This is a genomic window from Streptomyces iakyrus, assembly GCF_000717055.1.
Taxonomy (GTDB): domain Bacteria; phylum Actinomycetota; class Actinomycetes; order Streptomycetales; family Streptomycetaceae; genus Streptomyces; species Streptomyces iakyrus.
Genome location: NZ_JNXI01000031.1, coordinates 1 through 54,277, shown reverse-complemented (window position 1 = coordinate 54,277; position 54,277 = coordinate 1). Strand labels below are relative to the sequence as shown.

71 protein-coding genes (1 of these 71 cut by a window edge) are annotated in these 54,277 nt (G+C 61.8%); 44 read left to right on the top strand and 27 right to left on the bottom strand.

Annotation, left to right across the window (positions count from 1 at the left end; genetic code table 11):
* The 11 genes from OO68_RS37065 to OO68_RS37020 all read left to right on the top strand — a co-directional run.
* A protein-coding gene (locus tag OO68_RS37065) for an AAA family ATPase (RefSeq protein ID WP_031027987.1) crosses the window boundary here: on the top strand, nt 1–2,223 show its 3' portion. 93 nt of this gene lie to the left of the window's left edge; the window shows 2,223 of its 2,316 coding nt (coding positions 94–2,316); its start codon lies beyond the left edge, outside the window; its stop codon occupies nt 2,221–2,223.
* Nucleotides 2,224–2,232: 9 nt separating this feature from the next.
* Nucleotides 2,233–2,502: a hypothetical protein gene (locus OO68_RS46555; RefSeq protein WP_096772853.1), complete on the top strand. Its 270-nt coding sequence runs from the start codon at nt 2,233–2,235 to the stop codon at nt 2,500–2,502.
* Nucleotides 2,503–2,622: 120 nt separating this feature from the next.
* Nucleotides 2,623–2,922: a hypothetical protein gene (locus tag OO68_RS37060; RefSeq protein ID WP_096772854.1), complete on the top strand. Its 300-nt coding sequence runs from the start codon at nt 2,623–2,625 to the stop codon at nt 2,920–2,922.
* Nucleotides 2,923–2,933: 11 nt separating this feature from the next.
* Nucleotides 2,934–3,446 carry a hypothetical protein gene (locus OO68_RS37055; protein WP_030529698.1) on the top strand — a complete coding sequence of 171 codons (513 nt, stop codon included), beginning with the start codon at nt 2,934–2,936 and terminating at the stop codon, nt 3,444–3,446.
* Between the two features lie 11 nt (nt 3,447–3,457).
* Nucleotides 3,458–3,664, top strand: coding sequence for a hypothetical protein (locus OO68_RS37050; protein WP_030529699.1), 207 nt, complete (start codon nt 3,458–3,460; stop codon nt 3,662–3,664).
* Between the two features lie 749 nt (nt 3,665–4,413).
* Nucleotides 4,414–4,710, top strand: a complete 297-nt coding sequence (locus tag OO68_RS37045; protein ID WP_030529700.1) for a hypothetical protein — start codon at nt 4,414–4,416, stop codon at nt 4,708–4,710.
* Nucleotides 4,710–5,354, top strand: coding sequence for a hypothetical protein (locus OO68_RS37040; RefSeq protein ID WP_030529701.1), 645 nt, complete (start codon nt 4,710–4,712; stop codon nt 5,352–5,354). The genes OO68_RS37045 and OO68_RS37040 overlap by 1 nt, the downstream gene beginning before the upstream one ends.
* Before the next feature lie 292 nt (nt 5,355–5,646).
* Nucleotides 5,647–6,195, top strand: a complete 549-nt coding sequence (locus OO68_RS37035) for a hypothetical protein (RefSeq protein ID WP_050513935.1) — start codon at nt 5,647–5,649, stop codon at nt 6,193–6,195.
* A gap of 210 nt (nt 6,196–6,405) precedes the next feature.
* Complete coding sequence (locus tag OO68_RS37030; protein WP_030529703.1) at nt 6,406–6,591, top strand: hypothetical protein; 186 nt, start codon at nt 6,406–6,408, stop codon at nt 6,589–6,591.
* Nucleotides 6,592–6,694: 103 nt separating this feature from the next.
* On the top strand, nt 6,695–7,270 hold the full coding sequence (locus OO68_RS37025) for a hypothetical protein (RefSeq protein ID WP_157577732.1): 576 nt from the start codon (nt 6,695–6,697) through the stop codon (nt 7,268–7,270).
* Nucleotides 7,271–7,282: 12 nt separating this feature from the next.
* Nucleotides 7,283–7,930: a P-loop NTPase family protein gene (locus OO68_RS37020; RefSeq protein WP_030529705.1), complete on the top strand. Its 648-nt coding sequence runs from the start codon at nt 7,283–7,285 to the stop codon at nt 7,928–7,930.
* A gap of 1,047 nt (nt 7,931–8,977) precedes the next feature.
* Here the strand turns inward: OO68_RS37020 and OO68_RS46550 are convergent.
* From OO68_RS46550 to OO68_RS46535, 6 genes are all read right to left on the bottom strand, one after another.
* Nucleotides 8,978–9,160, bottom strand: coding sequence for a hypothetical protein (locus tag OO68_RS46550; RefSeq protein WP_112921567.1), 183 nt, complete (start codon nt 9,158–9,160; stop codon nt 8,978–8,980).
* Between the two features lie 354 nt (nt 9,161–9,514).
* Nucleotides 9,515–9,757 carry a DUF6926 domain-containing protein gene (locus tag OO68_RS37015; protein ID WP_030529706.1) on the bottom strand — a complete coding sequence of 81 codons (243 nt, stop codon included), beginning with the start codon at nt 9,755–9,757 and terminating at the stop codon, nt 9,515–9,517.
* Between the two features lie 4 nt (nt 9,758–9,761).
* Nucleotides 9,762–10,154, bottom strand: coding sequence for a hypothetical protein (locus tag OO68_RS46545; protein ID WP_096766528.1), 393 nt, complete (start codon nt 10,152–10,154; stop codon nt 9,762–9,764).
* Between the two features lie 355 nt (nt 10,155–10,509).
* Nucleotides 10,510–10,947 (bottom strand): hypothetical protein, encoded by a 438-nt coding sequence (locus tag OO68_RS37010; RefSeq protein WP_050513934.1) that lies wholly within the window; start codon nt 10,945–10,947, stop codon nt 10,510–10,512.
* 4 nt (nt 10,948–10,951) lie between these two features.
* A complete protein-coding gene (locus tag OO68_RS46540; RefSeq protein ID WP_096772439.1) occupies nt 10,952–11,362 on the bottom strand; it encodes a hypothetical protein in 411 nt (136 codons plus the stop codon).
* Between the two features lie 353 nt (nt 11,363–11,715).
* Nucleotides 11,716–11,973, bottom strand: a complete 258-nt coding sequence (locus OO68_RS46535) for a hypothetical protein (protein WP_124777247.1) — start codon at nt 11,971–11,973, stop codon at nt 11,716–11,718.
* A gap of 509 nt (nt 11,974–12,482) precedes the next feature.
* Here OO68_RS46535 and OO68_RS46530 point away from each other — a divergent pair.
* The 33 genes from OO68_RS46530 (at nt 12,483) to OO68_RS46520 (ending at nt 41,091) form a co-directional block, all read left to right on the top strand.
* Complete coding sequence (locus OO68_RS46530; protein WP_096772437.1) at nt 12,483–12,866, top strand: hypothetical protein; 384 nt, start codon at nt 12,483–12,485, stop codon at nt 12,864–12,866.
* Nucleotides 12,859–13,500: a V-type proton ATPase subunit C gene (locus OO68_RS37000; RefSeq protein WP_030529709.1), complete on the top strand. Its 642-nt coding sequence runs from the start codon at nt 12,859–12,861 to the stop codon at nt 13,498–13,500. Before OO68_RS46530 ends, OO68_RS37000 begins: the two co-directional genes overlap by 8 nt.
* On the top strand, nt 13,487–15,349 hold the full coding sequence (locus OO68_RS36995; protein ID WP_078625700.1) for a phage terminase large subunit family protein: 1,863 nt from the start codon (nt 13,487–13,489) through the stop codon (nt 15,347–15,349). The genes OO68_RS37000 and OO68_RS36995 overlap by 14 nt, the downstream gene beginning before the upstream one ends.
* A 323-nt stretch (nt 15,350–15,672) precedes the next feature.
* A complete protein-coding gene (locus OO68_RS36990) occupies nt 15,673–17,286 on the top strand; it encodes a phage portal protein (RefSeq protein WP_157852806.1) in 1,614 nt (537 codons plus the stop codon).
* Entirely contained in the window at nt 17,286–18,629 is a 1,344-nt protein-coding gene (locus OO68_RS43285) for a S49 family peptidase (protein WP_050513933.1), read from the top strand. Before OO68_RS36990 ends, OO68_RS43285 begins: the two co-directional genes overlap by 1 nt.
* Nucleotides 18,630–18,657: 28 nt before the next feature.
* On the top strand, nt 18,658–19,065 hold the full coding sequence (locus OO68_RS36980; protein ID WP_050513932.1) for a head decoration protein: 408 nt from the start codon (nt 18,658–18,660) through the stop codon (nt 19,063–19,065).
* Between the two features lie 85 nt (nt 19,066–19,150).
* Nucleotides 19,151–20,206 (top strand): major capsid protein, encoded by a 1,056-nt coding sequence (locus OO68_RS36975; RefSeq protein ID WP_051750748.1) that lies wholly within the window; start codon nt 19,151–19,153, stop codon nt 20,204–20,206.
* An 81-nt stretch (nt 20,207–20,287) separates the two neighbouring features.
* Complete coding sequence (locus OO68_RS36970; RefSeq protein WP_030529715.1) at nt 20,288–20,572, top strand: hypothetical protein; 285 nt, start codon at nt 20,288–20,290, stop codon at nt 20,570–20,572.
* Between the two features lie 61 nt (nt 20,573–20,633).
* Entirely contained in the window at nt 20,634–20,876 is a 243-nt protein-coding gene (locus OO68_RS36965; RefSeq protein ID WP_030529716.1) for a hypothetical protein, read from the top strand.
* 3 nt (nt 20,877–20,879) lie between these two features.
* The gene (locus tag OO68_RS36960) at nt 20,880–21,317 is read left to right on the top strand and encodes a hypothetical protein (protein WP_096766521.1); all 438 of its coding nucleotides are present in this window, start codon (nt 20,880–20,882) and stop codon (nt 21,315–21,317) included.
* The gene (locus OO68_RS36955) at nt 21,295–21,687 is read left to right on the top strand and encodes a head-tail joining protein (protein ID WP_030529718.1); all 393 of its coding nucleotides are present in this window, start codon (nt 21,295–21,297) and stop codon (nt 21,685–21,687) included. The genes OO68_RS36960 and OO68_RS36955 overlap by 23 nt, the downstream gene beginning before the upstream one ends.
* On the top strand, nt 21,684–22,529 hold the full coding sequence (locus OO68_RS36950) for a hypothetical protein (protein ID WP_030529719.1): 846 nt from the start codon (nt 21,684–21,686) through the stop codon (nt 22,527–22,529). The genes OO68_RS36955 and OO68_RS36950 overlap by 4 nt, the downstream gene beginning before the upstream one ends.
* Nucleotides 22,526–22,714: a DUF2635 domain-containing protein gene (locus tag OO68_RS36945; protein ID WP_030529720.1), complete on the top strand. Its 189-nt coding sequence runs from the start codon at nt 22,526–22,528 to the stop codon at nt 22,712–22,714. The genes OO68_RS36950 and OO68_RS36945 overlap by 4 nt, the downstream gene beginning before the upstream one ends.
* Before the next feature lie 22 nt (nt 22,715–22,736).
* On the top strand, nt 22,737–24,215 hold the full coding sequence (locus OO68_RS36940; protein ID WP_030529721.1) for a phage tail sheath subtilisin-like domain-containing protein: 1,479 nt from the start codon (nt 22,737–22,739) through the stop codon (nt 24,213–24,215).
* 91 nt (nt 24,216–24,306) lie between these two features.
* On the top strand, nt 24,307–24,684 hold the full coding sequence (locus tag OO68_RS36935) for a phage tail tube protein (protein WP_030529722.1): 378 nt from the start codon (nt 24,307–24,309) through the stop codon (nt 24,682–24,684).
* 10 nt (nt 24,685–24,694) lie between these two features.
* Nucleotides 24,695–24,991 (top strand): phage tail assembly protein, encoded by a 297-nt coding sequence (locus tag OO68_RS36930; RefSeq protein WP_030529723.1) that lies wholly within the window; start codon nt 24,695–24,697, stop codon nt 24,989–24,991.
* A gap of 140 nt (nt 24,992–25,131) precedes the next feature.
* Nucleotides 25,132–27,429 carry a phage tail tape measure protein gene (locus tag OO68_RS36925; RefSeq protein ID WP_030529724.1) on the top strand — a complete coding sequence of 766 codons (2,298 nt, stop codon included), beginning with the start codon at nt 25,132–25,134 and terminating at the stop codon, nt 27,427–27,429.
* On the top strand, nt 27,430–28,788 hold the full coding sequence (locus OO68_RS43280) for a DNA circularization N-terminal domain-containing protein (RefSeq protein WP_030529725.1): 1,359 nt from the start codon (nt 27,430–27,432) through the stop codon (nt 28,786–28,788).
* Nucleotides 28,789–28,824: 36 nt separating this feature from the next.
* Nucleotides 28,825–29,907, top strand: a complete 1,083-nt coding sequence (locus OO68_RS46525; RefSeq protein ID WP_030529726.1) for a phage baseplate assembly protein — start codon at nt 28,825–28,827, stop codon at nt 29,905–29,907.
* Between the two features lies 1 nt (nt 29,908).
* On the top strand, nt 29,909–30,409 hold the full coding sequence (locus tag OO68_RS36910) for a phage baseplate assembly protein (protein WP_030529727.1): 501 nt from the start codon (nt 29,909–29,911) through the stop codon (nt 30,407–30,409).
* A gap of 7 nt (nt 30,410–30,416) precedes the next feature.
* The gene (locus OO68_RS36905) at nt 30,417–30,956 is read left to right on the top strand and encodes a phage GP46 family protein (protein ID WP_050513931.1); all 540 of its coding nucleotides are present in this window, start codon (nt 30,417–30,419) and stop codon (nt 30,954–30,956) included.
* Entirely contained in the window at nt 30,956–32,050 is a 1,095-nt protein-coding gene (locus OO68_RS43275; RefSeq protein WP_050513930.1) for a baseplate J/gp47 family protein, read from the top strand. The genes OO68_RS36905 and OO68_RS43275 overlap by 1 nt, the downstream gene beginning before the upstream one ends.
* 176 nt (nt 32,051–32,226) lie before the next feature.
* A complete protein-coding gene (locus OO68_RS36895; protein ID WP_031027965.1) occupies nt 32,227–33,159 on the top strand; it encodes a hypothetical protein in 933 nt (310 codons plus the stop codon).
* Complete coding sequence (locus OO68_RS36890; RefSeq protein ID WP_124791623.1) at nt 33,156–34,634, top strand: hypothetical protein; 1,479 nt, start codon at nt 33,156–33,158, stop codon at nt 34,632–34,634. The genes OO68_RS36895 and OO68_RS36890 overlap by 4 nt, the downstream gene beginning before the upstream one ends.
* 42 nt (nt 34,635–34,676) lie before the next feature.
* Complete coding sequence (locus OO68_RS36885) at nt 34,677–35,753, top strand: hypothetical protein (RefSeq protein WP_030529762.1); 1,077 nt, start codon at nt 34,677–34,679, stop codon at nt 35,751–35,753.
* Complete coding sequence (locus OO68_RS36880) at nt 35,750–36,259, top strand: hypothetical protein (protein WP_030529761.1); 510 nt, start codon at nt 35,750–35,752, stop codon at nt 36,257–36,259. Before OO68_RS36885 ends, OO68_RS36880 begins: the two co-directional genes overlap by 4 nt.
* A gap of 72 nt (nt 36,260–36,331) precedes the next feature.
* Nucleotides 36,332–36,556 carry a DUF7940 domain-containing protein gene (locus OO68_RS36875; protein WP_030529760.1) on the top strand — a complete coding sequence of 75 codons (225 nt, stop codon included), beginning with the start codon at nt 36,332–36,334 and terminating at the stop codon, nt 36,554–36,556.
* Between the two features lies 1 nt (nt 36,557).
* Complete coding sequence (locus OO68_RS36870; RefSeq protein ID WP_050513929.1) at nt 36,558–37,082, top strand: lysozyme; 525 nt, start codon at nt 36,558–36,560, stop codon at nt 37,080–37,082.
* Nucleotides 37,079–37,585, top strand: a complete 507-nt coding sequence (locus OO68_RS36865) for a hypothetical protein (RefSeq protein WP_030529758.1) — start codon at nt 37,079–37,081, stop codon at nt 37,583–37,585. The genes OO68_RS36870 and OO68_RS36865 overlap by 4 nt, the downstream gene beginning before the upstream one ends.
* A gap of 315 nt (nt 37,586–37,900) precedes the next feature.
* Nucleotides 37,901–39,226 (top strand): metallophosphoesterase family protein, encoded by a 1,326-nt coding sequence (locus tag OO68_RS36860; RefSeq protein ID WP_030529757.1) that lies wholly within the window; start codon nt 37,901–37,903, stop codon nt 39,224–39,226.
* A 13-nt stretch (nt 39,227–39,239) separates the two neighbouring features.
* The gene (locus OO68_RS44825; RefSeq protein WP_078625696.1) at nt 39,240–39,755 is read left to right on the top strand and encodes a TIGR02594 family protein; all 516 of its coding nucleotides are present in this window, start codon (nt 39,240–39,242) and stop codon (nt 39,753–39,755) included.
* A gap of 241 nt (nt 39,756–39,996) precedes the next feature.
* A complete protein-coding gene (locus tag OO68_RS36855; RefSeq protein ID WP_030529756.1) occupies nt 39,997–40,410 on the top strand; it encodes a helix-turn-helix domain-containing protein in 414 nt (137 codons plus the stop codon).
* Nucleotides 40,411–40,692: 282 nt separating this feature from the next.
* On the top strand, nt 40,693–41,091 hold the full coding sequence (locus OO68_RS46520) for a hypothetical protein (RefSeq protein WP_157577735.1): 399 nt from the start codon (nt 40,693–40,695) through the stop codon (nt 41,089–41,091).
* Here the strand turns inward: OO68_RS46520 and OO68_RS36850 are convergent.
* From OO68_RS36850 to OO68_RS36770, 21 genes are all read right to left on the bottom strand, one after another.
* Nucleotides 41,088–41,285: a hypothetical protein gene (locus tag OO68_RS36850; RefSeq protein WP_030529755.1), complete on the bottom strand. Its 198-nt coding sequence runs from the start codon at nt 41,283–41,285 to the stop codon at nt 41,088–41,090. The two genes, OO68_RS46520 and OO68_RS36850, sit on opposite strands and share 4 nt — an antisense overlap.
* Nucleotides 41,286–41,435: 150 nt before the next feature.
* Nucleotides 41,436–41,609: a hypothetical protein gene (locus OO68_RS46515; protein WP_152936149.1), complete on the bottom strand. Its 174-nt coding sequence runs from the start codon at nt 41,607–41,609 to the stop codon at nt 41,436–41,438.
* Nucleotides 41,606–42,082, bottom strand: coding sequence for a hypothetical protein (locus OO68_RS36845; RefSeq protein WP_030529754.1), 477 nt, complete (start codon nt 42,080–42,082; stop codon nt 41,606–41,608). Before OO68_RS36845 ends, OO68_RS46515 begins: the two co-directional genes overlap by 4 nt.
* A 269-nt stretch (nt 42,083–42,351) precedes the next feature.
* On the bottom strand, nt 42,352–43,479 hold the full coding sequence (locus OO68_RS36840; protein ID WP_063739361.1) for a tyrosine-type recombinase/integrase: 1,128 nt from the start codon (nt 43,477–43,479) through the stop codon (nt 42,352–42,354).
* A gap of 275 nt (nt 43,480–43,754) precedes the next feature.
* Nucleotides 43,755–44,060: a hypothetical protein gene (locus OO68_RS36835; RefSeq protein ID WP_030529752.1), complete on the bottom strand. Its 306-nt coding sequence runs from the start codon at nt 44,058–44,060 to the stop codon at nt 43,755–43,757.
* Complete coding sequence (locus OO68_RS36830; protein ID WP_030529751.1) at nt 44,057–44,317, bottom strand: hypothetical protein; 261 nt, start codon at nt 44,315–44,317, stop codon at nt 44,057–44,059. Before OO68_RS36830 ends, OO68_RS36835 begins: the two co-directional genes overlap by 4 nt.
* Nucleotides 44,314–44,457, bottom strand: a complete 144-nt coding sequence (locus tag OO68_RS46510; RefSeq protein WP_157852804.1) for a hypothetical protein — start codon at nt 44,455–44,457, stop codon at nt 44,314–44,316. The genes OO68_RS36830 and OO68_RS46510 overlap by 4 nt, the downstream gene beginning before the upstream one ends.
* On the bottom strand, nt 44,457–46,247 hold the full coding sequence (locus OO68_RS45890; RefSeq protein ID WP_112921572.1) for a nucleoside triphosphate pyrophosphohydrolase family protein: 1,791 nt from the start codon (nt 46,245–46,247) through the stop codon (nt 44,457–44,459). The genes OO68_RS46510 and OO68_RS45890 overlap by 1 nt, the downstream gene beginning before the upstream one ends.
* 190 nt (nt 46,248–46,437) lie before the next feature.
* Nucleotides 46,438–46,629: a hypothetical protein gene (locus tag OO68_RS36820; RefSeq protein WP_030529749.1), complete on the bottom strand. Its 192-nt coding sequence runs from the start codon at nt 46,627–46,629 to the stop codon at nt 46,438–46,440.
* Between the two features lie 21 nt (nt 46,630–46,650).
* Nucleotides 46,651–47,148 carry an RNA polymerase sigma factor gene (locus OO68_RS36815; RefSeq protein WP_030529748.1) on the bottom strand — a complete coding sequence of 166 codons (498 nt, stop codon included), beginning with the start codon at nt 47,146–47,148 and terminating at the stop codon, nt 46,651–46,653.
* Between the two features lie 4 nt (nt 47,149–47,152).
* Nucleotides 47,153–49,402, bottom strand: a complete 2,250-nt coding sequence (locus OO68_RS36810) for a DNA polymerase (RefSeq protein ID WP_031028004.1) — start codon at nt 49,400–49,402, stop codon at nt 47,153–47,155.
* Between the two features lie 28 nt (nt 49,403–49,430).
* Entirely contained in the window at nt 49,431–50,018 is a 588-nt protein-coding gene (locus OO68_RS43270; protein ID WP_112921570.1) for an SAM-dependent DNA methyltransferase, read from the bottom strand.
* Between the two features lie 166 nt (nt 50,019–50,184).
* On the bottom strand, nt 50,185–50,514 hold the full coding sequence (locus tag OO68_RS36800; protein ID WP_030529779.1) for a hypothetical protein: 330 nt from the start codon (nt 50,512–50,514) through the stop codon (nt 50,185–50,187).
* Nucleotides 50,507–50,737, bottom strand: a complete 231-nt coding sequence (locus OO68_RS36795) for a hypothetical protein (protein ID WP_030529778.1) — start codon at nt 50,735–50,737, stop codon at nt 50,507–50,509. Before OO68_RS36795 ends, OO68_RS36800 begins: the two co-directional genes overlap by 8 nt.
* Complete coding sequence (locus tag OO68_RS36790) at nt 50,737–51,396, bottom strand: ssDNA-binding protein (RefSeq protein WP_031028000.1); 660 nt, start codon at nt 51,394–51,396, stop codon at nt 50,737–50,739. The genes OO68_RS36795 and OO68_RS36790 overlap by 1 nt, the downstream gene beginning before the upstream one ends.
* A 112-nt stretch (nt 51,397–51,508) precedes the next feature.
* Nucleotides 51,509–51,745: a hypothetical protein gene (locus OO68_RS46505; protein ID WP_096766524.1), complete on the bottom strand. Its 237-nt coding sequence runs from the start codon at nt 51,743–51,745 to the stop codon at nt 51,509–51,511.
* On the bottom strand, nt 51,738–53,033 hold the full coding sequence (locus OO68_RS36785) for a DUF2800 domain-containing protein (RefSeq protein WP_096772444.1): 1,296 nt from the start codon (nt 53,031–53,033) through the stop codon (nt 51,738–51,740). Before OO68_RS36785 ends, OO68_RS46505 begins: the two co-directional genes overlap by 8 nt.
* The gene (locus OO68_RS46500) at nt 53,030–53,302 is read right to left on the bottom strand and encodes a hypothetical protein (RefSeq protein WP_096772443.1); all 273 of its coding nucleotides are present in this window, start codon (nt 53,300–53,302) and stop codon (nt 53,030–53,032) included. The genes OO68_RS36785 and OO68_RS46500 overlap by 4 nt, the downstream gene beginning before the upstream one ends.
* On the bottom strand, nt 53,299–53,715 hold the full coding sequence (locus OO68_RS36780) for a hypothetical protein (protein ID WP_124788636.1): 417 nt from the start codon (nt 53,713–53,715) through the stop codon (nt 53,299–53,301). Before OO68_RS36780 ends, OO68_RS46500 begins: the two co-directional genes overlap by 4 nt.
* 14 nt (nt 53,716–53,729) lie before the next feature.
* Complete coding sequence (locus OO68_RS36775; protein WP_030529774.1) at nt 53,730–54,020, bottom strand: hypothetical protein; 291 nt, start codon at nt 54,018–54,020, stop codon at nt 53,730–53,732.
* Nucleotides 54,021–54,046: 26 nt separating this feature from the next.
* The coding region (locus OO68_RS36770; protein WP_033313766.1) for a hypothetical protein at nt 54,047–54,277 on the bottom strand (231 nt) is incomplete at its 5' end.

Genomic DNA, 54,277 nt, shown 5'->3' with positions numbered 1-54,277 from the left:
AAGGTGCCGCTGGTCAAGCTCTACAATCGCAGAGACACCGAGATAAAACCCGAGGATCGCGAAGCCGCTATCGAGCAGGCACGCGAGGAAGGGAACAAGCAGCTCACAGTCTTCGTCGGCGCGACGACCGATCCCGACATCGTCAAGCGCATGTGGCGTCACCCGAACCAAGATGCGGTTCCGTCCGTAGCGTGCGGGCCTGCGCGCCTGGTCGTGATCGACGCCGACACCAAGTTCAACGGTCCCGAGCTGATCGGCAAGCTCTTCGACGAGCACGGCGGCGTGCCCGAAGGCACGCAGATCATCACGACACAATCGGGTGGCCGCCACTACATCTTCAGCGATCCCGACAACGCCTTCACGAATAGCGCTGGCGCGCTCAAGAAGCAGTACGGCTGCGACGTGCGAGGGCGCGGCGGTCAGTTCGTTGCGCCTGGCTCGCTCCGTGAGGACGGCAAGCGCTACGGAGACCAGGCCGCGCTCAAGGCGTTCATCGAAGCCTACACCAACGGCACGATCCCGCCGCTCCCTGATTACATCGTCGAGCTGATCGGCACGTCCTCGGCGGAAGTGGGGGAAGATATCCCCATCTCCAAAGAGCGCGAGATCATCAAGCAGATCGACGAGGCGGACATTCCCGAATGGGAAGAGCTGTGCGCGCCGCTCGGCGAGTATGACTTCGACAAGCTGCAAGCCGAGAACAGCGAGTTCAAGTCGCTCTACAACGAGCCCGGCGACGACTGCTCCGACAACCGCTTCAAGGCTGCGCGCCACGTCATGCGCGAGTGGCCGCAGATGCCGCCCGAACACCTGGCGTCGTTCTTCCTGGCCTTCGAGGGTGCTGGCGAGTTCGTCGACAGCAAGCCGCGCTCCGGCGAATACGACAACCGGCAGACCGCTCGCGAGTGGCTGAAGAACCAGGGTCTCAGCAAGGCGTCGACCGGCGAGGCGTTCGGCGCTGTCGTCGACGATGACGAAGACTCCGAGTACGAGCGCGAGGTCGCCGCAGAGAAGGAAGCCGAGAAGGCCGCCAAGCCGAAGGGCACGCTGCGCCGCATGTCTGGTGTCGCGATCTACGCCGATCCGAACTGGATGGTCGAGAATATCTGCACGCGCGGTATGGTCGGCATGCTTCATGCTCCGTCGAATGCCGGTAAGACGTTCAGTGCATTCCACATGGGCGGCAAGCTCTCCGAAGGGTGGGAGTGGTTCGGCCGCAACGTCGAACAGTGCGGCGTTCTCTACTGCGTCGGCGAAGGCCACGGCGGCATCAATCGCCGCGCGCTCGCCTGGTCGAACCGCTACAAGCCCAAGCACGATGCGCTCATCTTCCGCGACGGCGTTCCGAACTTCGCGCTCGATCCGAAGGGCGCGCGTAGGGCGTTGCGCAAGGCCGTCAAGGAAGCGAACGCGATGCTTGAAGGCGAGGGGCTTTCAGTCGGTCTGTTGTTCCTCGACACGTTCGCGAAGGCCGTAGCGGGTGCCGAGGAAAGCTCGGCGCGCGAGATGCAGCCGATCCTCGATATGCTCCGCGAGCTGGCCGTCGAGTTAGACATCTGCATCATCATCGTTCACCACTCCGGCAAGGACACGTCGCTCGGTGCGCGCGGCAGCTCGGCGATCTTCGCCGATGTCGACTTCAACCTTGAGATCGTCAACGCCGACCAGGCCAAGAAGAAGCACGGGCTCTCGCTCAAGCATAAGAGCCACTCGGCGATCATCATGCCGAAGATGCGCGACTCGGGGAAGTCAGGCCGCTTCGAGTTCAAGCTTGAAGAGGTCGAGCTAGGCAAGAACAAGTGGGGCAACCCCGTTACATCAATGGTCGTGGTCGAGGTCGAGGACAAGCCGTCCGAGGGCTCCGCGTTCGGCGTCGTCGACGAAGAGGCCCCCACAACCAAGGACGAGTTGACGCCCGAAGTGAATCGCTCCGACGACAACAGCCGCTTGAAGCTCTGCGCGAAGATCATCAAGGCCGTGCAGAAGATCGGCAAGCTCGTCGGCAAAGAGGTCCACGCCGACGCCGAGATGGTGCGCCTCGAAGTGAAGGCGATGCAGGACATCTACGACGAGGCCGGGCCGGACAACTACGCCAGGGCGTTCAAGCGCCGTGTGTTCGGCGGCGACGAGGTCAAGCGCTTCGTGCCCGAGGCGAACGGATCGCTGCATTACGTGACGCAACGAGGCAAGCCGAGCATGCTTGTGTTCAAACCCCGATCATAGGAGACCACCGTGAACGAATATCAACGTCGACTGAAGCAGGATATCGTCAGCCTGCCGCGCAACTCGCTCAACGCCGCGCTCAACGATCCGGTCCTCCGGGTGTTCTGGATATTCTACGCGGTGATCGCGGTCATCGTTCTGACTGCGGAGCCCTTGATAGCGTTCTGCACCAAGGACGACAAACGGCCGCCGCCTGAAGTGGTTTGTCCGCCGTATTGGAAGTGCAACGGGCCGCCTGGCACTCGCGCGGCGAACTGTGAGTGTTGGGACAAATACTAAAACGATAGCCGCCCTTCGGGGCGGCTTTTTCGTATGCGTCTCGCGATGGTGATATTGAACCCGTGAGTTGCCCGACGTGTCAAGAGGCGTAACCCCTTGACGGGTGTGAGGCGGTAAGGTATGTCATCTGACATTGCCAACCCGAAAGGACAAACGCCAATGACGACATGCCGCTTCTGCGAAAAGTGGAAAGGCCCGATGGTTAAATACGGGACGCGCCACTACGCTCACCCCCGCTGCTATTTGGAGAACGGAAAGCGCCTCGCCGATCTTCACGCGTGGCAGATCGAAGAGTTTCCCGTAAAGGTGCTCTCCGACTTCGGTCATCTCGACATCAAAACCCTGAAGTTCACCGATCCGGACATTCAGGCCAAGATGGACGGCGTCGAAAGCCGCCCCTCCATGATAATCTTCGATTAAGGGAGACACCAATGAACGCCACCGTCACCGCGCTCCCGAAGCCCGCCAGACGGCCGAAGGCCGACAAGCCTGCGCCTTCCACCCCTCCCGTCCGCAGCGCCGCCTGGAAGCGCAAGCTCACCCGCCAGCGCTACACGTCCTATGGCACCGCAGGCGTCGCCCTGGTGCTGATGGGACTCTCGCTCTCCCATCTTGCGGCCGGGATCGGCGCGCTCACCCACAGCGATCCTGCGCACGCCTGGGCTATGGCCGTCGGCATCGACCTCGGCTTCATCGCGCTCGAACTCGGCCAGCTCTGCACGACGACCGAATCGCTCCGCAAGGCGATCATGACGTGGGCAGGCCCCACTATCATCGGCACCCTCATCGTGTCCGCCTGCATGAACGCCTACGCGTTCGCCAGCGTCGCGACCGGCTGGCCGGTGATCGCCTCGGCCTGCATCCTGGGGCTCTCGATCCCCATGCTCATCTACGTGCTCACGCGGGTCTCCGTGGCCCTGTGGGTCGACGCCACGCGCTCTTGAGGGAGGACAACATGGAGACCACTGTCTACCTGCGCCGGGAGCCTGGCAGCGAAGGCAACAACGTCGTCGCGTACCGCGATGAGGCCTGCACAGACCGGATCGGTCATTGGATGTGGTGGCAGGTCCACAAGCCCACCGCCCGAACCACCCACGTCACGCTGAGCGGCAAGCGCCACAAGGTGGCTTGGGCCGAGCGCCTGACCGCCGACAAGGCCTGACCGATGGCGCTCCTGGCTCTCTTCGCCCTCGGCCTCGCCATCCCTGGCGCGCTCGCGATCTGGTGCTTCATCCAGCTCGCCAAGGCCTGAACGACCTTCCGATGACCTTCCATTAGACCCTCCAATCCGGAAGGTTTAGTGGAAGGTCGGAAGGTCGTCATTTCGTTTAACGTATTGATAAACAACAAAAAAAGCACTTTGACCTTCCGGCCTTCCGGTGGAAGGTTTGGAAGGTTACCGATATCGGAAGGTCAAAATCGGCGCGAGCGGAAGGTTTACAATCGCGGCAACGTATTGATCTGAAAGCATAATCGGTCGATGACCTTCCGACTTTAAACCTTCCGTACCTTCCGATCTGAAACCTTCAAACCTTCCGACCTTCCGGCCCTTCCCCCTTTAGGGGGAGGGCGGAGGGTAGGTTTGATGGAGGGTCTGACCGTCTGAGCGGCGGAGGGTCTCCCCGATCTGATCGTGCTCTCCGTTGCTGTGGGGCCGTGGAGCCCTGATGCCGAGGCCAGGCGTTGAGCCGGGGCGGCTGGTGGTCCTGGGAGGCCGGTCAGGCGGTCAGGCTCTCAGCGGGTGGCTGTGAGGCGGTCAGGCGTTCGGCCTCTCAGTCGGTCAGTCGTTCAGCCAGGGAGGGAGATTTAATTGACGGTGTGAGGAATGGGAGGTTACAGACCTACCGTACCCCCAACATCGAGGCAATCCGTTTGTCCATCCAATTCACCACACCGAAAGGGAACCCGGTCGTGATCCGGCGACCCGAGCTGATCGTGTCTATGGTCGGCTACGAGCGGTCAGATCGCGAGACCGGCGAGATGCGGCAGAACACCGCCATCACCTTCGAGAACCGTGAGGTCGTCTTCGTGAGCGGCAGCGCGGACGTGATCGAAGCGGCGCTCGAAGAGCACGCACGCGTTGCGCGCCTCAACTCGGAATACTGCGACCGCTGCCCCGCCCTGGCGAACGCGTCCGAAGAGCTGAAGCAGTACGAGGCGGTCGTGGACGCCGCCGAGCCCCCGGCAGACACGGACAATCGCCTCTGATGACCGATCCGATGCGCGCCGTGCTCGACGGCACCGATCCCGACTCCGTGCTGGTCCGCGTCCGCACCGCCGAGGGCGTCGCCCTGGCGACCCGCAAGGACTACGGCCGTCCCATCGACTATCTGCGCTATCGCGTGAAGGACAAGATCAGCGACGCGCAGTTCATGGCGGCCGAATACTACGCTGGCGACTACTTCGCGATCTCGCCGGTCGGCTCGAACACGATGGCGACGATCAATCACCTGATGATGGCCGTGCCTCTCTCGCCGGAGGATCGCCGCATGCTCGACCAAGAGGGCATCAACGGCGGACGCATGCACTCGAAGGGCGATTGCGGCGGAGCGCCGAAGGACCCGAGCGACCGCATGCTGAACGCGGCGTTCGCGCTGAAGCGTGTCGACGATCAACTCGACCGCGTCCAACGCGAGCTGCTCCGCGATCTGCTCATCCGCGAACACACGGTCGGCACCATTGCGCAGCGATGGCGATGGTCGCCCGAGCAGGCTGGCATCATGGTCCGCTACGCGCTGCATCGCCTGGTCGACGTGTACGAGAACATCAACCCCGACTTCGCGCTGTATCTGCGGCAAGAGCGCGAACGCAAGAACGAAGGCCGCGCCAACCGCAAGGGACGCCGACGCTGATGCGCTGGTCTGGATACGCCCGCGATCTCGACGACATGGTCGCCACGCAGCGCTTTGTCAAAACGGTCGCGTTCGCCGCAGGACTGATCGTTCTTCAAGTCCTGCTCTTCGCCCTCTGCTTCATCCACTAACCCGGAGACCACCATTGAAGACACTCGACGAGCTGTTCTGCACGATCATGTCGATCCCCTTTGTCGACACGAACATCAAGACTCGAGCAGGCTATCTGCGGACCCAGGTCTGCAAGCAGGGTCGCGGATACGACCTCTACCGCATGTTCGGATTCTGATCCATGCTTTTCCCGTACCGCATGATGGTGGTCGGTCATGGCCGACACGGCAAAGACACTGCCGCTGAAATTCTGCGCGATCACTATGGCGCGACGTTCGTCTCGTCGAGCTGGTTCATGGCAGAGCGTGTCGTGTTTCCGTACTTCTGCGAGAAGTACCCCGGCAAGTATGCCTCGGCGCAAGAGTGCTACGATGACCGCGCGAACGAGCGCTCGACGTGGTTCAATCTGATCGCCGAGAGCAATGCGGCCGATCTCACGAAGTTGGGTCGCGCGATCTTCGCGAAGTACGATCTCTACGTCGGCAACAGGAACGCCCGCGAGTTTCACGCCCTGCGGAACGCCAGCGTGTTCGACATCTCGATTTGGATCGACGCGTGCGAGCGCCTCGAATACCGCGAGCCCCGCACGTCCCTCACAATCGAGCCCTGGATGTGCGATTACGTGGTCGACAACAACGGCACCCAGGCCGATCTCAAGCGGAACCTGGCCTCGCTGATGCACGGATTGCGGACCAAGTCCTTGATCCAAAAGGGATTGTCAGCAGCGTGACCTGACAAGCCGGCCGAGGGAAGTTTGTGAGGGGAAAAAGTTGACGTTGGGATGTCAACTGCCTATTTTCCCCATACGGACAAATGGGCGAGGGGCCGGAACGAGAGTTACCCGGCATCGCCTAGTCTGAACCGACCCCGGCCTTGGCCGACATTCCGAACCCCGGCGCTTCAGTGCGTCGGGGTTTCGCGTTTCCACTAGGAGCCCGTCATGGGATGCAACTGCGGAAAGCGCCGCGATCTCACGGCGCAGGCGATCAAGAACGTTCGCACCGGCAACTTCGACGCCGCTCGTCAGAACGCGCAACGCTTCGTGAAGACGTTGCAGCTCGACGCGCGCAACATCGCGCGCAGCGTGGGGCGCTCGACGCTGATGAAGCGCCCGCCTTCAAGGTGAGATGATGGCCGGTACGCAAACGAACTACACCGGCCCCACGAAGATATACCGCGCGTCACAGGGGCCGATGCCCGCGTCGGCATACACGCAGTCACATGGCGGCGTGATCTATGTCGACTTGACCGACGCGATGAAGCGCCTCACCGTGGCGTTCAACGTGTACGGCGACGAGGTCAAACACCGCGCGCTCTACAACGCGATCAACAAGCTCGGCGACAAGCTGCTCACGGCTGTTCGTCGCGACCTCGTCCAAACGACGGGTGCGAAGTACGGACGCGTGATGAAAGCGGTTCACGCAGATCGCGCGCATCCCAATCGCCTGTTCTATCGCATCGTTGCGAGCGACAAGGCGATGAAGGTGAGCGACTTCGCGCGGTCGCTGACGCCAGGCAAGAAGAACCCGAGCGCCAAGCCTTGGAATCGCTCGCAGCGCTTCAAGGGTGCGTTCGTTATCCGCTTCAAGAACGGTGCCACCGAGATCGTCAAGCGTATCGGGAAGCACAACAAGAGCGGCAAGATCAGAACATTGTGGGGTCCGATCATCCCGAAGGAAATGATCCGGCCCGGCAACCCGAGCACGTACCACATTGCTTCGGCGATCCCGACGCAGTTGGGGCCGGTGCTCATGCACGAACTCGAACAAGCCGTGATCCGCGCGAAAGCGGCGAGCGGCACATAACCGGAGACCCCCATGAACATCCCGCATCTGGTATTCGTCGGCGCTGACAAAGGTGGCGTCGGCAAGACCATGCTGAGCCGCGCACTGCTCGGCTACTACGGTGCCAACGGCATCGACTTCCGCGCGTTCGACACGCAATCCCCGAGCGGCGGCCTGCAACGTTTCTTTCCTGGCCGCGCGCAGATCGTGGACATCACCAAGTCGACCGATCAGGTCAAGGTGTTCGACGACCTGGCATCGACCCAGGTGACCGTCGTCGACGTGTGCGCCGGTCTGTTGTCGCCCACGCTGAAGACGCTCGACGTTGTCGGCTTCTTCGACGCGGCGAAGCAGAACAAGCTGCGCATCACTGTGCTGCATGTCGTCGGTCCTGCGACGCAATCGCTCGACGAGATCAAGCCCGTGATGGCAGCGCTCGCAGGATCGAAGCACGTTGTGCTCGCGAACCATATCGACGACACCGCGTACGATGTACCGGCTGGCGCGCTCAACATTCCCCGGCTGGATGGGGAAGCGGCGAAGGCCGTCGACGCGGTCGCGCAACCGTTCCACGACTTCATCGGAAGCCAGGCGTCCTTCGTGCTGCGCGGCTACACGCGAAGCTGGTTGAAGGACGTGTTCGCGCAGTTCGACGCTGCGCAGCTCAACAACCTGGCCTGATACACAGACAAGAGCCCCTCATGCCTCTGACCATAAAGGCGTTGCCGTAGACCACGGCCGCGTGCGTCACGTGTGTTCAGGGCCATCCACTATGCGCTAGGTCAGCGCCGTGTCGCGGATGGGCGCTATTCGGGGAATAGCAGGCAAGGTGAGGGCACCCGCCATATGAAGGTCGGTGCGGCCTCGCCATCCCCGTGCAATTCGATACCCCCTCTGAACGACTTTTCTCAGAACGAGAAAACGAAAATTCGCAGAACGAAAAACCAAAAATTCACGTTCTGCGAAACGAGCTGAGTGGCATGGATCAAGGGCGAGAGAACTGCGCTCACAGGGATCATCAGCTCATACCCCAAACGAGCTGTGCATCACCGTTATGAACGATGCGCTTCACGATCCATGCCGCTCACCCAAACAGCACGCGTTGAGGCGCGTGGAGCCAAGCGATTGGCTCGCCAGGATACGAGCAGACGGGGGTCATGCTCTCCTGGCTCTGTGCGACCCGCGACGATGAGTAGATACGGCGCTGGCGGGAGCGACGTGTCGAATACCCCGTCGCGGGTCGCAACCCGTCCGCTCGCGCGAGCACGCGCACGCACGCGCGGAAAAATTTTTTTTCGAGAGCATGTTGGTTTTGGAGATCGCCAAAATCGCAGTTGGGCGGATTGATGACAGTGCGATCTCGTCAGTGCTCAAAAGCCACAATCGCCGAGGTATGCGCGGCCACTCGGCCGAAAACGCGGTGTGGCATTTCGATAAAAGTGCAACATGCCTCTAGGATCGCATTAGGCGCGCGCCCATGCGCTCAATCCGTCGCCCGGTATTTCGTACCATTGGGGCGGGTTGAGCGAATGAGCGGCGCGGAATTGGACGAAAAAAAACGCCGCTAAGGATCAACTCCCTAGCGGCGTTTTCGGCTTAAACCCTAGCGTCGCAACGCTAGGGCAAAGCTATGGCGGTTCGTCGCACGAATCGCCCGCGCCGTTATCGGCGCATGGCAAGCAAGCGAGGGCAAAGCACGTCATAGCAAAATCGCGGTTTGTCATCTCGTTAGGCCTTCTTCGCTTCTACCGCGCCAGTAATGCGCTTGTCAGAGTGATATCGCGACTCGCCATGCGTCATAACGTCAACCGGCTGTAGCGCGAGCGTTGAAACACGATTGGCAATCTCGCGCAAACCGATTGCGCCGATATGGTCGGCCAATCGGCCATCAATGTAAACAGTGGGATTCATGGCGTTAGTACCTTTCGACTTGGACTCATCAGTGGCCGCGTAACGGCCAGACCGCGCTACCTGGCGCGCGGTTTCGTCCTAGTAGTAGCAATGGCGGAAAACGTAATTCCCGTTGTCGTCGCCCGTGAGATAGCCTCTAACGCGACAACCCGCGACGCTACAGACAGCCGGAATGGAAAAATACGTGTCGGGCTCCCCCGTGACGTAAACAGTGCGGCGCATGTCGCCCGCCATGTTATCGAGTCGGCAGTTCTCGACCTTCGCCAATGTGGGGCCACCCATCCACACCGCAAACCACGCGGTTGATCCATCGGGCATATGTTCCGATTTGTCGGCGCGATACTTTTGCATTGGTCAATCCCTCTCGATTAGCGCGGTATAGGTTCGGCAATCGCTCGCGAGAACGCCGAACTGCGCCGCGTCATGCCAGCGCATGAATCCCGCGTCGTCGCAGCTAACGATTGAACCGCCTAACCACGCGGCGAACTTGTCCGCTTGTGCAATTTCGGAATCTTCCATTCCGGAAGCGTCGCCATTGATGAAATACGACGCCCAATAGCTAGGCGCGGTCCCCGTGACAGTGTCGAAGGTTGCCATTGGCTCAACCCTTCGCTTTCTTGACGCGCGCATAGTCGCCCGCGCTCTTAAAGTATGTGCCGTGATAGGTTGCGCCGTTGATCGCGCGAACGGTTACCGGGACACGCTTTCCGCCAAAGTTGTCGCGGTACTCTCGACCAAACGACGCGGAGCCAAGCCTTTCCCCGTTCCACGTTGTGGCGGTATTGGTCTTTGCGTTGATATAGAGGAAATACCGTTCCGGTATGTCCCGCATAAACTCGAATAGCTCGACCTGGCCGCGCTCGTCATTGGTCGGCGGGTTGATATGGGGCGGCAGTTCGGAGGGATGATAGCTATTCGTTTTGCGTGCTTTCATCCACGCGTGCAAAGCCTCATCCCTGGCGCGGATGTCGGCGGCTTGTTCTGGCGTTAGCATTGGCGTTAGTACCTTTCGTTGGACTCATCAGTGGCCGCGTAACGGCCAGACCGCGCTAGGCGCGGTTTCGTCCTAGCGTTGCGATTCCAAGAATTTCGCTATGGTGTACGGTTCAACCGTCACTTTGACGTGGAGGCTGTAATCGTCATCAGCCCAAACCGTTGCGCAGTATCCGTAGATTGAGAGATAGCCCGGAGCAGTCATGTTACTTTCAACGTGACGCTTGATTACCTCCACGCCTCTATCAACAGTGAAAGCGAAGCTAGGATTGAGACGAGTCAAGAGGTCTGCGACCTCGCGCACATTGCTGTGATTCCAATTGAGTGCAGGCATTGGCGTGTTTTCCTTTCTAGGGTTAGCGGTGGTAAATCCAACCGCGATAGACTTCGCAGTAAGCTTCGCTGAACGTCTTAGCGGCCTTGTGGAGCGCGTCGCCCGCGTCGCCTAAACCACGGTCCCAATAGCCAACGCCGTGGCCTTGACGCGAAAACCAAAAGTCATGGCCCGCCTGCTCTTCGGAGTAGCCATGCGACTCGGCCAAGCGGTCGAGCCATTGCCGGACGAAACAGCCATCCGGCATGATGAAACCGAGAAACGAGTCGCAATCGCTCGCAATGTCGCGGATTGCTTCGCGCGTGAGTCTCTCGACTCCCAAATCATTCAACCGCGACTCGTTGTCGTCGCCCGTGTCGCCATTGGTGAAAAACACGGCTTCTACGTATGCCTTCGCGAACGTTGAAAGCTTGTCGTAAGCACGCGGCGCGGGGGTATCGTTCAAGACAAATTCAGGCATTGGCTCAACCTTCCAACTTGGCGCGAAGGTCGGCCATTTCGTTTGCGTGGTTACGTTCTGCGCGCTCGATTGCCGCGCGAGTGATCGCCTTAGCATCAAGCGTGTTCAAGCAATCCCACATATCTTTAGTGGCTTGCTCTGATGTGCGGCGCGCGTGTTCTAGATCGCAACGCGAAACCACAGTTCCGAACACGTCAAATATGACGTAGCGAAAGCCTCGCTTGCGATTCTCAAAGTCGAGTGCATCGCTTGTGACGATTGCGAAAAGCAAACCGTTGTCGACGACTCGCGCGGAGATGACGCGCGACTTGTGGAATCGCAAATTATCGTCATCCACGTAATGTGTGCGACCGCAAAGGTTGCGTTGCGCGTTGGTCTTTGGATCATGCGATTCAGTGCGGAAAAGCGTAGTCATGGCGTTGTTTCCTTTCGACTTGGACTCATCAGTGGCCGCGTGACGGCCAGACCGCGCTAGGCGCGGTTTCGTCCTATTTGTCAGGTGACACATACGACACGCTAGGCGTGCGAAAGCCTTTCACGTTGTGCGAAGTGTAGGAGTCGCGTCGGTTCATTTCACAACCGATAGCGGCAAAGGCGATAACGATACCGATTGAAACTGCGACGCAAACCGCGTCGCGCAGTGCTGCAAGGTATGCGCGGACCATTAGCGTGCCCTCGCGATGCAGAACGAAAAGCAAAACCGGCCAATGCGGATAAACCGCAAGCCGCCGACTCGTTTTGTGCTGAAATTGATTGCGTTCATGGTGTTCACGCTACCGGACGGGATTGGTCGGCGGAAACATTGCACGAAACGACGCGGTAGAAGTCTCGGCTGTAGCGCGGGCGATCATTTCCGCGCACCGAAGAAAAGGCGAGGCGACGATACATTGCGTCGAAAGCTTCGCTAGGGTCGCGTAGCCAAAGGCGGGCGATCCAATCGCACCCATTGAGCGTGCAACGAAAGCGAATGTCATAGGCCTTGCGACGCGGTGGCGTTGGCATTGGGCGAAAATTCAATTCGGTCATTGGCGTTTGTCCTTTCGAGCGTGTCGCCCCCGCGTGTGCGGTGGCAGGTGTGTAAGGTAGCACACCTAACGCATACAGCAAGCGTCTAGTTCGCCCCTAATGCCTGTATTCGTTGGCTTTCTTGCGTGTTGCGCGCTCGCTTAGCGCGCTCCGACATGCCACGCGCGCCAGCGTCGCGCCTTACGAGGCATGCAATGCGCGCATGCAAAGCAAGCCGCGTGCCACGCTCCGCGCTATCGCGCTGTAATAGAGCGTGATGAGCAAGAAACACCGCGATATCAGAGACTTGCTCGCGTTTGTAACAAACCGTGATCTCGGCCGCGCCGACCCACCCCCTGGGGTGTGGGTCCCTGTCGCCACACCCCCTCCCACCGGGGGCAGTCGCCGCCCCCGAAAGTCGGCAACGTTTTAGCGAATTTGCTCACTCTTGATCGCACGGGTCGCCCCCGCGAGCTATGCGCCTCACGCGTGAGAAACGTCACCTAACACCCCCTTTGGAGCCCCCGAACATGGCAAACACGTCGCATTCGCCTCGTCGCCGGGGCGGTGTTGACGCTTGCGTCAACGAACTACCGAAGACCATCAAGATCGGTGCCTACGATTGGACGATCTGCATCCGAGATGGAGCGGACGACAAGTACGGTCAAGCCGATTTCGAGTACAGCCAGATCAACATCTGGCCGAGAAACCTAACGAGCCCCGGTCACGGCGTCGGAATAGTGCTGCATGAATGCCTGCACGTCATATTCGACAACCACGGGCTCGGCAGACTGAAGCGGGATAAAGAGGATCGTGAAGAGCAGATCGTTCTCGGCTTCGAGGCGGGCCTGGTCTCGCTGTTCCGCGACAATCCGAAGCTGCTCGTCTGGATGAGGCGGTGGCTTCATGGCTGAACAGTACCCGCGAAAGCTCCCCGCAAAGCAGCTCGCGATACTGTTTGGTGTGAGTGAACAACGAATCTCGCAGCTCAAGCGCAAAGGGAAGCTAAACCCCGACAGCGCGAACCTCTACGACGTGCAAGAGGCCAAGCAGTTGCGCGGTTTCCAGATGAGCGAGCACGGCGTACGCGTCGTCGCACAAACATACGGCAACGGCACCGGCAAGATCGCGCCGCCGAAGGTGACGCCGATGAATGCCGACGTGGTTCTCTCCCCCGAGGATCGCGAGGCACTCGGTATCGAGCCCAATGAGCAGATCGCGCCGTCGCCAAACAGTCACTTCGTGGCGGCAAGCCGCATCACGGAGCTGCGCGAGCAGAAGATCAAGGCCGAGATCGAGCGTATCGAGACGCGGGCCAAGAGAGAACGGGGCGAGCTGGTCGAAAGAGCGAAGGTGCAATCGTCGTTCATTGAGGCCGGAGCGCGGATCGCGGCGATCCTTCAGAACTTGCCTGCCGAGATCGCTTCGATCTTTGCGGACCCCGACAAGAAAGCCGAGGTCCGGCTGAAGGTGCAAACGCGCGTCGATCAGGCGCAGCACACGCTCTACACGTCAATGCGCGACTACGGAGAAGATGATGCTGGCTGACCCATTATTCGCAGGGCTGGCCGAAGGATTGAAGCCGAAGCCTCGGCTGAAGCTGTCTGAGTGGGCGGAAGCGAACCTAGTGCTGCCGCCTGAACGATCCGCGAGCCCCGGCCCATATCGCATCGGCGACGCGGTCTTCCAACGCGGCATGATGGACGCGATCACCGATCCCGACAATGAGGACATCGTCTTCATCACGTCGTCCCAGGTCGGCAAGACGACCATCCTTGTCGCGGCGCAAGGCTACTACTGCGAGGCGGAGCCGTGCGCGCAGCTCTCGGCGTGGCCTACGCAAGACCTGGCCGACAAGTACCAAGAAGAGTCGTTCGATACCACGGTGAGAGATTCGCCGAAGTGGAGAGCGGCGATGACTGGCAGCACCGAATATAAGGGCGGCCAGATCAATTTCGTCGGCGCGAACACGCCGAACAAGCTCGCGATGCGGCCCATCCGTGTCGTTACGGGCGACGAGATCGACCGATGGCCCCTCAGCTCGTCGAAGGAAGGTTCGCCGGTCGAACTCGCCAAGAAGCGACGCACGACATACCACAACCGCAAAGGCCTGTGGGTGTCGACGCCGGTTCACGAAGACACCAGCGTCATCGTCCAGCTCTTCAAAGAGACGCGGCAACACTACTTCCTCGTTACCTGCCCCGATTGCTCCGCCAAGCAAGTGCTGAAGTGGGACAACATCGTCTACAAGAAGGGGCAGGAGGAAGACGCGCTCTATCACTGCGACGACTGCGGTGCGCTGTGGACCGAGATGACAAAGCGCCGTCTCGTTCGCGAGGGCGAATGGCATCAAGTCGGCACCGTGATCGGCACGCAGAAGGATGGCACGCCGATCCGACTGGCGACCCCGTTCAAATGCTTCAAGGTAGACGCTGGCGTGACGCCTGCGCGCGAGAAGATCGGTTTCTGGATCAACGAGCTGTATTCGCCGTGGGTCTCGATGCGAGAGATCGCGAAGGCCTGGTCAGACTCGGAGGGCAACCCCGAGAAAGAACAGACCTTCTACAACACGCGTCTCGGTCTTCCGTATCGCGGCGACATTTCGAGCTTCGCGGACCCTGAGAACTTGAAGTCGAGGCGTGAGAAGTATGATCCTGAGATCGTGCCGAAGCGCGCGGCGCTGCTCACAGCGGCCGTCGACGTGCAGGACGACCGCCTCGAAGTGCTGGTCGTGGCCTGGGGCAAGGGCGATGAGTGCTGGCTTCTGAAGCATCACGTCATCCAGCTCGGCCCGAACACGGACGAAGCGTGGGACGAACTCGCGAAGTTCCTCGAAAGCGGCTTCAAGCACGAAGGCGCGGCAGGGGAGACGCTCGGCATCTTCTCCGCCACTATCGACTCGGGCTCGGGCGCGCACACGCAGAAGGTCTACGACTTCAGCAACAAATGGCTGTTGGTCGGACGACGCTGGTACGCGCACAAGGGCGTGCCCGGCGACAAGAAGCCAGTCTGGATTAAGTCGGAGCAGCGCTTCAAGGACAAGACGAAGCTGTTTCTCGTCGGCACCTACGACGCGAAGGCGACCATCTACACGCGATACGCAAACGCGAAGGTGGGGCCTGGCTACGTGCATATCCATGAGGGCATCTCGGACGACAAGATCGACCAGATGACCGCTGAGCGCGCGGAGACGGACTACAAAGATGGTTTCCCCGTTCGAACGTGGACGAAGCCTCGGCATCGTCGAAACGAGATGCTCGATCTCATGGTCTACAACTACGCGGTTCGGTGTTCGGTGAACATCGACATGGATCATTGGATCAAGCGGCTCAACACCCCCAAAGAACAACAGCCGAAGCAGCTCAACGCTGCCGACATCGGCAAGCTGTTCAAATAGCTCCCTCGGAGGGCAGACATGGCTAACACACCGGGTGCCTGCCCTCCGGGGCAGGCGCAGAGCTTCAACGCGGACCTACCCGACTGCGTGGCGCAGGTCTCCGCGATCTATCAGGCGTACGTCGCTGTCGTGGCCGGAAAGAGCCGCGTCGTCGTGCGCTTCAACGACCGATGGACTGAGTACGCAAGGCCCGACGCGCCTGCGCTGCTCATGCTCTATCAGACACTCTACGCACAATGCCCTGGCGCGCAAGCAGCCGGGCTGCCGGACCTCAACCCGAACCTTCGAGTTCAGCGCGGACGACCGGCGAGGGGACATATCCGATGGTAGAACTGGTGCTAGAAGACGGTGGTCGCCTAGACCACGAACATCTGCGCCCCGGCTTCGGCTTCAGCTACTCGCCGAGCCTCACTTCGGCCGACGTGGTCGCCTGGCGCAGCAAAGACCGAACGGCTGCCGCAGCGCGCGATGCGTCGCGTACTAACCCGTATGGCGCGAGCGCAAAGCGGGCGACCGTCGACAGCGTCGTCGGTCTGAATTTCAAGCTTCAGTACATGCCGAACGCCGAGCTGCTCGGCGTGAGCGAGGAAGAGGCCCTCGAATACGCCGACATGGTCGAGAACATGTGGGATGTAGCGGCCAACTCATCGCTGTTCCATCTCGACGCGCAGCGCATGCAGACCTTCTCCGGCCTGATGCGGACGGCCTACGCTGGCTACTACATCGACGGCGAAGTGCTTGCCACCATAGAGTGGAAAGAGGCGTTCAACGGCGACCGCACCTGTCTGCATCTGCTCGACCCGCAACGGCTGTCTGACCCGCGAGGCGCTATCGACTACACCGGCAAGCGCCGGATGGGCGTCGACCGCGACAAGCACGGTGCGCCGACAGCCTACAACATCCGCGAATGCACGATAAGCGACGTGGCGATCTGGGGGCCTGCGGGCTCACAGTTCGCCTGGCGCAAGGTGCCTCGCTACACGCCGTGGGGACGGCTGAACGTCATCCACTTCTTCGAGCACGACGCGCCGGACATGACGCGAGGCATGACCTCGTTCACGACCGCGTTGCTGCCGATGCGGCTGCTTCAGGACTACAACATCACCGAACTGGAAAGCGCGGCGATCCGCGCGACCTATGCGGCGGTGATTGAAAGCGATCTGAAGTACGAAGACGCGATGAAGGTCATCGGTGCCGAGCACCGGAAGGCTATCGAGGAAAACCCCGTCCTCGACTTCACGCTCCGCATGATGGCGGACAAGGCCGACTTCTACAAAGGCCAGGAGTTCAAGTTCGGCAAGAGCAAAGTCGCTCACCTGCTACCGAATGAGAAACTGCACATGGTGCAGGGTAATCAGTCGGTCTCGGCGCTGAAGGACTTCAACTCCGTCAACCTCTACACGCTCGCTTCGGCGCTCGGTGTCGACTACGCAACGCTGACGAAGGACTTCTCATCGACGAACTACAGCGGCGCTCGCGCGGCGTTGTTCGACGTGTGGCGGTCCTACGAAGTGCGGCGCTCGGCGTTCATCGACGCCGTCCCGGTGCCGTTCTTCGGGGCCTGGCTGGAAGAGCAGATCGCGCTTCGCGGCACGATCCCGATGCTCGGCAAGAAGTCGTTCTACGAAGTGCGTGACGCGATCTGCCGTTGCACGTTCGAGACGTGGTCGAAGCCGCGCCTTGACCCGCTGAAGGAAAACCAGGCGGATCAGGTGCTCTACGACATGGGCGCGCTCGATCTCAAGAGCATCTGCGCGGCCGATGGCCGTGACTACCGCAAGGTGCTGGTGCAGCGCGCCGCAGAGAAGGCACTTCTGAACAAGCTCGGGCTGAAGCCCGAAGACATCAACCCCGAACTGAACGCCAACAAGATCAAAGCGAACGCCGCAAAGGGCGAAAACGCAGGTCAAGAAGGCGGAGGAACAGGAGAAGCATAGTGACGCATCTCGCGCATATCGCGACGCGCCTGTTCAACACGCCGCTACTGCTCACCCCTGAGTACGCCAGCGTCGTGACGAGCGTGCTGTCGGATCGCGTCGGCGTGGTGCCGTTCGCTGCCGACGAGGTCGTGCAGAGTTACGTGCGGCCCAAGAGCCGGGCGGTGATGAACCGACGCTCCGGCATCGTGACGTTCCCCGTGGTGGGTGGGCTCATCCATCGCGGCGACATGGAGGCATCGAGCAGCGGCGGCGACATGATGTCGTACACGCGCTTGCACAACCAGCTCGAAACGCTCTTCGAGGACGACAAGGTTCGCGGCATCCTGCTCGACATCGACAGCGGCGGCGGTGAAGCGGCCGGTCTATCCGAGCTGGTGAGCTGGCTGCCGAAAGCCTCGAAGCAAGCTGGCAAGCCAGTGTGGGGCATCGCGAACACCACGGCGGGCAGCGCGGCATACTGGCTTGCCTCCGCTACGGATCGCCTCTTCGCTGCGCCGACCGCATCGCGGATCGGCTCAGTAGGCGTCTACGTGCAACACGTCGACGTGTCGAAGCAGGTGGAGAAGAAAGGCGTCGTCGTCTCGTTCATCTATGCAGGCGACCACAAGATTGACGGCAACCCGTTCGCGGCGTTGTCCGACGAGGTACGCGCTTCGATCCAAACGAGCGTGGACAGACTTTACGGCGAGTTCGTCAGCGCCGTGGCGAGCAATCGCGACCTAGACGAGAAAGCGGTTCGAGCGACGCAGGCGAGGGTCTACGGACCCGAGGAAGCCTACGAGCTTGGACTTGTCGACGGTGTTGGTGGCTTGGGCAGTGTTCTAGCTGCTTTCACCGATCACCTTAACCGCCCCTCAGTGGGCTACACCCCTCATGGAGATTCCATGTCCAAAGAACTGATCTACGATCAGGCCGCGCTTGATCGCGCGCAGGCGGCAGGTGTTGCGACCGGCAAGGCCGAGAGCGCTTCCGCTATCGAGTCCCTTCAGAAGCAGCTCGCCGACGCCGCCAACGAACGCAAGGCGCTGCTCGCGGCATTCGCCGAGGTCGCTGGCGACAGCCCGAAGGTCGCGGTGTTCGTCGAAGCGCTGAACGACGGCGTCGCCCCGGCGACCGCCTCGAAGTTCGCCGCGAAGATCGAAGCGCCGAAGGCGGCTCCGGCTGCCGAGACGAAGACGGCCACGCAGGTCGACGCTGACCGGCTGATGCAGCGTCATGCGCCGAACGTGTCGGACGACGGTGACAGCGAAGCGAACGCCGATCCGAAGGCCGCGCGCTTGGCCGAGATCAGCGGCTCGATGAAGGCGTTCAACGCCTCGCGCGGCTTCAAGGCCAAGTAACCAACCCCTTCACCGATAGGAGGACAGCATGGCTGTCGACAACTGGAATCTTCCGTATCCCGTGCGGACGGGCGACGCTGACAGCGTCGCGACGCACGTCAACCTTGAAATGCCGGGCTCGCGTCCGAAGTTTCAGAACTTCACCCTGACCGCTGGTCAGGTCTACGCCAAGGGCTCCGTGCTCGGCCAGGTGGCGGCGAACAGCAAGCTCAAGCTTGCGGCCGCTGCGGCTGGCGACGGATCGCAGAACCCCATCGCCGTCCTGAACACCGATGTCGACGCCACGGCGGGCGATGTCACGTTCGACGTGATGGTGAGCGGAGCTGTCCTGAACCCGAACGCGCTCGTTCTCGGTGTGGGCACCACTCTCGCCGTCGCGCAAGCCGCGCTGAACGGTCGCGGCTTCGCGTTCCGGACGCCGGGCTTCTCCGGCTAATCGCCTTTTCGTTCGTCATCCTAAGCAGACGCGGCCGTCCCTCGGGGCGGCCGTTTTGCTTTCCAGCTCCCAAAGGGACTACCACATGACTATCCAACTCTCGCGCTACGAAACGTGGGAACTCGACGCAATGGTCGAGCAGTTGGAGCGCCCCAATCCGTGGCTGCTCCGCACGTTCTTCGGCCGTTCGAAGTTCTTCGACACCAAGCAGATCGAGTTCGACATCGTTGATCGCGGTCGCCGCATGGCTCCGTTCGTCGCGCCCACCGTTGCGGGCAAGCCGATGGTCCGCGAGGGCTACCGGACCCGCACGCTCACCCCGGCCTACATCAAGCCGACTGCGCTGGTTCGTCCCGGCGAAGCGTTCACCCGCCTGCCGGGCGAGGGCGCTTACGGCGGCGTGATGACGCCGAAGCAGCGTTTCGACAAGATCGTCGCGGAGTACCTCGCGCTGCATGAGGACATGATCGACAACCGCTTGGAGTGGATGGCCGCGCAGACTCTCGTCAACGGCGCGATCACCATCTCGGGCGAGTCGTATCCGACCGTCACCGTCGATTTCGGCCGCGATCCGTCGCTGCACGTCACCCTCACGGGTGGGGCAACCTGGGACCAGTCGACCTCGGCCCCGCTCGAAGACATCGAGAACGCGTCGCTGAACGTTCGCCAGATCAGCAAGGGCGCAATCGTGACCGATCTGGTCATGAGCGGCTCCGCGTGGAATCTTCTGAAGCGCAATCAGGAGATCACCGACCTGATCGACATCCGCTTCCGGCGCGACCTGAACGGCGCTACCTCCATCGACGGTGGCCCGCGCACGAACCTGAACGAGCCGGTTTACGTCGGCACGCTTCAGGGCCGGATCGACATGTGGGTGTACGACTCGTACTACCTCGACGACAACGGCGCTTCGCAGCCCTACATCCCGGCGAACACCGTGATCGGCATCGCGACCGGCGCGCTGGAAGGCACGCAGTATTACGGCGCGATCCTCGATCTCGACGCCGAGATTCAGGCGCGTCGGTCCTTCAGCAAGTCGAAGGTGCTGTTCAACCCGTCCGGTCTCGAACTGGTCACGCAGTCGGGTCCGCTGCTCGCGCCTCGGCGTCCCAACGCGATGTTCGTGCTGACCGTCAAGTAAGGTCAGGCAGCTCACTCGCCTTACGCCTCGCTCTCGTTTGAGGGCGAGGCGTTCCTTTTATCCCCCGCTAGGAGAACTCCGATGGTTAAGGTTGTCACCACCAAGAGCGTGACCTTCACGACCCCTGTGCTTGACGCTAAGGGCAAGCCGCAGATGACCAAGCTCAAGTACAACAAGCGTGAGATCGAAGCTCCGCTTGTCGACCACCAACGTCACTTGGCTGGCACGGTGATCGAGGTCGACAAGGAATTTGCCGCCGATCTGATCGCGCGCAAACTGGCACGCGTGCCGGATGTCGCTCTCGATGACGTGGTCGATCCGATCAAGCAGACCGAGACCCAGGCACAGGCCGACCCCCTCGCTTAACGCGCGGGGCTTCGGTCCCCGTCTAGCTCGGTAGGACACCATGTCTAACACGATTGCATCAATGACGGTTGACGATCTCAAGACGACCCTTCGCGATGTCATTCGCGAAGAACTGAGCGCAGTCGGTATTCTGGCGACAACTGCCGAGCAACGCGTGAAGACGCAGAGCGATTTCGACTTCCTGCGTCGGGTTCATTCCATGTGGGAAAGCTCGGTCAACAAAGTCGGAACGGCTGTTGTGCTCGCCGTCATGGGGCTCGCGGCAACGCTGGTTGGCCTCGGGTCCATCAAGTTCGGGAAGTAAGCCATGCTCGTCTATTCTACACAGGTACAGCCGGATTGCCGGTCTGTGGTCGTTCCGGCCTGCGAGCCGGACGTAAATGCGGAGCAGGGTGCCGACATTCCGGCGCTCGCCTGTTTCCAGCTCCGGCTCCGCGACACCATCGACTACAAGGTCGACTTCTCGCAGTGGCTTCAGGCCAACGGCAACGCGCAGCTCAACGCGGCGAACTTTGCAGCGGCGTCGAACAGCCCGTCGACGCCGAGCATCACAGGCCAATCCTTCAGCCCGGCCGGTAAGACGGTCGTCGTTTTGAAGGCCGCCGACAATGCCAAGGTCGGCGACGCTTACTGGCTCGACGTGACCGCGACCGTTGCGGCCGTCGTGGCTGCGAGCGCGGCCGATGTCGCCATCCCTGCACGCACCATCGTACGGCGCATCCATGTCGTCGTGGCCAGCGGTTAGTTTCTTCGACGACGAAGCGGAAAGCACCAGGGGCATCATCGAAGAGCACGGAGAGAAGTTCACGCTGCAACCGTACAAATCGGGCGGCGTGAACTTCCCGCGCGTGATCGACCTCTCGCGCCAGGGTTACGACTTCATGGCGGTCTTTGAGCAGACCCCGCGAGAGGTCAGCCTCGGCATGGAGGAAGTGAAGGTCTCCACGCGCTCGCCGTGTCTTACGGCGCTTGTCTGCGACGTGCCGGGCCTCGTCCAAGGTGATCGAGTGCTCCGCGCTCTCAATGGTGAGCTGTTCGAGGTCACCGACGTAAAGCCGGATGGGCTGAGCGGCGTCGAGATTCACGTCGTCCAACTAGGGAGAGCAAAGCTATGAGCCTGTCGCGCTTGATGCTGCGCGCCCTGGCGTGCGTCGCCTTGCAGAAGCAACCGAGCGACGCCGTCGCGCCGACGATGGCAGAAGACCGTGTGTTCGACAGCCGGATCGACCCGTTCGTCTTCAAGGACTACAGCAAGCCGATGCCCGGCATCATCGTCTACACGGACGACGACACGGGCGATCTCATCAATCGAGGCAGCGGCTCCGGACCCTACCGGCGATGGGTCGATCTGCGCGTCGAGATCGTGATCGGTAGCTTCGACACGGAGATCATCGACAACGTCCAGAACGTTGTCTTCGACACGCCGATGACCGATGCCGAACTCGAAGCGCAGTTGGACCTCTTCGAGGCGCAGGTGAAGTGGGCGCTGTGGCAACTGCCGGGGCGATCCTACTCGGATGCTCTGCGAGCCTTCGTGGTTCGCATCGAGAGCATCCAATCGCACGCAACGCGCGATGAGGCCAACAACAAGTTCGCGTCGCGCCGTATCCACTTCAAGTGCGAGATACCGGACGACTGCCCGCCAACAGCCTACGGGCTGATGCCGAACGAGAAAATCCCCGAGCTGATCCCGTTCTGTGACGATCTCTCGAAATTCCCGGCACCGTGGATCGTGCCGATGCTGCAAGCCATGTGCAGCTCGCCGAGCATGCAGAACGTGCTCAACGTGCTCGGTGGCAACAAGAACCCGACTGTCTACCTCCCGCTGCTCCGCCAGATCGGGATCAAGGTCGACGCCATTGGCCCCGAAGCAGACCCGAATCTTCTGGCTGCGCAGGGCAAGAAGCATGGCCCCGATGGGCGCATCGAGGTCGACAACACATTGGAGCTTCCATGACGCAAGCTGTGACTGTGCGCCCCGTTCAGGGGCGTTTGATCTTGATGCCCGAAAGGGATTTCCAGCCCGTGCCCGCTGAGGGCGTGCTGGTCGAGCGCAACGCGTTCTATGCGCGTGCAATCAAGCAGGGCGATCTCGAAGTCGTGCCGGATGCTCCGGCCGCGACGCCGGTCCCCGCCGTTTAAACCGAACTAATTGAGGGGCTAGATGCCTATCCAGTTCAACCAAATCCCCGGCAACATCCGGGTCCCCTTCGTTCGCTTCGAAGTGAACGCGGGGCAGGCTCCGTACTCTTCGATCCAGCGCCTTGTGCTGATCGGTCAGAAGACCGCTGCGGGCTCCGCCGTCGCCGACGAACCGCTGCTCGTCACCCAGAACGAAGACGCGTTCTTCGGTACCGGCTCGATGCTGGCGGCGATGTATAAGATCGCCCGCGCGAATGCTCCGCTTCAGGAGATTTGGGCGATCCCGCTGGCAGACGCCACGGGCGGCGCGACCGCCGCGACTGGTAGCGTGACGGTCTCGACCGCCCCGACTTCTTCGGTCAGCATCGTGCTCTACATCGGCGGTTACCGCATCTCCGTGCCGGTCAACGCGCTGATGACCTCGGCGAACTGTGCCACCGCAATCGCTGCGGCGATCAACGCGTGCCCCGGTATCGTCGTGTCCGCTGCGGTCGACGGCACCACCGCGTCGAAGGTGAACATCACCGCTCTGAACAAGGGCAGTCTCGGCAACGGCATTCGCATCGAGACCAATCTGAATGCTGGCGACGGCAACGCCGCTGACGTTCTGACCACGATTGTCCAGCTCACGGGCGGCAACGGCGATCCCGATATCACCAACGCTATCGCCAACATGGGCGACGAGCAGTGGGATTGGATCGTGATGCCCTACTGCATCGGCGCGACGCTGACGCAGATGGAGGCCTGGCTGGATGCGCGTTGGGGTCCGATGTCGCAGATGTACGGTCACCAGATCACGTCGATGTCCGGCACCGCTGGCACCGTGCAGACGTTCACGTCGGCGCGCAACTCCTGGCACACGTCGATCATGCCGGTCTACAATGCGCCGCAGCCGACCTATCTGTGGGCCGCCGCTGTGGGTGCGCAGACCGCGCAGCACTTCCAGGCTCCGCCCGAGCTGTCGCGTCCGCTTCAGACCGTCGAACTCATCGGCATCCTCCCGCCGAAGTCCATCGGCGATCAGTGGAGCACGTTGCAGCGCCAGAGCTTCTACTTCAGCGGCGCGTCGGGTTATCGCGTGCAGGACGGTGCGGTCCAGATCGACCGGCTCATCACCACCTACCAGCGCAACGCCTGGGGTTCGCCCGACCAGTCGTGGCTCAACGTCAACACCATCGCTCAGCTCACGTACGGCCTGCGCTACATCATGGCCTACATGACGCAGACGTATCCGCGTGCGGCGCTGGTCGACAAGAACCCGAACAACCTTCAGGGCTTCGCCACGGCGGACGACCTGAAGAACGCGTTCATCCATGCGTACAAGCTGCTCGAAGACGACGGTGTGTTCGAGAACTCGGACCTGTTCGCGCAGTTGCTCATCGTCGAGCGCAACGCCGACAATCCGGATCGCGTGGACACGTTCCTGCCGCTGGATCACGTCAACCAGTTGCGCGTCCTGGCGGTGAACGCCACGTCGTACCCGCAGTTCCCGACTGCCTAAGCGGTCAGGTCTGTAAGCTCACACTCATCGCAATCCGCGAAAACGCCGTCCTTCGGGGCGGCGTTTCGCTTTGCGTCAAAGGAACCACACTATGGTTGATTGCTGCTACGCGGCGGGCGGTCTCGTCCGCATCACCGCCAACGGCGCGCAATGGTCGGCGCGGTCGTCGGTCACTGTCGAGCCGACCAACTTCGAGCGCACGGTCGCATCCAATCAGGATGGCACCATCTATACGACCACGAAGCCCGTGCCCGCGAGCGCGGAGATCGTGCTGTCGGATAGCTGCGACATGGACCTCGACGCGGTCATGTCGTGCCCGCTCGATGTCACCATCGAACTGACCCAGGTTCGACGCCGCTACATGTTCACCAAAGCCGTCGTTGTGGGGCGACCGAAGATCGACACCGAGACCGGCGCGATCTCCGGCCTGACCATCACGTCCGGCAACGTGACACAGACCAAGTTCTGAGGACTGACCGATGGCCCGCAACATCAAGCTCAGCAAGCCGCTGAAGACCCACGACGGCGAAGTCATGGAGTTGAAGCTTCGTGATCTCACCGCTCGCGACATCGCAACGATGCGCGAGTCTCCATACAAGGTCATTCAGCGCAAAGACGACGGCACCGTCGAGCTGGAAATTCGCTACGACAAAATGATGGCGTATCTGTCGCTGCTTTCCGGCGTCGACGATCTCATCCTCGGTGATCTGTCCGGCACCGATTTCCAGAGCGCCTGCAACGTCGTCGGCGAGGTCTGGAACGGCCTGGGGGAATAGCCGGTCGTGCCAACTATCTGGTCGTGATGCGCGTCGATACTCCGACGAACATCATGACCATGACCCCCGCAGAACTCCGCTATTGGTACGACATAACGAAGCGGAACGAGAAGTTGATGGCTGAAACGAGGTAAGCCGACATGCAGACTTTCCAGACCGCCGCCGTGGTCGGCCTGATCGACAATATGTCGGGGCCTCTGAAGCAGTTATCCAACCAGGCGAAGCAGGCCGCGAAGCAAATAGAGCTGATGAAGCTCGACGCTTCCGGCCTGAACCAGTACAATCGCGGACTAGTCGACGCGAACTCCCAGGCGAGGCAGCACCTTTCGCATCTCCACTCCATCAAGGCGGCGTGGCGTGAGGTCGGCGGCATCGTTGCGGGGGTCGCGTCGAGCTACGCGCTGCACAAGGCGGCGGACGCCGTCAAGAATTACATCCCGCTCGAACGCGAGAATCGCTACATGCGAGCGGTCGGCGTCCAGCGCGACGAGAACGGGAAGATCAGCGGCTACGGGTATAGCCAGTCTGAGATGGCTGGCCTGCTCGCGCAACAGCGGCGCGGCGCGTTCGATTACGGCGAAAGCCCGATTGACGTAGCTCACGCGCAGATGGCGTTCGCGCAGCGGCAAATCTCGGCGCGTACCTCGCAGATCATGACCGACCAAGCGCTCATCCTGTCGAAGGCGCTCGGCACGTCGGTCAAAGACGCGGCGGTGATCCTCGAAGGCTCGATCTTCGCGAAGGGTCACTCGCACGAATTAGAGGGCGATCCGTCGAAGGCCAAAGCCATCGCCAAGCGGTATGCCGACATCGCCGCCGTCATGTCTAAGTCCGGCGCGATGACTGCCGAGGACATCACGCAGTTCGGCAAGTATGCCTACTCGGGCGCGAGCGCGGCAGGCATCTCGGACACCACGGTCGCCGCCATCGGTATGGCGTTGAAACGCGCGAACATGCCGGGCCAAGAGTCCGGTACGATGGTTCGGCAGTTGGCGTCGCGTGTTCTGTCGCCGACGCGAGAAGGCCGCCAGTCGGCTATCGCGAACGGTATCGACATCGACTCGTTCAGCACGCACGGCCATCTCGACGCCGAGGGCCTGAGCGGCCTGGTGCGCGAACGGTTCGGCAAGACCATCAAGGGTGCGACGCAGAAGGCGATCAACGATGAGCTGACCAACGAGGACAGCGACATCGCGGGCAACAAGGGCAAGTTCGTCGAGTTCATCACGAACAAGCTCGAAAAAGAGATGGACATCACGAAGCCTCGCGACCGCGAACGTCTGGCGAAGGCTGCCGGTGACTACTGGCAGTACAAGCGCGAGGGCGTCAACGGCGACGCGTTGGTCGATGCGCTCATCAAGAAGAGTGGCTTGCTCGGTCTTCTGCAATATCTTGGCGTGAAGCAGGGCGCTCGCGGCATGGTGCTGACGGGCGACATCAACACGTACGAAGAGAACAAGAAGGCCGTCGAGCACGGCGTCGAAGTCGGCCGCGCCGAAGAAGTCGCCAAACAGCGTATGGAAGGCCTGGCCTTCGCCGTCGACAAGCTGAAAGCATCGTTCGAGCAGACCTCCAACAGTTTCGTCAAGGCGAACGAAGGATGGCTGGCAGCCGCAGCAAACGGCGGCTCGAAGATACTTCAGTTCCTCGATAGCCTTGAAGAGGGCAAGAAGCAGCGCCTCACGCTGGAAGCGGGCTTCATCACGCTCGTCGGCGCGACCGCTGGCGTCGTGAGGGCGTTCCAGTTGGCGCAATCGACGCTCAACGCCATAGCGGCCAAGAACGGCGTGCAGGGCTTGCCCGGCGCACCGGGAGCACCGGGCGCACCGGGCGACAAGGCGTCGAAGGCGTTCAAGTTCCTGACCTACGCGCCCATCGTCGGCGAGGCGGCCTACAGCTATCTCCAATGGTTGACCGAGAACAACCAGAAGAACGTCGACGCGCAGACCAAGAACCCGTCGCCGAACATCGTGAATATGGGTCGGATCGGAAGTCGCCTCGGCGACCGAGGCCCGATCTCGATCACCGATGGATTCGGGGCCAGCGCGTACGGCGGCAACGAATACCTCGACGACCTGGCGCTCTGGCGTCGCAAGGACGGCACAGAGGACTTCCTGCGCAGCGGCGGCAACCAGCCGAACCAGTACGGCGGCCGAGGTCGCGGTGATGGGGCCGGGTGGACGGATTCGATCCACGCCGTGCCGAAGTCTGATGGCTTCAAGGATGTCAACGTCCAGGGCACCGTGACCGGCGCGGCCGAGCTGCACAACATGATGCAGATCGAAGTAAGGCCGTCGCAATACTTCGAGGGCCTCATCAAGCGAGCCGAGAGCGTAGCGACGATGTCGCTCAACGGATCGCTCGGTACCAGCATGCAAGGCCCCGGCGACAACGGCACCAAACCCGCAGCGGCAAACGCTCTTACCGGGACGAAGTAAATGACCTGTCTCTGCATTGACGACCTGCGCCCCGCCTCGTTTCGGGGCGTAGGTTTCTTCGTGGCGTCCGACCAGGGCGAATACGGGCGGCGCGGCCCGGTCCATGAGTACCCGAACCGCGACAACCCGTACTTCGAAGACCTCGGGGAGAAGGCGCGCAAGTTCACCGTCAACGGCTACCTGTTCGGCGACGATTGGGTGTCGAAGAAGGACGCAATCGTTGCCGCCTGCACTGCGCGCGGCCCGGCGATCCTACAGCTCCCGACCGAGGGAGCCACGATGGTTGCGTGCCAAAACCTGTCGGTCTCGCGCACGAAAGACGAGTGCGGCTACTACGCTCTGAAGTTCCAGTTCGTCGTCGCGAGCTTCTCCGCGCCTGGCGCTATAGCAGCCGAGTTCGAGAGCCTGATCGGCAGCATCTTCAGCGCTGCGATCCCGACGTTCACGACGTTCTTCGACAACACGTACGTTCCGCGCAACACGCTGAACTTCGTGTCCGAGAACATGACGGATCGCATCTCGCAGTACAGCTCCGACGTGGTCTCGGCTATCGAGGGCATGCCGACGAACAACCCGACGCTGGCTACCGACGTGGTCCAGGCGGGTGTCAGCATCTTCCAGAACGCCGCGACCTATGCGCAGCCCGGCACTGATAGTGGTGCTGTGCTCGCTCAACAGACGATACCTGCGCAGACCATCGCGGCCATAGCGAACGATACGGGCGTTACGAAGATCGGCGACAGCGGCGTCACGATCCAGACCGGCGCGGCTGCCATCGTTCCAATGATCGCCTACACGATCAACGGCATCGGGAACGCACTGACGAGCGACGTGGTCATTCCGACCTTGACGAGCTTCGCGACGTGGAGCGTCAACGAGGTCAGCCTGGCAGACTTGCAGGCGCAGGTCGACGCGTTAGATACGCCGACCGCCGCGCCGATCAGCGCGTCTGACACGGCCGACGCCGTCAATAGCACCGTGTTCTGTGGTGTGGTCCGGTCGTTCGCCTTGATGAAGCTCGCGCAGGCGATCTGCGCCAAGACGTTCTTGACGCGGAAGGAAGCCATCCAGGCACGCGCCACCGTCGTCGAGCTGTTCAACGCGCAGATCGAGCAGTTCGCGGAAGACGAGATCGTCAACATCATGCTCACCGCTCGCGACTACGCCGTGCGGTCGATTACGCAGAAGATGGCGACCATCGTGCCGGTCATCACGATCACGGCCCCGCAGTCCCGGCCGTCGCTCTATTGGGCGGCGCGTCTCTACGAAGATGTCTACCGAGCCGAAGAGCTGGCCGACCGTAACGAGGTCGCGTCACCAGCCTTCATGCCTGGCACATTCGAGGCGCTCGCGCGGTAACCGTGCGGGCGTCCTCGCCAGAGGATCAGCCCGTACATGTCCGACGAAAAAACGACAGTCACGCTCATTGCGGGCGGGGCGCGCTACTCCGCGTTCACGCGGGCAGCCGTGTCCTACTCCGCCAACCAGGCCGTGCGCGCCTTCGCCTTCACGGTGACCGACGCCACGGACGCGATGGACGAGCAGTGGAATTTCATGCCGGGCACGCCCGTAACCGTGCTCGCCAACGGTCAGCTCCTAGTGACTGGCTACATCAACCGGATGGTGCCGAGCTTCGACGCGAACAACCACACCGTCGAGATTTCGGGCACGTCCAAGGGCCGCGACAGCGTCAAGAGCGCGGCCGAGCACGATAAAGGCGAGTGGCGCAACAAGACGCCGCTTCAGATCGCGCAAGAGCTGGATAAGCAGGGAGTGGGGTTCACTTCCGATATCCAACAGAAGCCCTTCGAGTATGCGCGCTTGCACCCGAACGAAACGGTCTTCGAGGCCGTAGAGCGCATGACGCGCCGCCAGCCGATGCTTCTTCAAGGCATGCCGGACGGCTCGATCAAGATGACGAAGGGCGGCTCGGCCGGATCGAACTCTCCGCTGATGGAGGGCATCAACATCCTGGCTGGCAGCGCCGCATTCGACGATGGCGACCAGCACAGCGAATACAAGGTCAAGGGGCAGCGCGTCTACGGGACCGACAAGAAGTCGCTTCAGATCGTTGCCACGGAGAAGGACCCGTCTGTCAAGCGCCATCTCCCCAAGCACATTCACCAAGAGTCTGACATCGACGAGCAGACCGCGAAGGATCGCGCCCGCCATCACAAGAACCGCCAGCAAGGCGAGAGCGTCACGGCGCAGATCAAGTCGCAGTCGTGGTTCGATCTCGGCGGTCAACTCTGGAAGGCAAACGGCCTTGTCTACGTTCAGTCACGCGTCCTGAAGCTCAGCCAACAGATGCTCATCAAGAGCGTCTCGCTCACGCAAGATGAGAGCGGATCGTTCGCGACCCTCTCGCTCGTTCTGCCGCAGGCGTTCGACGGCGAGGGCACCGGCATGGGCGGAGGCGGCGCAGGCTCCGGCGCGCAATCCCCGTGGAAAGACTTCGCGCAACCTACGGACCTCTGACATGGAAGACTACTACACTCACCGCAACTCCGGTCATCGGTATCTGATCCGGAAGGTCGACGACGAGGGCGACATTCAGCTCATCGACGCGGATGGCCTGGCCGACGAACAGCACACCAAGATCATGCGGGTGTATCCACATGGCTTCAGCTCGAACTCGCCTGAAGAATCTCACATGCTCGCTCTTGGCCTTGGTGGTCGGCGCGATCTTCTTGTTGCGTTGGGCGGCGAGCACCCGAAGTACCGGCCGCGCAAACTGCCGACAGGCAACGCGGTCCTCTACGACGACAAGGGCAACGTAGTCTGGTCGAAGGGCAAGGACGGTCTGTCCGTCAATGCGAAGACCGGCACGGTGGAGATTCGCTCCCAGGACAACAAGATCACGGTCAAGCCTGGTGACGGCCAGAAGGTCTTCCTCGGCGGCGACGGCTCGGATGGCTCGTACGCAAAGGTCATGACCGAGAGCGGCCCGTCGATCAACGTGTACGCCAAGATCGGATAGGCCACACATGGACATCCGCATGAGAGAAACAGAGGGCTACGGCGATCAGCCGTTCCTTCTGTGGGACACCTATTGGAACTCAGACGATCTCAGTACGTGGTACGCGGACTGGAAGCTGGCAGGGCCGAACGCCCCGCTCAATGCCTACGGGCTGGCTGCCGATCATGCGCTCAACACGGCGATCCTGATTTCCCTTTTCACCTGGCGTCGAGCCGAAGTCTACGACCAGCTCCCCTCGGGCACCGATCCGAAGGGCTGGTGGGGCGACAACATTGATCTCGACGAGAACGAAACGAAGCTCGGTTCGCGCCTCTGGTTGCTGTACCGCTCGCCGCTCAACACCGAAACGGCCAGGAAGGCAGAGGACTACGCTTACGAAGCGTTGCAACCGCTGATCGACCAAGGGGCTGTTGCGAAGTTCGTCTGTAGCGCGACTGTCGATGTCGTGCCCGGCCATCTCGTCTTGGACGTGAAAGCCTACAGCCAAAGCGGCCAGCTCATCTACGACCAGAAGTTCGACCGCATCTGGCGGCAGGAGTTTCCGTAATGGCATTCTACATGCCCGACATCAAGGCGATGGTGGTGCGCGCTCGCAACGCGTTCAGGGCGGAGACGCCCGGCACTGACGCCTTCATCTGGCCGAACAACATCTACGTCAGCGCCAAGGTAATCGGCGGCGCGGTGTGGGAAGTGTTCGGCCGCCTCAAATGGATGGACCGGCAACGGTTCGCCATGACCGCCACGGGCGACGAGCTGGAACGTCATGGTGCCGATTATGGCATCTCACGCAAGCCCGCATCGTACTCGCAGGGCAATGTGGTCGTGGTGGCTGACACCTGGCCGCTGACAGTCGCACAGGGGACAGTCTTCACGCGCAGCGATGGCGTTCAGTTCACGTCGACGCTCGCGAAAGACATCGGAAAATATTCGCTGAGCGCGACCATTCCAGTCGTGTGCAACGTGGCAGGTAAGTCAGGCAACACAACTTACGGCGCACCGCTCTCGACGAACATCGCGCATCTCACGGCCGTCAACGTTGACGATGTCGGTCTCGGCCAGGGCGCGGATCAGGAGACGGACGATCAGCTCCGCGAGCGCATCCTGGCGCGCAAGCGATACCCTCCGCATGGTGGGGCCGACTTCGATTACATCGCGTGGGCGAAGGAACTGCCAGGCGTTACGCGGGCGTTCGTGAAGGCCAATGCCTTCGGCCGTGGCACGGTCGGCATTTGGTTCTTGATGGACGACACGTACGTTGCTGGCATTCCGCAGGCGGCGGACGTTGCGGCCGTGCAGGCGCATATCGACGGGCTGAAGCCGACCACGGCGATCCCTATCGTTCAAGCGCCGGTCGCGGACTGCATCGACATCGTCATCCAAGACCTGAAGCCCGACACGCAGGCCGTTCGCGAAGCGGTGGCCGCCGAACTACAAACGATGTTCCGGCGCGAGACGGTGCCGAGCATCCCTGGCGATCTCTTCACGCTCTCGCGGTCGTGGATCGAACAGGCGGTCAGCAATGCGACCGGCGAGCGTAGCAACACGGTGTTCGCCCCGTCGACTGACATCACGTTCGGCCCCGGCATCATGCCGTGCCTGCGGAGCGTGACCTTCACCAAGAGCAGCAACACTAGCAGCTAGGATACACCATGCCTGTGCTTTCATGCCCGCAGGGGCCACAGGACCCGCATTGGTGTCCGCAGAACACCGACGACGCCTTGCCCGCCGTGCTTGGTCTCATGCCGCCTGGTCCGGCCTGGGATGGCGCGGCGGTTGAGGGTACGGTCCAGAACTCCTATTGGAGAGCATACGCTAACGTGCTCTCCTACACCTACCAACGGCTCTGCAAGTACGTCGACGAGTTCTTCTGCAAGACGGTCAACGAGTCGCTCGATCAGTGGATCGCAGAGTACGGGTTAGACGACGAGTGCGATCCGTACGGCCATAACCTGTGCATCAAGGTCGCGGCGCAAGGCGGCGCTACGTGCGATTATTTCGTGCAGATGGCGCAGCTCTCGGGCTGGTCGATCACCTGCGAAGACACGACGGATATCCCCGAGCCCATCGCCGGATGCTTCGAGGTCGGATGCACGCCTCTCGGTCCCACGCCGACGTATGCCGGTTATGGCAGCATGATCGGATACGGTCAGCGGCAGCCCTGCGATTACGGCGAAGTCGTCCACCATCCCGATCCGGATAAGTGGGAGAACGGCTACACCAACGGGGCGTCGTGCCTGGTGCCTGGTAGCAATCTCGGCCAGGGGCCGGACACTGACGAGTCGTGTTGCTTCATCTGCGGCTACTACGATTTCAACCCGCCCGACAACGTCGCACCGTCCAGCACGTACTGCCAGGACGAGGCGCTGCGCTTCGACTTCGAGTGCCCGCGCACCGACGTTCCGTCCGATGGCGTCATCACACCCAAGCTGCACACCGCTGGCGCGTATGACGACAACGGAAACTACAGTGAGTGGGGGCACGCGTTCGTGTGGACGGTGACTGTCGACCTGGCGGCCTCGCAAGCGGCGCAAGCCGCGCAAGCAGCCGCAGCGCCGAACACCGATCCGGGCAGTCAGGCCGGTTGTCTGATGGCGGGCAACATCACCTTCCCGAATGCCGATGGTGAGATCGGCGGAACACCCATCTGCAACGATAACACGGTCGGCGACACGCCGACGTTCGTGCTGTGCTTTCTCAACCGCATCAAGCCCGCACACACCGTGTTGAACGTGGAAATTCTTCAGCCATGAGTCTTTTCGGACCTCAGAACGCCAACGCTGCGACTGCATTGCCTGATGGCACGCAGCGCCAGCGCTACGGCGCGCAACAGACGTATGTGAAGGACGCGTCAGCGCCCGGTATGTCAGACGGTACGGTGCTCGATGCGGCTTTCTACAACCGCATCATCTCCAATCTTGAGTACGTCGTATCCCAGGGTGGCGCAGCGGGCTTGCCTCCTGGCAGCGTGAACGCCCTGCACCAAGGCATTCTCGGCGTAATCGGGGAGGGTGCGCCAGGAAACCTTCAGACGGTCGCGCAGCTCGCGGCTGCCATCAACGACGATCCCCAGGTGTGGACGACGCTTACCGGCCAGATCAATGCTTGCGTCCGGTTCGACAAGAATCAGACGTTGTCTCCCTCGCAGGTTTTGCAGTTCCAGCAGAACGTAAAGCTGATGAACGTGGCGTTCACTGGCAACTATGCCGACCTGAACGGCAAGCCAGCGTTGGGTTCGGCCGCGTTCCTGAATGTCGGTACTGGTGCCAACCAGATCGTGCAGCTTGGCTCGGATAGCAAACTCCCTGCTATCGACGGGTCTAAGCTGACTGGCATCGCATCGACGCAAGTCTCGGGGCTCGGAACGGCTGCGACGAAGAACGTAGGCGTGGCGGCTGGCAACGTCGTTCAGCTCGACGCCACGACTGGTAAGCTGCCCGCTGTCGACGGTTCGCAGCTCACCAACATCAGCGTGGCGGGAGTCGTGCAGCCGGTGCTCGGGCAGTGCCGTCTCTCGCTCAACGGCGGCAATCTCTCGCTCAACCGTTTTCGAGGCAAGTATCTGACGGTAGCGGGCACACCCTGCATCATTCCGTCAGCGGGTGTCACGCTCGCGGCGACCGGGCTGACCGCTGGAACGCTTTACTACATCTACGCCACGCAAAGCGGCGGCACAGTCAACGCTCTCGTAGCGTCGACGAACGGACACTCTACCGACACCACAGCCGGTAACGAGGGCGTTGAGATCATGACCGGCGACAACACGAAGACCCTTGTCGGCATGGCCCGCCCCATCGCTGGTCCTGCGTGGACGGACACTAGCTCCCAACGTTTTGTTCGGTCGTGGTTCAATCGACCGCCGCTGCGGATGACGGGGGCGCAGACAGGCAGCAGTGTGGGGCTCAACGCTACGCCGCAAGAGCTGGCTGGGCCGTCGCGCTGTGAGTTTTTGGCGTGGGCAGATGAGGGCGGAGATTTCAGCGTATCGGGGGGCTACTACTCGTCGACCGCTGGTTTGATCGCTTCGCTGCTTGTGTTTCTCGACAACTCGCAGACCGGCTACGCGTCAACGGCTAACACAGACGGCAGCGGCCGTGTGCTGCCTCTTTCGACGCGCGTAGCGCTGAGTCCGTTCACGGAAGGATACCACTACGTCACGCCAGCGGGTTCGGTCAGCTCGGGCTCGGCGTTCGCCTACAACGTTTGGGTAGCGGGCTCGGTTCATTAAGACCGCGCCTCCCCAAAACAATTCCCCAGGAGACACCATCACATGACTGGTACAGCGTTTGGGCCGCAAGGCCCGAACTATTCGACCGCGCGCCCGCCTGCCGACCCGAAGGCCAGTGCGGGCACTGATACGTGGTTCAAGAACTGTTCGGCCGCTGGCGCGAAGGACGGCACGTTCGCGACGGCCGACTTCTTCAACGTCTTCATCGGCAACCTCCGCTACCTTGTGCGCCAAGCAGGCGTCACGCTCGACGACGCCACGGACACGATGGTCTATCAGGCCGTGCTGTCCATGATCCAAGCGAACATGGGCGGCGGTGGAGGCGGCACGCCGACTGTTGGCACGGTGCCGTATGGCAACCCGACGCTTTACGTTCGGACGGACGGCAACGACGCAACGGCTGACGGCTCCGCGAATACGTCCGCCAAGGCGTTCGCTACGATCCAGGCCGCGCTCAATTACGCGCAGAACATCTGGTCGCTCGGCGGCAAAATCCTGAATATTCAGCTCGGCAACCCCGGAACGTATGTCGGGTTTGTCACCGTCGTCGCCCCGATGACCGGCGTCAACATCGTTGGTGATCCGGCGAACCAGTCGGCCTACGTCATCCAGGCCCCGCCGACGCTCACCGGCTACTCCGCGCTCGTTTACGCGGGTGGTGCTGCTCTGAACTTGCGTGGTCTCACCGTCTATACCACGCGCACCGACATGCAGTTGATCCAGGCTGCGTACACCGGCACGATCTCGATGAGCAACGTGACGGCGCAGTTCGGTGCTACCTCGCCGAACTATCATATCAACGGCGTCAGCGGCGGCTCGGTCAATATCAACGGCAACGTCAACATTCAGGGCAACAGTGCCTCGGCGCTCTCGGCGCAGGTTGGCGGAAGCGTTTCGGTGCAGACAAGTTGCACGGTGACGTTGGTCGGCACCCCGGCGTTCTCGGTCGGCACCATATACGCCGGAGCGGTTGGCTCGGTCTATCTGGTCGGCGGCTTCAGCGGAACGGCGACCGGCCCTGCCTACTACGGTTATCAGAGCGGTGCGTTCCTCACGGGCGGCAAGACAATCCCCGGCAGCACCGCTGGCGTTCTCGCTTCAGGAGCTACCTTCTCATGACCTTGTTTTCTACCCCTTTCAACCCGATGAACTGGTACTTCCTGTCGGAAGACGGTCGCATCTACAGCACCGCTACGATGTCACTCGTCGCGGCGAGCGACGCCGCCTTCCAGGCGTGGCAGTCGATGGGGCTGGTGCCGTCGCCCTGGCCGGGTAACGGCGCGGCCAACCAGACGGAGGACACGATCCGCGCGCAGCTCGTCCCGTACGGCTGGCCCTGCGGCGACATCTCGCTCCGTCAGTTCTTCCAACAGCTCGCCATCGCGGGGATCATCACGCAGGACGAAGCGCTCGCGGTCTATGACAACCGGCGCACGCTGCCCGCGAAGATCGAGACGGTGGTTGCGGCGATGTCGGCGAACGACGCGTTCGATGCCCGCATGCACCTGCTCGGCGGACAGACCGTGGAGCGCAATCATCCGATGGTGAAGATTTTCTGCACGTCACAGAACATGACGCCGCTGGATATCGACGCGTTCTTCCGGGCCGCAGGGGCGCTGCACTAACAGCCTCTCAGCTCTATCAGTCGCAGAAACGGCCGTCCCTCGGGGCGGCCGTTCTGCATTCAAGGATCACCCATGTTCAAGCAAATAGAAGCTCGGCTCGTCGCCGACTGGCGATGGGTGGTGAAGCGCTCTTGGTCTGTGCGCTTCCTCGGCCTGTCGTGTCTGTTCGAAGGCGCGAACGCAGTGCTGCCGAGATACGAGACCTTCTTCAACTACAACCTTTTCTCGGTGCTCACGCTCGTCTGCACGGTGGGCGCACTCGCATCGAGATTCATCGCCCAAGAAAAGGAAGACTGACATGGCACCCACAAAGCGCCAACTCGTCGGGGGCATGTCGGTCGCCGCACTGATCGCCGCCGCTATCCCCATCGCCATCCCGAGCGTGCAGAAGCACGAAGGCGTCTGGTACACCGCGAAGATCGACCAGATCGGAACGGGCAAGCCGGTCACCTGGTGCTACGGCGAGACTGAAGGCCCCGTGAAAGTGGGGCAGCGTTTCACTCCGCGAGAGTGTACGCAGATGCTCTCGAAGAAGCTCGTCCGCTATGCCAATAGCGCCGTGTCGTGCATCTACGTGCCGATCTCGGCCAAGATGCTCGCCTCGTTCATCGACTTCAACTACAACGTCGGCGAATATCGGTTCTGCCATTCGAGCACCGTCGAGCTTCTGAACAAGCGCGAGTACGAGGCTGCCTGCGAAGGCATGCGTAAGTACACCCTCTCTGGGGGCCGCTTCCGTCAAGGCCTGCTCAACCGGCGCATCGACGAGATCGCGCTGTGCAGTGACGGCATTCCCGCAGCGAAGGCCGGGAGGATCGAATGATCCCGGCCTGGCTGACCTGGCAAGCCATCAGCCTGATCGGCGGTAAGCTCTGGAAGGGCTTCTGCGACTTCATCTCCACGCCAGTAGGCGCGGCGCTCGTCGCCGGGTTCTGCCTGTTCTGGATCGGCGTCTGGCATGAACACGGCAATCTCGTCGAGGCCGTGAAGGCGAAGGACGCCGCGTGGCAAAGGAAGTGGGACGACGCCGAGAAGCAAGCTGAGCTGGATCGCCAGAAGCGCGACGCGCTCATCCAAGCTGACATGCAGGCGAAAGCCGACAAGAGCTTGTCCGAGGTCAGCTCCCGCAAAGATCAACTCGAACAGATGGTCAAGGACTATGAGGACCAACAGCTTCTACAGGCCGCGACGGGCAAGCCTGCCTGTCCTCCTGAGTACACTGACGACTCTGACGCTCGGTGGCTGCGTGACATCGAGCGACACAAGGACGCTAAGTCCAAAGCAGGCAGTCGACCTGCCCTCCGAATGCGAACGATTGATCGTTGACGTTCCGATCCCTGGTGTCGTCGACGCACACGGCAAGCCGATCATGAGGCGCGTCGTTCTGAGGCGAACTCAAGCCGCGATGGTCGAGCAGCACGAATACAACGCTGCGGCCCGTGAGTGCTTCGCCGATCAGCGTAACGCCTATCAGTCGAAGTGATCCGGCGCAGACGGGATACCTGCCGGAGACCCCGAGGCGGCCCGCAGTCCTGACCGGCTGCGGGCCTCTTTTCGTGTGGACTGCCATTTAATTGACGGAACCGATAGGTCTGTGAGATAGCAGACCTTACAGTCCCGAACCCATGAGGACCACCCCCTTTGACCGTTAACCTGAAACGGCGGAACGAGATTTTCGCCAAGTACGTCGAGCTGAAGGACTTGCAGGCAACAGCCGACGCGATGGGTCTGACGCGCGATCACGTCCGCAAGATGCTCAAGGCCGCAGGCGTCGTCACCAAGGCCGTGTCAGCCGCCGAGGCTGTCCCTGTCGACTCCTTGCTGCCGCTCACGCCCCCGCCTGCGCCCGAGCCCGTCCGGCTCGACCTGGCGGAGAAGCACCGTTTCGAGCAGAACGAGAAGGCCCTGAAGCGCCAGCTCAAAGACCTGACTGCCCGTCTGGTCGCCGCTGAGGATCACCGCGCCTCGATCCTCGGCTTATCGTTCGAGCCGGTCGAGCCGATATGCAAGCCCTGGGTCTTCCAGCAAGGCGAGCGTGGCCGACAGGCTGCCATCCTGCATCTGTCCGACACCCATGACGGCGAGGTCGTGAACCTCGAAGAGATGATGGGCGTCAACATGTTCGACCGTGACATCGCGCGGAAGCGCTTCGGCCGGTTGTTCGAGACGGCCTCGATCCTGACGACCTCATCCTGGCCGCGCTCAGACGGAGCGCCTTTCAGAATCTATCTGTTGCTCGGCGGCGATCTCATCAGCGGCCACGGTCTGCATCCCGAGCTGGCGGAGACCGACTACGGCACCGCGTACGAACAGTGCAAAGCGGCCTCGCAGAACATCGCGAGCGGCGCGCTCCGTTGGTCGCTCGAACTGAAAGAGCATTGGGGCCACGATGTCGAGATCATCGTCATCGGCGTGCCCGGCAATCACGGCCGCTCGACGCCTGGCAAGCCGCGCGCAAAGCTCGCAGCCCTTCAGTCGTATGACACGCTCGTCTTCGACTTCGTCGAGATGTCGCTGAAGAACTATCCGAACTTCAAGTTCTATTCGACCAGGGCGTTCGACGCGTACTTCGACATCGTCGGGTGGCCGACGCTGCTCACGCACGGCGACCGCATGAGCGCAGGCGGGGGCACCGGCTTCATCGGCCCCGCAGCGAACATCGTGAAGGGCCACAAGAAGGTGATGCTGACCGAGGCGCAACAGCGCAGGCCGGTCAAGTTCATCTTCAGCGGACACTTCCACACGCGGCTCGTTACGCCGTGGGGCTTTGCGAACGGATCGCTGATCGGCTTCAGCGAGTTCGCCAAGAGCATTCGCGCCGACGCGGAGCCCGCGTCTCAGAACTTCGTCGTTCTGCATGAGCGCCTCGGGCTGCTCCGTGAACAGCCCATCATCGTGGGTCGGCCCGAAGAGGGCTCGATCTACTCACCCACAGGCGGCCTGATCCTTCCGTCGCCTGATCTCTGACCCAGGAGACGTTATGCGCAAGCTGATCGGCGCGGCGCTTGCCGCGCTGTGCCTCTTCGCGACTTCCGCCGAAGCGCGACCCCATCACAGGAGCCATCATGCTCGACATCATACCGTTGCTCGCCACGACGTACGTGTCGCCCGTTCAACCGATTCCATTTTCAGTCTATTTGGTCACGGCGGCAGTTCGCTCGTTGCTGAAGCTCGCAGCCAGGTAGGCAACGGCGCGATCTACGGCCGGGCCAATCTCTGGTGCGCTCGCTTCGTCAACTACGTGCTGAGGGCCACCGGCCACACCGGCACGAACTCCGACCTGGCGTTCTCGTTCGCACGCTACGGCCGCCGCGTATCTGGGCCGCAACCCGGCGCAATCGCCGTGATGGCCCGTAGGGGTGGCGGCCACGTTGGGATCGTCTCGGGCGTAGACCAGGCAGGCAACCCGATCCTCGTCTCTGGGAACAACCAGGGCAGGGTCCGCGAGACGGTCTACCCGGCAAGACGCATCGCAATGTACGTGGTTCCAGACTGACAGCCTCAACGGCTCCCAGGCGGTAACCCAAAAGTCTATTAGGCCCTCCCGAGCAGTCGGGAGGGCCTTTTTCCGTATTTGTTCTACTCCCGCCTAGCTCGGAAACCGTGTTAGGTTTCGGTCGTGTTTGACACCTAACAGGCCTCCGTAGTATTACGGCCCCTGTGAGAACTTGCATTTCGAGAATAAACAAAGCGCCGCATTTAGGCGAAGAGACAGGAGACGTATTGTGCGTAGAGGTATGACGGCCGCAGACAAAGAGCGGATAGCGCAGTTCGGCAAGAAGGTCGAACGGCTGATGTTGGGCAAGGGGTGGAGCGGCGCTGACCTGGCGCGCGAGATGGAGCGGCATGCCCCGAAGGGCGTGACCATCGGCAGGCATATTCCCACGGCCTATATCCGTGGTGAGAACGAGCCGACCCAACGCAACCTGATGCTGATCGCCAAGGCGCTCGGCGTGAAGCCTGAAGAGCTGATCGCCCCTGCGCCTGGTGAGGGCGGATCGGTCCCGCAGTTCGCGCAGGCTACCAGCACGCTCGACGGGAAGACGCGCATCGTTGTCGACGCCGAGGTCGACGCCGAGACGGGGTTGCAAATCCTTCAGCTCGTACGCAAAGCGCAACAACAGTCGTCGACGAAGCGCTCTGCGTCGTGAAGGGTATTCTAATATTGATGGGGGTTGTGCTGCTCACGGCGTTCGTGGGGATGAACGTTGTTGCGGCTGCGGGATGGCTTAGCGGGTGGTTGTTTGGATCGTAGCGCCCATTGATTGATGCACGACGGCAACACGCGGCGGCTTTGAGCCGCCGTTTCTTTTTCCTGTTAACTACCCGTAATTGTTCTGTGTTGCGAAACATCCGACAAGCTGATTTACATTTCGTCACTTTAGGAGGCGCGCAAATGCACCGACCGGAGTTCCAAAAACAAGAATCCTAGTGTGGAAAACAGAGTGATGGCCGAAGTAGTTCTTTTCCCTCTCAACGCCAATGATCCCAACGTCGATCCTTCGCTGATCGACCCACCCTCTTTGCTCGCGGAATCTTCCAAAGCACGCGAGATCATCCTTGAATTAGAACATGAACTGAACGACGCGAAGTGCGTAATTGCGGATCAGGCCATCGCACTCACCAAGAACAGCTCCCGACGAAGAGGCGCGAAGCTTCTTCTGGCAGCCATCGCCGCGTTCTTGATCGGGTGGGTTATCGACCCGCCCGCGCCGATCCACAGGCTGATATATGGCGACAAAGCCATAGCGACGGAACTAAGCTATCGGTTCCCGCACGCCTGCACCTTTACCTGCTCCATCCCTCCCAAGACCGACGCCCGAGACATCTAAAAGAACGCGCTGTCGTCGTAGCTGTGGGTCACCACGGCTTGATGCTCATCGCCTTCAGCGAATACGACCGTGTCGCCCGGCATGACCTCCGCGACGGCACGGTGATCCCAGAACCGATGGACGAAGTCCGGTCGGCCGAACGTCTTAACGGCGTTCAGATATCGGTCGTCCTTGAAGCGCACGAAGTGCAGCATCGGCTTCTTCCCTGCAAGATGACCCGCGTGCGTGCCCCAGGCTGATCCAGCCGCCGCAGTGCTGGCATCTGTCCCTAGAGCTGCCAGGGCAAGGCCAGCGAGGCTCGCTCGAAGGCGACAGGATGGCCTGCGTGATGTTCTCGACCATTTTCATCGTCCACCCCCGTAGCGCTCCAACCATTCCTCGTAGGACATCTCGCGTATGTCCATGATCTGCCGCAGCGCCAGCTCGGCGAACGCCTCGTAGATGCGCTGCTTGGCTTCACGCCCGGCGCGCTCGTAGGCTTCCAGCTCTTCGAGCTTCCGGATCACGGGGTTGGTCACTTCCACTCCGGCCCCTCCGGCCTCGGCATATCCTCGATCTCGTATAGGGCCGCCAGCTCGCGCTCAGTGAAGCGGTGCTTGGCGCTCGGCCGCGCAACGTACGTCACGCTCTCTTCGACCCCTACGTGGTTCAGGTACTTCCACAGGAGCGTCTTGTAGTCGACGGCACCCAGGGCCGCCTCGATCTTCCCGGCGAGCGACAGGCAGGCGTTGGCCGACAGGTAGGGCATACCGCGCTCTTGCTTCCAACGCTCGACGATCTCGACCGCAACGGCGCGCAGCGCGGGGTCTGAGCTACGTTCCGCCTCAGTCTTGCCGTCGCCGGGCCAACGGTATGCGGCGGCGTGCAGGACACGCTTGCGCAAGGTCTCATCGGTCTCGCCGGGCCTGCGCGGCATCGTGCCGACGTGCAAGGCCCACTGGTCGAGGTCCAGCCCGGTAGCAATATTCGCATCTACTTTCGGTCGTTCCATCTGTCATTCCCCTCGACTCAGCTATATGCCGCTCAGCGGCCGGTAGACGCTCGTCACCTATCATACCTTACAGGCCGAGCAAAGCGTTTTCTTTGATTTCCGATCCTAAGCCATTGGTGGAATTGTGGTGGGGTCCTCGGGGTCTTTGAGACCAACCCCATTGAAAACATTGAATAAGCTTCGGACTCTTAATCAGCGGGTCCCAGGTTCGAGCCCTGGTGCGCCCACCAATCAAATCAATAGGTTGGCAGCCCTTCGCGAGATCAAAACTAGAACCTGTCAGCGGGTCTTTGAACAGTCTTTGACGTAAACGAGCCCGGTTCGTTCCCCTCGACCTTACAAGCTCCTGACGCAAACATGCCAGCGAGCTTCGCCATCGCGCTCTCCGCCAGGCGCAGATCGCGCCCGAGGTAGTGCCGGTCCAGAATGTGCTCCACGTCCTTCAGGCTGTGGCCGGTGAACGTGGCGATCTCCGGCACTGTGCATTCGGCGAGCGCCAGGCGCACCACCGCTGAGCCGCGCAGATCGTGGAACGTCAAGTCCTCGTTGATCCCCACGTCGATCAGGGCGTCGCCCCAGGACGACCGGAAGCCGTCCTCTGTCCACGGCTTGGCCCGAGAGTTGGTCAGCACCAGCGGCCCGACCCGCTTCATGGAGTCGAGGTAGGTCTTGAGCACGGGGCTGACAGGGATGGTGACCCGCTTGGCCTTGGCGACCTTGCCGTGGCGTATGGTCTTGCGCTGCGTGAGCCTGATGTAGGTTCCGTCGTAATCCGACCAGCGCAGGCGGATCAGATCGCCCTCCCGCTGGCCGGTCCAGATCGCGAGCATGAGCGCGTCGACGATCCGCTCCGGGGCTTTCTCGATCATGAGCCCGAGCTGCGCTTCGGACCATATCTTGTCGAGGCGATCCCCGCCCTCGTAGAGACGGCCGCCGCGCTCGCAGGGATTGACGCTGATGCGTCCGCGATCCTTGGCGACGGAGAAGATGCGGGCGAGCACGGTCCACGCATAGTCGGCCTTGCGAGGCTTGTCTGCGAACCCATCGCGCCAGGTCTTGAAGACGCCACGCGCGCCCTTCTGTTCGACGGCCGCAATCGGCATCGTGCCGAACTCTTGCTCGATGAGGGCGATGTAACGGAGGTAGTCTTTCTTCGTCTTGTCGCTGAGCACTCGGTACTCGGACGACGCTTTGAACTCGACGATGAGCGCGAAGACCGTGGCGTCTGACACGGTCTTCTTGCTCGCTATGTGCTCGTTGAACTCGGTGATGAATGCGGGCGTGCCGTACTTCGCCTTGATGCGGGGGCCGCCCTTCCACGCGTAGTAGTACCGACGCTTCTTGCCGCCGCCGATCTTGGCGTCGGACCAGAACAGGCCGAACAGGTCTACGCGCATCACGCTCTCCTAGCTGACAGCCCTCCGCCTGGAAGCCTGCCAGTCTGCGAGGGGATCGCCCGAGACGGTCTTTTCGGTAGGCAGACCGGAAGCCCGGTCCAGATACCAATCAATCGCCTTGCGGTCCCACCGCTGCGTGCCGGGGATCGCCCCCGGCACAATACCCCTCTTGACCCAGGTGTCGAAGGCGTCGGTGCTGCACCCGCAATAGGCTGCCGCGTGTTCCTTCGTCAGGCCGCGAGGGGCGATCTGGTCGGCGGGTAATATCACAGACCTTACAGTCTGTCCACAGGGATCGACGCCACGAACGACTTGGCCCGGCCGTAGAAGTATGCCCGTTGCTTGCACCGTTCGATATGCGAGTCCCGAGAGGGCGACGGCGGTTCGTTCAGCATATTGTCGACCGCCCTGCCTGCGATGTCCTCGGCGCTCGCCAGCGCGTCGTAGGCGTCGTCGAGAGCCTTCCGGCGCACCGCCACCAGGCGCAGGCGGCGCTTGGCGTGAAGGTCCCAGGCCACGATGCAGAGCAGGGCGGCCACGCTACCGTAGGTCAGGATGAGAGCCTGATCGTAGAAGTTCATGCCGCCAGCCTTTCCTGCTCGACCGTACCGGCCCCGCTGCGCGGATTGTTGTCGGGGGTGGGGTAGGCCTTCGCCAGGACGTTGACGCCTCGCACCCATGCGGCGTTGAGCTGCTTCATGGTCTCGGTGCTCGGGCACTTCACCAGCTCGACGATCAGGCCGCCGATCTCGTCGGCGATGTCCTTCAACATCTTGCGGATCAGGATGTCGGGACAGGCCTTCGAGGCTTCCCGCAGTTCGAAGAGAAACGACTTCATTGACCAAACCCAATAAGGTTAGCGACGACGATGAGAATCTTGACCGCGATCATCAGGCCGCATCCGAGGGAGACACCGCCTACGATGCCAATGGCGGTCCCCTTCAGGATCGCCACGGCGCATTGCTTGAAGCTCCGCATCAGTCTGTCTCCACGCGTTTGAAGTAGACGCGGTAGACCGAGAAGCGGGTCTTGACGATCACGTCGCCGTGTTGGTCGAAGAACATCTCTTCGATGCGGCTTGTGGTGATCGGCTCGCCGTCGATGAAGCGACCCTTGGTGTCGCCGTAGACAGGGCCTTTGACGCAAGGCGCATGCGTCGGATCGCTGGCCGTATCGTTGTAGAAGACCGCTTCCTTGATAGTGCCGTGGACCTGCATAGGTTCCTTTCCGAGAGGCTTGCGATTCTCCGCCCACACGAACTTGTTCTCCGTGGGGCTGAGCGACTTCGAGTTCTGATCGCCAAGCGTCTCGGCGACGAGAGCCCACATGGGGTGATGGTGGGAGCCCGCGCCGAGCCTCCACTGCGTCGTGTTCTGATTGACGAACTCGCGGAAGAGGCGCAGCGCGGTTGTCGGGTCGATGGCGGCCATCAGAACTTCTTCCCGTTGGCAGCCAGGCGCTTCCGGCTTGTGGTCCGCGCGATGCTTGTTGTACTCGCGCTTCTCGGCGACAGCGGTCCACAGGTCGTAGCCGTGCTGCTTCGCGTACCCTTCGATCAACGCGATGGCGTGGATCAGCCGCAACGCGCGATCGCGATTCGACATTGCCCGGTTGACGTTCGTCACCATGCGGCTGATGCGGAGCAACGCCTGACCCTTGTTGGCCGGGAGATCGTCGACAGGGGTCTTGAAGTTGAACGACGACGAGAGCGGAATGCTACCGAGGATGTCCCCGATGCGAATGACAGCGTCGGCCAACTCGACTTCCGCCATCTTCCGCTTCGGCAGATGGTCGTCCATCAAGTTCTTGCGCTCACCTTCCATACACTCCGCCAGCTCGGACACGACGAGCATGAGCATCTCGCCCATGTTGCGGTTGAGCTTTTCGCCGGTCGCCGGATCGTGCCACCAGTGCGCGTTGGCCGCATGGACTTCCTGCGCCCATGCGTTCAGGCTTGCAGGACGGCCCTGCTCGAAGCGACGAAAGTCCCATCCCCCGCTCTCGCCCTTGTTGTAGTCGTCGTTTTCGAGAACAGCGTATCCGTTGTGGAAGCCGACGATGTTGTACGTCTTGCCGACCGTTAGACGACGGTTACCCTCGATGCAGCGAGCGGGGCCAAGCTTCAGCGCGCCCTTCTTCCGATTCCACACGTCAAGCGCCTTCTCGGCCTGTGCGCGCGTCACGAACATCGACGCCGAGGGCGGAACGTCGCCAGCCGTGAACAGGTCATCGTCCTCGTTGACACGCGGGTCGATGTACGGCGTGCCGATCCACGGACGCTGCTCCTGCATGCGGGGCAGGGCGCGCGACGACGGACGCATCTGTTCGCCGTACAGTTCGCGCGGCGCGAGCGGCTTGGCGTCTGCGGGCAGAACGTCCTCGTTGAAGGACGCCTCGCGGTCGCGCAGCGCGTTCGCGACCTCGGACGGTTCGAGGCGTTGCGGCAACTCGGCCAGTTTCTTGCGGGCGAACTCCGCGACGGCCGGGAGGTCTTCCGGCTTCACGTCGGTCAGCCGGTTGGCCTTTCCGTGGACCCTGACGGCCGTGACAACGTGGAGCCTGTCGGGGTACGCGTCGCGCAGCTTCACCAAGAGCGCCTTGACCTCAGAGTGCGTCAAGGTGGGAGGCGCAGGCGGAGCGCCGGTCTTCGCAAAGGCGATCAGATCGGCACGGAGCTGCGCCGCCATCGCAGTTTCGATAGCCTCGCGCGTCGCACGATAGCTGCCGCCGAAGTCCTTCGGGATGAGAAACAGAACAGTGGGGGTCATGGTAGGTGACAATCCTTACAGGCCAGACGCAGAAAGATAGGACCGGAGGGCGATGGTCCCGTGTGATGACGTTCCGAGGTAGGCGTCGAAGAACCAACCGCGCTCGCGCGCTATCGACACCCACGCCTCTCGAAAGATGTAGTTGAAGCGCATGCGAGCGATTTGCATGGCCCGCCCTTTGGCCTTGTCTTCAGGTGACATCGTAGGCTCCCTTGTACGGATAGAGGATCGCGAGTTCGGAGACGGTGAGCTTCCCGATCTTCTCGGTCAGCTCATGTTCTTGCAGCGGCACAGGCGGCCTGCCTGCGGCGCTGAACGGCTTTTCGTGCCAGACCTGGGGCTCCGGTCCTTTCAGGCCTTGCACATAGACGAACGTAGACATGGGGGTCCTCCTGTTTGAAGTTCACAACGCTCCGGCGAGCGCTTCACGGGCGCGATGGACGCGAGACTTGACCGTCCCCATCGCGACGCCGGTTATCTCCTGCATCTCCTGATACGTGCAGCCGATCCCTGCGAGCACAACGGCATCCGCCTGCGCGTCGGGGAGATCGAGCAAAGCATCCCACGCCTCGGCCAGGATCATCGCGCGCTCCGGGTTCTCCGGCGCAACGATATGGTCCGCGTAATCCAGCTCGCCCGTATAGGTCAGCCGTTGCAGGCGCGGGCCACCGCCCTTCTGCTTGCGGTAGCCCTTGTTGAACCGATCACGGATCAGGTTCTTCAGGATCGTCATCAACCAGCCTTCCAGATTGCGGCCGTCGAAGCGCTTCCGGTTGGCGAGCGCGTTGACCATCGTCTGCGAGACCAGATCGTCCGCGTCGTCGGCATGGCCGATGTTTTTGAGCGCGTAGTTCTTGAGCAAGCGCCGCGATGCCCACACGCCCTGTTCGAATTGATCCATGCCGTCATTCCTTCTTGTAGCGATCATCGGACCAACCGCTGGCCGCGATGGGGAGCCCGAGCCGGTTGCCTTTCGGCAGAGCCCACACAGGCGGGGTGGTGAAGATTTCGTGGAACTCGTCCTCGCTGCCGAAGTCCTCGTCGGTCTCGGCAACGCCTTCGTCGTGGACGCTCAGCACGTTCTCGTAGCCTGCGGCTTCGGTGTTCATGATCGCGTTCGCCATCACGTCGCGAGCTGCGGCCTGCGTGACGTTCTCCGCGCCGAGCCCGCCGTAGTAGTGCTGGTCGGACCACTTGCGGGTGAAGCTGTCGTTCGCCTTGAAGATCAGCGTGCGCTTCGACTTGCCCCACGGGGTCGGCTTCCACTCGACACGCGGATACGGATAGAAGATCGAACGGCCACTCGGCAGCTTGCAGCGGAGGAACGAGCCGGTCATGTTGAACGTGATGAACTCGCCCGCCTTGAACTTCTGGCCGGGGTTCTCCACCGCGTTGATCGCCGCCTCTTCGAGGTCGTACCAGAACTGCACGATCTCCGGATTGTTCTCGCGCCAGGTGAGCTTGACCATCTCGGCCGCGAGCCAGGCCTTCTTCTTGATGCCCGACTTCCGGCCGCGATCCTTCCAGCCTTCGAGCGCGCGATCCCGGTTGTCCGGCGACGTGACGGCCCACACCGTGTCGAAGATGAGCGCCAGGTCGACGCGGTAGACCTTCGCCATGTTGGCGAACGCCGACGCGCCACCGCCGAAGCCGAGCGCGAGCACGGCGACCTTGCCGACCTGGCGCTGATCCTTGCTGACCTCTGCGACCGGGATGTTGTAAATCTGCGAGGCCGCGACCTTGTAGTTGTCGGGGCCGTTACCCTTATCGAACTCGAAGAACGCCGCGATAGCTTCGTGCGCGCCAGCCAGCCAGGGCAGGGTGCGGGCCTCGATGCCGGTCAAGTCACGCGAGCGCAGCACCCGGCCCTCGGGGGCCATGAGCATGCCGCGCAGACAGTCGGCGACCACCGAGATCGGCGGCCCGAAGATCGCAGCAATGTCCTGCCGGGACCAACCGGCCTTGATGCACTTGATGGCGAACGGAACGTCGGTCTTCAGCGCGGGGTCGGGACGCGGCAAGTTCTGCAACTGCACGCCACGCGCGGCCCATCGGCCGGTCTGTGTCGCGCCGTGGTATTGCAGCGAGCCCTTGATCTTGCCGTCCTTGCAGACGCGCTCCGTGAAGGCCTTCAGCTTGGCGATGGACGCCTTACCGGCTTCTAGCCTGATCTCGACCGCACGGCGCGCATCGTCCGGCAGGTCGTCCCGGCCGAGCAGCTTTTCGAGCGTTTCCTTCGAGCAGTTCTCAATCTGATGGTCTGACAGCTCATCGGCCAGACGGGCGTTGACGAACTCTTTGAGCTGCTTGACCGCGCCGAGCGTCGAGACGCGCAGTTCGGTGACCTGGCGCAGCTCGAACTCAAGGGCTTCCTTTTCCTCGTTGCAGATTTTCTCGGCCTTGGCGACCAAGTCCATGTCGACCATGATGCCACGGTCGTTGATGATCTGATCGAGGAACCAAAGCTCCTGCTCGCGCGAGATGAGCTTGGTGACGCGATGCCCGATGCCCTGCTCGACGCGAACGTCTTGCAGACAGTAGTCGTAGATGATCTTGAACTTGTCCGGCGCGTTCTCCGGGGTGAAGCGCGTTTCCGGGTTCTTCTTCGACGGCTTACGCGGCTTGCAGAGCTGCTTGATGACGCGCGAGCCGACATCGTCCTTGCGGATCGGCAGGCCGAAAGCCGGAGCGGCGTGCTCCAACTTCGCGGGCATGTTCATCGCCATCGCGCGGACCATGATGCAACGGTACTGGCGCAGGTCAGGGACCGGCCAGCCGTACTTCGGGCCTGCGACGTACAGCCAGATCAGCCGTTCGAAGTTGGCGTTCCAGGCGTGGACTTCGCCGCCAGCCTTGACGTGGTCGACGATGTCCTGGGGGCAGGGCTCGTCAGGAAACCAGAGCTGCGGTTCATCGTCGCCGAACGCATAGGCGGCGCAAAGAATCTCCGTGCTCTTGTGCTCGGCGTACTTGTGCGCGCCGACATCGGGCAGGTCGATCTCGCTGTACGTTTCCCAATCGAGATGCAGTTCGGCAGGCTTGTGGATCGCCGTGCGACGAGTGACGGGGCCATAGCCGAAGCGCTCGCGCAGAGAGGGGGGAACGTCGATCCCCATCTCGCGCATCATATCGGCGGCGCTGTCGTAGCCGAGCACTTCCCAATCGGCGAATTTGTCTAGGGCTTCATGCCGCATCGTAGCGCCCCGGATGTTTCTCGGTGCTGGTGAGCGGTTGGAAGCCACGGATCGGCGGCAGAAGCGTCGTCCAGATGTACCAGCTACAGTTCATGGTCGGACGGCCTTCGCCGGTCACGTCGAGCCGCCAGGTGAGCGGCAGGATCAACGAGGGCTTGTGCATCGCGAACAGCTCGACGCGGTTCTTGGCGTGGTACAGGCCGCTCGGCAGGAGCATCGCAATGTGGTCGATCCCCAGGATGGTCTGCGCGTGAACGAGGAACTCGTCCGACAGCGAGAAGGGAGGGTTGGTGATGATCGACGGAGCGAGCGGGCGATCCTGCGACAGGAAGTTCACGCCGATCCGGCCGTAGCCACGATCCGTCAGGTTAGACGAGAAGACGTTGAAGCCCGCAGCCAAGAGCTGCTTCGAGATATGACCGGCTCCGCAGGCGTTCTCCCACACGTCGTTCGGCCAGCCGATCTCGCGCAGGGTGGGGATCAAGGCGCGCGTCGTCCCCTCCGCAGTCGGAAAGAACTCATCGCCCTTCTCGCGCTTGCCGTTGCCGCCGTTCATAGCTGCGCCGATATTCTTCACTGTGTCTCCATTGTCGGTGATGCGAAAACGGGCGGGGTACTATCCCCCGCCCGCTGCGCTTCTTAGGCGCTTCGCATGCGGCCCTCCTGCGTTGGTGGAACATCGCTGTCCATTAGTGCAGTGGTCGAAATGTAAGCTGACGCACCTTACACGTCAACTAAATTCCCTAGCCGAGGGGGTCGTCCTCAGCCAGCTCCGAAGTCGCGGTGTTGAAGCCAAACAGTTGCTCATAGAGCGACATGTTGGTGTCGTGCGCCGCCTGCTCGTCGAGAGCTGCCGCTTCGTTCATGCGGATTTTCACCAGGGCGGCGACCTGCTTGAAGTCGACGCCGGTCTCGTCCGAACGACCCTTGATCTCGGTCTTCAGGTCGGCCTTCGAGTCGGTGTATTCCGCCTTCACGTCAGCGAAGCCCTGCTCGATGTTGAAGAGCCGCTCGACGTAGCTCTTCATGACATCGGTGTCGACGTTGTCGGCGTTGTTGGGTTCGTCACTCACGGTGTGTAGCCTCGCGCATGATGGCGATTGCGAAGTCGACCGCCTCGTCCCGATCCATGCCGATAACGTCCCCGTCGTTGACGCTGAACGTGAGCCAGTAGTGCTCACGCGCATTCACTGCGGGGTCCACCGAAGCGATGAGGGTGTCGCCACCCCCATCCTTGAACTTCAGCGTGCGCAGATCGGGGATGCCCCGGTCGTTCTTGAACTTGATCTTCGCCATCAGTCCAGCGCGTCCTCGTCTTCGTCCTCGTCGTCGACCGCGCTGAAGGCTTCGCCCTTCGAACCGCCGCCCTTCGAGATCGAGTCGTCGTTGCCGAGCAACTGAACGGCGTCGACGTAGAACTTGACGCCCTTGTTGTCGTCGCGGTTGTACGCCTTCGGCTGAAGCATCAGGCGACCCCAACGGCCGCTGTACGCCTCGGTCTGGATGTCGTCGAGATCGAGAACCTCACCGGCGCTGTTGCGCACGACCGGACGCTTCGAATAGGCGTTCGGGCGAATGAGCTTCCAGCCTTCCAGATCGACCGGCTCACCCTTCGACGTGATGTCGGCCAGGTTGATGTCGGCGTCGAGGAACGGGAAGTTCAGCTTGTGGTCGGACCACTTGGTGAAGTCGGACAGGACCGACGACTCGATGATCTTGCCCTTCTTGTTCTTGAACTTCTCGGCCACCGCCAGGTCGAGGATGACCTTCTCGATGGGCGCGTGGTTCACATGGGGCGCGAAGATCATCGACGCGGCGAACTGGCCTTCGTCATCCGGCTTGGCATCGCGGGCACGGAATTTCTTCGCGAGCGCCACGAACACCAGGCGTCCCTTCGGAGACATCCAGCGGTCTTCGCTCTCGATGTAGTGCCACTTCTTCAGGTCGGTAGTCATAGAAAGGTTACCCTCCTAGGTCTCAGGTCGTCAGGTGACAGACCTTACTCGTCACGCAAACGTCGCCGCTTTCCCCCACTCAAGGGGCGGGTGCAGGCGAAACCCAATTCAACTATGCCTCGGCGCGTTCAATTTTTGCGCGAGACAGATCGGCGTAGTATTTGAAGAGACTATGCGGCTGTCGGGAGGCTTCTACCTGTTGCCACAATATGCAGTGAGAGACCTCAACACGTCGGCTGTTGCCGGTGCGCCAGCACTTCAAGTGGATGCCGATATCGGTCAACTGGAAGTCGGTATAAATCCCGACGCCAAGCAACGCGCGGAAACTGTCGAATAGGGTCTCACTCATCGTCGTCCTCCACCGCACCGAACGCGTCGCCTGTGCTCAGCTTCGCCTGCTCGCGTGCGTCCTCAATGGGCGCGAGCACGTAGCCGCTCGATTCCTTCTTCCAGAACTTGTCGGGGCTGTCCGCCTTGCCGAACAGCTCGGCGAACTTCTTCTTGCCGACAGCCTTTTCGAGCTGCGTGAGCGTGAGCAGTTTGGGGTCCTTCAGGTAGTCGTCTTCGGTGAACCCTTCGAGATCGAGGATCGCGATGATCTCATCGTCGCCGATGGTGAACTTGCGATACGCTCGCTTGTCGACCAGCTTGTTGCCATCGGGGATGCGGCCGTCGAGCGCCTCGGCGTGGGCGTGCTGAAGCACGCGACGGATGTACCCTTCGTACACCCTGGCTTCGCGAACGATGCGCCCGAGCTGCGCAGACGTTAGGTCTTTCAGTGAGGGCAAGTGCTTCTCCGTGACTTCTTCGCCAGGCTTCAGCTTCTTCACGCCGAGGCCGTCGCGAACGAAGTCGCGGAGCGCCTCGCAGCCGTGAGCGGCCGGGCAGAATTTGCAGTGCTCGCCCGCGACGAGCGGGGCATTGGGGTCGTCCGTTGCCTGGGCGGCGACAGCCAGCTCAGACTCGAACTCGTAGAGGTCGAACAGATCAATCGTCTCTTCGCGAACCGCTCCGTCCTTGTGGTAGGCGCGCGGCTGGATGATGACGCTGGTGATCTTCTCGACGCCTTCCTTCTCGAACATCCGCGCTGCGCCGACCGCGTAGGTGCGGACCTGCGGGTTGTTCTTGACCTCGACGACGTGACCGCTGCCATACTTGTAGTCGAGCACGATCAGGTGCTTCGTTCGGCGCTTGTAGATCAGGATGTCGCCGGTCCCGAAGAGCTTCGGGTGTATCCAGCTCATGTCGAGCTTCGTTTCCAGCAACAGCTCGTCGCCGTCGACGCGGCTCAGATACTTCTCAATGGTCTCGATGGTCAGCTCGCAGCCCTCGACCATCTCTTCGTCGATCTCGAAGTAGCGCTCGCGGTCGATCTCGACGTTGTCCCCACTGCGCAGGAACTTCAGCTCGTCGCCAGTGGCCTGGAGGTCGACCAGGCCGCCGATCCAATCGCGCGGATCGTGGCCGTTGGTGATGATGAACTCGTTGAACTCATGCGCGGCCGTCCCTTCGAGGGCGAACACCGTGCTCTTGTTCTCCTGGCCCTCGGACATGCCGACAGAGCCCACGCAGACCATCCAACGGGATGCTGCGGAAGGTCCGAGCTTGCTATGTGCTCTGCCGGAATGCTGTTTCAACTCAGTGCCTCTTCGTCTTCCGCGCTAAGCGCGGGGTCGTGCCATTGCTGGTCGGACTTGCCTGGGAAGATAAAACCGCAGGGGCATATCTCCGGCCGCTTAGGTTGGTGGAGTGCGGGCCAGCCGCACGCGAGCGTCTGGGCCTCGCGCTCGTAGAACTCGCGTGCGGTGATCTCTTCGACGAGCGGGCCATCGGGCAGATCACCTTCAGTGAACCCCCTGCGACCCGACTCGCCGTCTTCCCAAAAGCGTCGGACGCCGTTGCTCACGGCTCGATGACGTTGGGCTTGCAGCTCTCGGCGTAGGGCTGCGTCTCCACGTTGCGAGACGAACGGAACGTGCTCTCGCCGTTGCGGATGCGCCGGACGATCTCCTGGCGGATGTAGGCCGCCGCGACGACGAGGTTCGCAACGTCCGATCCGTAGTCGCGGAAGCCGCCCCAATCCTTGGGGAAGACGGCCTGCTCGGCGAGCTTCAGCGCTTCCTCGCGCGTCCAGATATGCCCCTGGCGCGTCGCCAGATAGATGAAGTCGAGCTGCGCGACACCGGCCTGCAAGAGCTGGCCTTGCGAGATGTCGGCGCGGTCGTTCGTGTCGCCCCACATGCGGTCCTGGCGGCCGATCTCGGCGGCGATCAGGTTGTCCGCCTGCATCTGCGGCGTGGTGGTGATCGCGTCGTCCATGTTGATCCCGTACATCAGGCGGCCTTCACGTAGACGGCGGTCTTGCGGCCGTGGCTCTTCTTGGAGACCATCGCCGTGTACTCGCCGGTCGGCTTGATGAAGCCCTCGCTCACCGCCTTGCTCACCAGGCCGCCCCACGCGTTGGGGTGGCTCGGCTCTTCGTCGACGAGCGCGCGGATGTCCTCGCCCGTGCCGCGCCAGTCGGCGGGCAGGTTCTTGACGACGTACAGCGCGCCTTCCTTCCAGGCGGCGTTGTTATCGAGGGTGCGGTTGATGCCCTCGTTCTTCAGTTCTTGAGCGTTCATGCTCTCGGCTCCGTGGGTGGTGGGGATCAGGCGGCGCGCACGGCGGGCATCTGCCGCCGCAGATCGCGGATGATGCGGTTCACGACGCGCGAGCGCGGCGCGGGGACGCGGCTGTAGAAGTCGAGCATCGCGGCGGTTGCGACGGTCGGCTGCGCCAGGACGCCAGCGGCGACGAGCGCCCTGGCGGCTTCCTCGCGTGCCGAGTTCGCCATGACAGCGCGCTCGTTGAGCTTGGCCTTGTCATTGGCGGCGACGGC

Coding starts and splice junctions, on each gene's coding strand:
- OO68_RS37060 (WP_096772854.1), top strand. CDS start 2,623: ATGTCATCTGACATTGCCAACCCGAAAGGACAAACGCCAATGACGACA.
- OO68_RS37055 (WP_030529698.1), top strand. CDS start 2,934: ATGAACGCCACCGTCACCGCGCTCCCGAAGCCCGCCAGACGGCCGAAG.
- OO68_RS37050 (WP_030529699.1), top strand. CDS start 3,458: ATGGAGACCACTGTCTACCTGCGCCGGGAGCCTGGCAGCGAAGGCAAC.
- OO68_RS37040 (WP_030529701.1), top strand. CDS start 4,710: ATGACCGATCCGATGCGCGCCGTGCTCGACGGCACCGATCCCGACTCC.
- OO68_RS37035 (WP_050513935.1), top strand. CDS start 5,647: ATGCTTTTCCCGTACCGCATGATGGTGGTCGGTCATGGCCGACACGGC.
- OO68_RS37030 (WP_030529703.1), top strand. CDS start 6,406: ATGGGATGCAACTGCGGAAAGCGCCGCGATCTCACGGCGCAGGCGATC.
- OO68_RS37020 (WP_030529705.1), top strand. CDS start 7,283: ATGAACATCCCGCATCTGGTATTCGTCGGCGCTGACAAAGGTGGCGTC.
- OO68_RS46550 (WP_112921567.1), bottom strand. CDS start 9,160: ATGAATCCCACTGTTTACATTGATGGCCGATTGGCCGACCATATCGGC.
- OO68_RS37015 (WP_030529706.1), bottom strand. CDS start 9,757: ATGGCAACCTTCGACACTGTCACGGGGACCGCGCCTAGCTATTGGGCG.
- OO68_RS46545 (WP_096766528.1), bottom strand. CDS start 10,154: ATGCTAACGCCAGAACAAGCCGCCGACATCCGCGCCAGGGATGAGGCT.
- OO68_RS37010 (WP_050513934.1), bottom strand. CDS start 10,947: ATGCCTGAATTTGTCTTGAACGATACCCCCGCGCCGCGTGCTTACGAC.
- OO68_RS46540 (WP_096772439.1), bottom strand. CDS start 11,362: ATGACTACGCTTTTCCGCACTGAATCGCATGATCCAAAGACCAACGCG.
- OO68_RS46535 (WP_124777247.1), bottom strand. CDS start 11,973: ATGACCGAATTGAATTTTCGCCCAATGCCAACGCCACCGCGTCGCAAG.
- OO68_RS46530 (WP_096772437.1), top strand. CDS start 12,483: ATGGCAAACACGTCGCATTCGCCTCGTCGCCGGGGCGGTGTTGACGCT.
- OO68_RS37000 (WP_030529709.1), top strand. CDS start 12,859: ATGGCTGAACAGTACCCGCGAAAGCTCCCCGCAAAGCAGCTCGCGATA.
- OO68_RS36995 (WP_078625700.1), top strand. CDS start 13,487: ATGATGCTGGCTGACCCATTATTCGCAGGGCTGGCCGAAGGATTGAAG.
- OO68_RS36990 (WP_157852806.1), top strand. CDS start 15,673: ATGGTAGAACTGGTGCTAGAAGACGGTGGTCGCCTAGACCACGAACAT.
- OO68_RS36980 (WP_050513932.1), top strand. CDS start 18,658: ATGGCTGTCGACAACTGGAATCTTCCGTATCCCGTGCGGACGGGCGAC.
- OO68_RS36975 (WP_051750748.1), top strand. CDS start 19,151: ATGACTATCCAACTCTCGCGCTACGAAACGTGGGAACTCGACGCAATG.
- OO68_RS36970 (WP_030529715.1), top strand. CDS start 20,288: ATGGTTAAGGTTGTCACCACCAAGAGCGTGACCTTCACGACCCCTGTG.
- OO68_RS36965 (WP_030529716.1), top strand. CDS start 20,634: ATGACGGTTGACGATCTCAAGACGACCCTTCGCGATGTCATTCGCGAA.
- OO68_RS36960 (WP_096766521.1), top strand. CDS start 20,880: ATGCTCGTCTATTCTACACAGGTACAGCCGGATTGCCGGTCTGTGGTC.
- OO68_RS36955 (WP_030529718.1), top strand. CDS start 21,295: ATGTCGTCGTGGCCAGCGGTTAGTTTCTTCGACGACGAAGCGGAAAGC.
- OO68_RS36950 (WP_030529719.1), top strand. CDS start 21,684: ATGAGCCTGTCGCGCTTGATGCTGCGCGCCCTGGCGTGCGTCGCCTTG.
- OO68_RS36945 (WP_030529720.1), top strand. CDS start 22,526: ATGACGCAAGCTGTGACTGTGCGCCCCGTTCAGGGGCGTTTGATCTTG.
- OO68_RS36940 (WP_030529721.1), top strand. CDS start 22,737: ATGCCTATCCAGTTCAACCAAATCCCCGGCAACATCCGGGTCCCCTTC.
- OO68_RS36935 (WP_030529722.1), top strand. CDS start 24,307: ATGGTTGATTGCTGCTACGCGGCGGGCGGTCTCGTCCGCATCACCGCC.
- OO68_RS36930 (WP_030529723.1), top strand. CDS start 24,695: ATGGCCCGCAACATCAAGCTCAGCAAGCCGCTGAAGACCCACGACGGC.
- OO68_RS36925 (WP_030529724.1), top strand. CDS start 25,132: ATGCAGACTTTCCAGACCGCCGCCGTGGTCGGCCTGATCGACAATATG.
- OO68_RS43280 (WP_030529725.1), top strand. CDS start 27,430: ATGACCTGTCTCTGCATTGACGACCTGCGCCCCGCCTCGTTTCGGGGC.
- OO68_RS46525 (WP_030529726.1), top strand. CDS start 28,825: ATGTCCGACGAAAAAACGACAGTCACGCTCATTGCGGGCGGGGCGCGC.
- OO68_RS36910 (WP_030529727.1), top strand. CDS start 29,909: ATGGAAGACTACTACACTCACCGCAACTCCGGTCATCGGTATCTGATC.
- OO68_RS36905 (WP_050513931.1), top strand. CDS start 30,417: ATGGACATCCGCATGAGAGAAACAGAGGGCTACGGCGATCAGCCGTTC.
- OO68_RS43275 (WP_050513930.1), top strand. CDS start 30,956: ATGGCATTCTACATGCCCGACATCAAGGCGATGGTGGTGCGCGCTCGC.
- OO68_RS36890 (WP_124791623.1), top strand. CDS start 33,156: ATGAGTCTTTTCGGACCTCAGAACGCCAACGCTGCGACTGCATTGCCT.
- OO68_RS36885 (WP_030529762.1), top strand. CDS start 34,677: ATGACTGGTACAGCGTTTGGGCCGCAAGGCCCGAACTATTCGACCGCG.
- OO68_RS36880 (WP_030529761.1), top strand. CDS start 35,750: ATGACCTTGTTTTCTACCCCTTTCAACCCGATGAACTGGTACTTCCTG.
- OO68_RS36875 (WP_030529760.1), top strand. CDS start 36,332: ATGTTCAAGCAAATAGAAGCTCGGCTCGTCGCCGACTGGCGATGGGTG.
- OO68_RS36870 (WP_050513929.1), top strand. CDS start 36,558: ATGGCACCCACAAAGCGCCAACTCGTCGGGGGCATGTCGGTCGCCGCA.
- OO68_RS36865 (WP_030529758.1), top strand. CDS start 37,079: ATGATCCCGGCCTGGCTGACCTGGCAAGCCATCAGCCTGATCGGCGGT.
- OO68_RS44825 (WP_078625696.1), top strand. CDS start 39,240: ATGCGCAAGCTGATCGGCGCGGCGCTTGCCGCGCTGTGCCTCTTCGCG.
- OO68_RS36855 (WP_030529756.1), top strand. CDS start 39,997: ATGACGGCCGCAGACAAAGAGCGGATAGCGCAGTTCGGCAAGAAGGTC.
- OO68_RS36850 (WP_030529755.1), bottom strand. CDS start 41,285: ATGCTGCACTTCGTGCGCTTCAAGGACGACCGATATCTGAACGCCGTT.
- OO68_RS36845 (WP_030529754.1), bottom strand. CDS start 42,082: ATGGAACGACCGAAAGTAGATGCGAATATTGCTACCGGGCTGGACCTC.
- OO68_RS36840 (WP_063739361.1), bottom strand. CDS start 43,479: ATGCGCGTAGACCTGTTCGGCCTGTTCTGGTCCGACGCCAAGATCGGC.
- OO68_RS36835 (WP_030529752.1), bottom strand. CDS start 44,060: ATGAACTTCTACGATCAGGCTCTCATCCTGACCTACGGTAGCGTGGCC.
- OO68_RS36830 (WP_030529751.1), bottom strand. CDS start 44,317: ATGAAGTCGTTTCTCTTCGAACTGCGGGAAGCCTCGAAGGCCTGTCCC.
- OO68_RS46510 (WP_157852804.1), bottom strand. CDS start 44,457: ATGCGGAGCTTCAAGCAATGCGCCGTGGCGATCCTGAAGGGGACCGCC.
- OO68_RS45890 (WP_112921572.1), bottom strand. CDS start 46,247: ATGACCCCCACTGTTCTGTTTCTCATCCCGAAGGACTTCGGCGGCAGC.
- OO68_RS36820 (WP_030529749.1), bottom strand. CDS start 46,629: ATGTCTACGTTCGTCTATGTGCAAGGCCTGAAAGGACCGGAGCCCCAG.
- OO68_RS36815 (WP_030529748.1), bottom strand. CDS start 47,148: ATGGATCAATTCGAACAGGGCGTGTGGGCATCGCGGCGCTTGCTCAAG.
- OO68_RS36795 (WP_030529778.1), bottom strand. CDS start 50,737: ATGGCGAAGATCAAGTTCAAGAACGACCGGGGCATCCCCGATCTGCGC.
- OO68_RS36790 (WP_031028000.1), bottom strand. CDS start 51,396: ATGACTACCGACCTGAAGAAGTGGCACTACATCGAGAGCGAAGACCGC.
- OO68_RS46505 (WP_096766524.1), bottom strand. CDS start 51,745: ATGAGTGAGACCCTATTCGACAGTTTCCGCGCGTTGCTTGGCGTCGGG.
- OO68_RS36780 (WP_124788636.1), bottom strand. CDS start 53,715: ATGGACGACGCGATCACCACCACGCCGCAGATGCAGGCGGACAACCTG.
- OO68_RS36775 (WP_030529774.1), bottom strand. CDS start 54,020: ATGAACGCTCAAGAACTGAAGAACGAGGGCATCAACCGCACCCTCGAT.